56 protein-coding genes (1 of these 56 only partly in view) are annotated in these 57,671 nt (G+C 44.5%); 29 read left to right on the top strand and 27 right to left on the bottom strand.

What is annotated here, in order from left to right; translation table 11 throughout:
* Both proW and proV read right to left on the bottom strand, forming a co-directional pair.
* Window positions 1–987, bottom strand: partial view of a glycine betaine/L-proline ABC transporter permease ProW gene (proW, locus tag AB4323_RS09695; RefSeq protein ID WP_372152255.1) — the 5' portion only. 108 nt of this gene lie to the left of the window's left edge; the window shows 987 of its 1,095 coding nt (coding positions 1–987); its start codon is at window positions 985–987; the stop codon falls past the left edge of the window.
* A gap of 3 nt (window positions 988–990) precedes the next feature.
* Entirely contained in the window at window positions 991–2,178 is a 1,188-nt protein-coding gene (proV, locus tag AB4323_RS09690; protein ID WP_017067805.1) for a glycine betaine/L-proline ABC transporter ATP-binding protein ProV, read from the bottom strand.
* A 639-nt stretch (window positions 2,179–2,817) separates the two neighbouring features.
* Here proV and AB4323_RS09685 point away from each other — a divergent pair.
* The gene (locus AB4323_RS09685; RefSeq protein ID WP_372152252.1) at window positions 2,818–3,555 is read left to right on the top strand and encodes an HAD-IIB family hydrolase; all 738 of its coding nucleotides are present in this window, start codon (window positions 2,818–2,820) and stop codon (window positions 3,553–3,555) included.
* 49 nt (window positions 3,556–3,604) lie between these two features.
* On the opposite strand, the gene AB4323_RS09680 is transcribed toward AB4323_RS09685, so the two are convergent.
* Window positions 3,605–3,817 carry a TIGR02450 family Trp-rich protein gene (locus AB4323_RS09680; protein ID WP_017065368.1) on the bottom strand — a complete coding sequence of 71 codons (213 nt, stop codon included), beginning with the start codon at window positions 3,815–3,817 and terminating at the stop codon, window positions 3,605–3,607.
* Window positions 3,818–3,991: 174 nt separating this feature from the next.
* Between AB4323_RS09680 and AB4323_RS09675 the strand changes: the two genes are divergently transcribed.
* On the top strand, window positions 3,992–4,267 hold the full coding sequence (locus AB4323_RS09675) for a nitrogenase-stabilizing/protective protein NifW (RefSeq protein WP_102333174.1): 276 nt from the start codon (window positions 3,992–3,994) through the stop codon (window positions 4,265–4,267).
* Window positions 4,268–4,405: 138 nt separating this feature from the next.
* Complete coding sequence (locus AB4323_RS09670) at window positions 4,406–5,530, top strand: M14-type cytosolic carboxypeptidase (protein WP_372152250.1); 1,125 nt, start codon at window positions 4,406–4,408, stop codon at window positions 5,528–5,530.
* 143 nt (window positions 5,531–5,673) lie between these two features.
* Here the strand turns inward: AB4323_RS09670 and AB4323_RS09665 are convergent, their stop codons facing one another.
* Entirely contained in the window at window positions 5,674–6,030 is a 357-nt protein-coding gene (locus AB4323_RS09665; RefSeq protein ID WP_372152248.1) for a PilZ domain-containing protein, read from the bottom strand.
* Window positions 6,031–6,297: 267 nt separating this feature from the next.
* The gene (locus AB4323_RS09660; RefSeq protein ID WP_017060328.1) at window positions 6,298–6,924 is read right to left on the bottom strand and encodes a LysE family translocator; all 627 of its coding nucleotides are present in this window, start codon (window positions 6,922–6,924) and stop codon (window positions 6,298–6,300) included.
* A 209-nt stretch (window positions 6,925–7,133) separates the two neighbouring features.
* Between AB4323_RS09660 and AB4323_RS09655 the strand changes: the two genes are divergently transcribed.
* The 3 genes from AB4323_RS09655 (at window position 7,134) to AB4323_RS09645 (ending at window position 9,292) form a co-directional block, all read left to right on the top strand.
* A complete protein-coding gene (locus AB4323_RS09655; protein WP_136982399.1) occupies window positions 7,134–8,372 on the top strand; it encodes a DEAD/DEAH box helicase in 1,239 nt (412 codons plus the stop codon).
* Window positions 8,373–8,625: 253 nt separating this feature from the next.
* Window positions 8,626–8,847, top strand: coding sequence for a hypothetical protein (locus tag AB4323_RS09650; RefSeq protein WP_017057116.1), 222 nt, complete (start codon window positions 8,626–8,628; stop codon window positions 8,845–8,847).
* A 142-nt stretch (window positions 8,848–8,989) separates the two neighbouring features.
* Window positions 8,990–9,292, top strand: a complete 303-nt coding sequence (locus tag AB4323_RS09645) for a thiamine-binding protein (protein WP_017065764.1) — start codon at window positions 8,990–8,992, stop codon at window positions 9,290–9,292.
* Between the two features lie 57 nt (window positions 9,293–9,349).
* Here AB4323_RS09645 and AB4323_RS09640 read toward each other — a convergent pair whose 3' ends face one another.
* Entirely contained in the window at window positions 9,350–9,517 is a 168-nt protein-coding gene (locus AB4323_RS09640; RefSeq protein ID WP_017060325.1) for a hypothetical protein, read from the bottom strand.
* 109 nt (window positions 9,518–9,626) lie between these two features.
* Entirely contained in the window at window positions 9,627–9,890 is a 264-nt protein-coding gene (locus AB4323_RS09635; protein ID WP_017060324.1) for a DUF1289 domain-containing protein, read from the bottom strand.
* A gap of 188 nt (window positions 9,891–10,078) precedes the next feature.
* On the opposite strand from AB4323_RS09635, the gene AB4323_RS09630 reads away from it, so the two are divergent.
* The 5 genes from AB4323_RS09630 to AB4323_RS09610 all read left to right on the top strand — a co-directional run bounded on the left by AB4323_RS09630 (window position 10,079) and on the right by AB4323_RS09610 (window position 15,049).
* On the top strand, window positions 10,079–10,525 hold the full coding sequence (locus AB4323_RS09630) for an META domain-containing protein (protein WP_004734625.1): 447 nt from the start codon (window positions 10,079–10,081) through the stop codon (window positions 10,523–10,525).
* Between the two features lie 428 nt (window positions 10,526–10,953).
* Window positions 10,954–12,120, top strand: coding sequence for an ABC transporter substrate-binding protein (locus tag AB4323_RS09625; protein ID WP_017060323.1), 1,167 nt, complete (start codon window positions 10,954–10,956; stop codon window positions 12,118–12,120).
* 5 nt (window positions 12,121–12,125) lie between these two features.
* Window positions 12,126–13,826, top strand: coding sequence for an ABC transporter permease (locus AB4323_RS09620; protein ID WP_372152246.1), 1,701 nt, complete (start codon window positions 12,126–12,128; stop codon window positions 13,824–13,826).
* Complete coding sequence (locus AB4323_RS09615) at window positions 13,792–14,442, top strand: ATP-binding cassette domain-containing protein (RefSeq protein ID WP_017065359.1); 651 nt, start codon at window positions 13,792–13,794, stop codon at window positions 14,440–14,442. Before AB4323_RS09620 ends, AB4323_RS09615 begins: the two co-directional genes overlap by 35 nt.
* Window positions 14,432–15,049, top strand: coding sequence for a CDP-alcohol phosphatidyltransferase family protein (locus AB4323_RS09610; protein ID WP_372152244.1), 618 nt, complete (start codon window positions 14,432–14,434; stop codon window positions 15,047–15,049). Before AB4323_RS09615 ends, AB4323_RS09610 begins: the two co-directional genes overlap by 11 nt.
* A gap of 93 nt (window positions 15,050–15,142) precedes the next feature.
* Here AB4323_RS09610 and AB4323_RS09605 read toward each other — a convergent pair whose 3' ends face one another.
* From AB4323_RS09605 to AB4323_RS09590, 4 genes are all read right to left on the bottom strand, one after another.
* Entirely contained in the window at window positions 15,143–16,096 is a 954-nt protein-coding gene (locus AB4323_RS09605) for a class I SAM-dependent methyltransferase (RefSeq protein WP_017068057.1), read from the bottom strand.
* Window positions 16,097–16,104: 8 nt separating this feature from the next.
* A complete protein-coding gene (locus tag AB4323_RS09600; protein ID WP_017060318.1) occupies window positions 16,105–16,803 on the bottom strand; it encodes a TIGR01621 family pseudouridine synthase in 699 nt (232 codons plus the stop codon).
* A 177-nt stretch (window positions 16,804–16,980) separates the two neighbouring features.
* On the bottom strand, window positions 16,981–18,597 hold the full coding sequence (locus AB4323_RS09595; RefSeq protein WP_065583883.1) for a methyl-accepting chemotaxis protein: 1,617 nt from the start codon (window positions 18,595–18,597) through the stop codon (window positions 16,981–16,983).
* A gap of 188 nt (window positions 18,598–18,785) precedes the next feature.
* Complete coding sequence (locus AB4323_RS09590) at window positions 18,786–20,219, bottom strand: sodium-dependent transporter (protein ID WP_050546918.1); 1,434 nt, start codon at window positions 20,217–20,219, stop codon at window positions 18,786–18,788.
* A gap of 366 nt (window positions 20,220–20,585) precedes the next feature.
* Here AB4323_RS09590 and cls point away from each other — a divergent pair, with 366 nt between their 5' ends.
* Both cls and AB4323_RS09580 read left to right on the top strand, forming a co-directional pair.
* Window positions 20,586–22,040, top strand: a complete 1,455-nt coding sequence (gene cls / locus AB4323_RS09585; RefSeq protein ID WP_372152242.1) for a cardiolipin synthase — start codon at window positions 20,586–20,588, stop codon at window positions 22,038–22,040.
* A 182-nt stretch (window positions 22,041–22,222) separates the two neighbouring features.
* A complete protein-coding gene (locus AB4323_RS09580; RefSeq protein ID WP_017065338.1) occupies window positions 22,223–23,407 on the top strand; it encodes a cystathionine beta-lyase in 1,185 nt (394 codons plus the stop codon).
* 244 nt (window positions 23,408–23,651) lie between these two features.
* Here the strand turns inward: AB4323_RS09580 and AB4323_RS09575 are convergent, their stop codons facing one another.
* From AB4323_RS09575 to pspA, 7 genes are all read right to left on the bottom strand, one after another.
* Complete coding sequence (locus tag AB4323_RS09575; RefSeq protein ID WP_017065337.1) at window positions 23,652–24,218, bottom strand: DNA-3-methyladenine glycosylase I; 567 nt, start codon at window positions 24,216–24,218, stop codon at window positions 23,652–23,654.
* Window positions 24,219–24,294: 76 nt separating this feature from the next.
* Entirely contained in the window at window positions 24,295–27,405 is a 3,111-nt protein-coding gene (locus AB4323_RS09570) for an efflux RND transporter permease subunit (RefSeq protein ID WP_372152240.1), read from the bottom strand.
* Window positions 27,398–28,483 carry an efflux RND transporter periplasmic adaptor subunit gene (locus AB4323_RS09565; protein ID WP_029222096.1) on the bottom strand — a complete coding sequence of 362 codons (1,086 nt, stop codon included), beginning with the start codon at window positions 28,481–28,483 and terminating at the stop codon, window positions 27,398–27,400. The genes AB4323_RS09570 and AB4323_RS09565 overlap by 8 nt, the downstream gene beginning before the upstream one ends.
* 1 nt (window position 28,484) lies before the next feature.
* Window positions 28,485–29,519: an efflux RND transporter periplasmic adaptor subunit gene (locus AB4323_RS09560; RefSeq protein ID WP_017086192.1), complete on the bottom strand. Its 1,035-nt coding sequence runs from the start codon at window positions 29,517–29,519 to the stop codon at window positions 28,485–28,487.
* Between the two features lie 157 nt (window positions 29,520–29,676).
* A complete protein-coding gene (pspC, locus tag AB4323_RS09555; protein WP_029222097.1) occupies window positions 29,677–30,063 on the bottom strand; it encodes an envelope stress response membrane protein PspC in 387 nt (128 codons plus the stop codon).
* Entirely contained in the window at window positions 30,056–30,289 is a 234-nt protein-coding gene (gene pspB / locus AB4323_RS09550; protein ID WP_004734605.1) for an envelope stress response membrane protein PspB, read from the bottom strand. Before pspB ends, pspC begins: the two co-directional genes overlap by 8 nt.
* A gap of 15 nt (window positions 30,290–30,304) precedes the next feature.
* Window positions 30,305–30,976 carry a phage shock protein PspA gene (gene pspA, locus AB4323_RS09545; protein ID WP_004734604.1) on the bottom strand — a complete coding sequence of 224 codons (672 nt, stop codon included), beginning with the start codon at window positions 30,974–30,976 and terminating at the stop codon, window positions 30,305–30,307.
* A gap of 316 nt (window positions 30,977–31,292) precedes the next feature.
* On the opposite strand from pspA, the gene pspF reads away from it, so the two are divergent.
* The 7 genes from pspF to AB4323_RS09510 all read left to right on the top strand — a co-directional run bounded on the left by pspF (window position 31,293) and on the right by AB4323_RS09510 (window position 38,472).
* The gene (pspF, locus tag AB4323_RS09540) at window positions 31,293–32,315 is read left to right on the top strand and encodes a phage shock protein operon transcriptional activator (protein WP_065583878.1); all 1,023 of its coding nucleotides are present in this window, start codon (window positions 31,293–31,295) and stop codon (window positions 32,313–32,315) included.
* A gap of 102 nt (window positions 32,316–32,417) precedes the next feature.
* The gene (sapA, locus tag AB4323_RS09535; protein ID WP_108185272.1) at window positions 32,418–34,040 is read left to right on the top strand and encodes an ABC transporter substrate-binding protein SapA; all 1,623 of its coding nucleotides are present in this window, start codon (window positions 32,418–32,420) and stop codon (window positions 34,038–34,040) included.
* Window positions 34,040–35,002 (top strand): ABC transporter permease, encoded by a 963-nt coding sequence (locus AB4323_RS09530; RefSeq protein WP_372152238.1) that lies wholly within the window; start codon window positions 34,040–34,042, stop codon window positions 35,000–35,002. Before sapA ends, AB4323_RS09530 begins: the two co-directional genes overlap by 1 nt.
* Window positions 34,989–35,876 (top strand): putrescine export ABC transporter permease SapC, encoded by an 888-nt coding sequence (sapC, locus tag AB4323_RS09525; protein WP_017065331.1) that lies wholly within the window; start codon window positions 34,989–34,991, stop codon window positions 35,874–35,876. The genes AB4323_RS09530 and sapC overlap by 14 nt, the downstream gene beginning before the upstream one ends.
* Entirely contained in the window at window positions 35,876–36,877 is a 1,002-nt protein-coding gene (locus AB4323_RS09520) for an oligopeptide/dipeptide ABC transporter ATP-binding protein (RefSeq protein ID WP_229647182.1), read from the top strand. Before sapC ends, AB4323_RS09520 begins: the two co-directional genes overlap by 1 nt.
* Window positions 36,874–37,656, top strand: a complete 783-nt coding sequence (locus AB4323_RS09515) for an ATP-binding cassette domain-containing protein (protein WP_017060304.1) — start codon at window positions 36,874–36,876, stop codon at window positions 37,654–37,656. The genes AB4323_RS09520 and AB4323_RS09515 overlap by 4 nt, the downstream gene beginning before the upstream one ends.
* 36 nt (window positions 37,657–37,692) lie before the next feature.
* The gene (locus tag AB4323_RS09510; protein WP_029235328.1) at window positions 37,693–38,472 is read left to right on the top strand and encodes a DUF2927 domain-containing protein; all 780 of its coding nucleotides are present in this window, start codon (window positions 37,693–37,695) and stop codon (window positions 38,470–38,472) included.
* 98 nt (window positions 38,473–38,570) lie between these two features.
* Here the strand turns inward: AB4323_RS09510 and AB4323_RS09505 are convergent, their stop codons facing one another.
* Both AB4323_RS09505 and AB4323_RS09500 read right to left on the bottom strand, forming a co-directional pair.
* Complete coding sequence (locus AB4323_RS09505) at window positions 38,571–38,960, bottom strand: DUF2750 domain-containing protein (RefSeq protein WP_004734596.1); 390 nt, start codon at window positions 38,958–38,960, stop codon at window positions 38,571–38,573.
* Window positions 38,961–39,109: 149 nt separating this feature from the next.
* Window positions 39,110–40,015, bottom strand: coding sequence for a manganese-dependent inorganic pyrophosphatase (locus AB4323_RS09500; protein WP_017065328.1), 906 nt, complete (start codon window positions 40,013–40,015; stop codon window positions 39,110–39,112).
* Window positions 40,016–40,216: 201 nt separating this feature from the next.
* On the opposite strand from AB4323_RS09500, the gene AB4323_RS09495 reads away from it, so the two are divergent.
* Window positions 40,217–41,431 carry a putative manganese transporter gene (locus AB4323_RS09495; RefSeq protein WP_372058808.1) on the top strand — a complete coding sequence of 405 codons (1,215 nt, stop codon included), beginning with the start codon at window positions 40,217–40,219 and terminating at the stop codon, window positions 41,429–41,431.
* Between the two features lie 294 nt (window positions 41,432–41,725).
* Here AB4323_RS09495 and torA read toward each other — a convergent pair whose 3' ends face one another.
* From torA to torE, 3 genes are read right to left on the bottom strand one after another with little or no spacing between them, the layout of a single operon-like run.
* Window positions 41,726–44,188, bottom strand: a complete 2,463-nt coding sequence (gene torA, locus AB4323_RS09490) for a trimethylamine-N-oxide reductase TorA (protein WP_372152236.1) — start codon at window positions 44,186–44,188, stop codon at window positions 41,726–41,728.
* A gap of 24 nt (window positions 44,189–44,212) precedes the next feature.
* The gene (torC, locus tag AB4323_RS09485; RefSeq protein ID WP_017060299.1) at window positions 44,213–45,394 is read right to left on the bottom strand and encodes a pentaheme c-type cytochrome TorC; all 1,182 of its coding nucleotides are present in this window, start codon (window positions 45,392–45,394) and stop codon (window positions 44,213–44,215) included.
* Between the two features lie 51 nt (window positions 45,395–45,445).
* Complete coding sequence (gene torE / locus AB4323_RS09480) at window positions 45,446–45,628, bottom strand: trimethylamine N-oxide reductase system protein TorE (protein ID WP_017060298.1); 183 nt, start codon at window positions 45,626–45,628, stop codon at window positions 45,446–45,448.
* 437 nt (window positions 45,629–46,065) lie between these two features.
* Here torE and AB4323_RS09475 point away from each other — a divergent pair, with 437 nt between their 5' ends.
* Entirely contained in the window at window positions 46,066–46,860 is a 795-nt protein-coding gene (locus AB4323_RS09475; protein WP_102332942.1) for an ABC transporter permease, read from the top strand.
* 354 nt (window positions 46,861–47,214) lie between these two features.
* Here the strand turns inward: AB4323_RS09475 and focA are convergent, their stop codons facing one another.
* The gene (gene focA / locus AB4323_RS09470) at window positions 47,215–48,057 is read right to left on the bottom strand and encodes a formate transporter FocA (protein WP_065583873.1); all 843 of its coding nucleotides are present in this window, start codon (window positions 48,055–48,057) and stop codon (window positions 47,215–47,217) included.
* A gap of 363 nt (window positions 48,058–48,420) precedes the next feature.
* A complete protein-coding gene (locus tag AB4323_RS09465) occupies window positions 48,421–49,728 on the bottom strand; it encodes a hypothetical protein (protein WP_017078991.1) in 1,308 nt (435 codons plus the stop codon).
* Window positions 49,729–49,985: 257 nt separating this feature from the next.
* Here AB4323_RS09465 and AB4323_RS09460 point away from each other — a divergent pair, with 257 nt between their 5' ends.
* From AB4323_RS09460 to AB4323_RS09450, 3 genes are all read left to right on the top strand, one after another.
* Entirely contained in the window at window positions 49,986–50,216 is a 231-nt protein-coding gene (locus AB4323_RS09460; protein ID WP_004734587.1) for a TIGR02647 family protein, read from the top strand.
* 114 nt (window positions 50,217–50,330) lie between these two features.
* Window positions 50,331–51,185, top strand: coding sequence for an NAD(P)H-binding protein (locus AB4323_RS09455; RefSeq protein WP_102557353.1), 855 nt, complete (start codon window positions 50,331–50,333; stop codon window positions 51,183–51,185).
* Entirely contained in the window at window positions 51,178–51,870 is a 693-nt protein-coding gene (locus AB4323_RS09450; protein WP_108192811.1) for a YdcF family protein, read from the top strand. Before AB4323_RS09455 ends, AB4323_RS09450 begins: the two co-directional genes overlap by 8 nt.
* Before the next feature lie 129 nt (window positions 51,871–51,999).
* Here the strand turns inward: AB4323_RS09450 and AB4323_RS09445 are convergent, their stop codons facing one another.
* On the bottom strand, window positions 52,000–52,578 hold the full coding sequence (locus tag AB4323_RS09445) for a thymidine kinase (protein WP_004734584.1): 579 nt from the start codon (window positions 52,576–52,578) through the stop codon (window positions 52,000–52,002).
* A gap of 97 nt (window positions 52,579–52,675) precedes the next feature.
* Window positions 52,676–54,061, bottom strand: coding sequence for a cysteine--tRNA ligase (gene cysS, locus AB4323_RS09440; RefSeq protein ID WP_017078988.1), 1,386 nt, complete (start codon window positions 54,059–54,061; stop codon window positions 52,676–52,678).
* Window positions 54,062–54,252: 191 nt separating this feature from the next.
* On the opposite strand from cysS, the gene AB4323_RS09435 reads away from it, so the two are divergent.
* From AB4323_RS09435 to AB4323_RS09420, 4 genes are all read left to right on the top strand, one after another.
* On the top strand, window positions 54,253–54,747 hold the full coding sequence (locus tag AB4323_RS09435; protein WP_017060275.1) for a peptidylprolyl isomerase: 495 nt from the start codon (window positions 54,253–54,255) through the stop codon (window positions 54,745–54,747).
* A gap of 77 nt (window positions 54,748–54,824) precedes the next feature.
* The gene (lpxH, locus tag AB4323_RS09430; RefSeq protein WP_017060274.1) at window positions 54,825–55,559 is read left to right on the top strand and encodes a UDP-2,3-diacylglucosamine diphosphatase; all 735 of its coding nucleotides are present in this window, start codon (window positions 54,825–54,827) and stop codon (window positions 55,557–55,559) included.
* 123 nt (window positions 55,560–55,682) lie between these two features.
* On the top strand, window positions 55,683–56,900 hold the full coding sequence (locus AB4323_RS09425; RefSeq protein WP_029235542.1) for an EAL and HDOD domain-containing protein: 1,218 nt from the start codon (window positions 55,683–55,685) through the stop codon (window positions 56,898–56,900).
* A gap of 136 nt (window positions 56,901–57,036) precedes the next feature.
* Window positions 57,037–57,549, top strand: a complete 513-nt coding sequence (locus tag AB4323_RS09420) for a YchJ family protein (protein WP_017060272.1) — start codon at window positions 57,037–57,039, stop codon at window positions 57,547–57,549.
* Window positions 57,550–57,671: the final 122 nt, after the last annotated feature.

The raw sequence follows: 57,671 nt of genomic DNA, 5'->3' as shown, positions 1-57,671 counted from the left end.
ACCAGCATTGACACCCAGTACTTGGGTGATTCTGTCTAATAAGATGGCTAAGATAACGATGCCTAAACCACCAACAGCGGCCAGTCCCATATCCAAACGGCCAATACCTCTCAGTACCATTTGACCTAAACCACCTACCGCAATCATTGATGCGATAACCACCATCGATAACGACAACATCAGTGTTTGGTTCACGCCCGCCATGATAGTTGGTAATGCAAGTGGCAGTTGAATTCGGTAAAGCATCTGCTTTTTGCTTGCACCGAATGAGTGACCCGCTTCGATCAATTCTTCCGGAACTTGCTGAATACCCAAGATGGTCAAACGAACAACAGGAGGAAGTGCGAATATGATGGTCACCACGACACCCGGAACGTTACCGATACCAAACAACATGACGATCGGTACTAAATAAACGAAGGCTGGTGTGGTTTGCATAGCATCCAAAATTGGGCGCACGAATTTAGCCGCCGTGTTACTTCGAGCGAGCCATATCCCCATGGGTAAGCCAATCAATAGGCAGAAGAATACGGATGTCATGACCAGTGACAATGTGGTCATTGCTTCAGACCAAGCGCCAATCAAGCCAATGAAAGTCAAAGATACGGCCGTTGCAACGCCAAGCTTCAAGTTTGAAAACTGCCATGCCACTAGAAACAAGATGATCAACATGAATGGTGCTGGCGTAGACACCAACGCCGTTTCAAATGAACTTAGGATAAAATCGATAGGCACACGGATTGCCTGGAATAATGGGCGTCCGTGCTCAACTAACCAATTCAGTCCAGACTCAACCCAAGTGTCAACAGGCAGCACAGCCTCTGCAAAAGGGTTAAGTGGATCAAAAGGTGTCGTTTCAACGGTTTCGCTGCTTAACCAATCCGCTGACGGTGAGGTATCAGCGGATTGACCCCAAGGATCACTTGCAGGTTGAGCTGGAGGAGCCGATTGAGACCATGGGTCATTATTTGTTTGTTCAGACGACATGATCTACCCCTTATCCAATGTTTGTAACAGTCGTGACTTAGTCACCACGCCAAAGTAATTACCTTGCTCATCCACAACAGGCACTGAGTAAGGCACACCACCAACTAGGCCAAGCACATCATTGATTGGTAAATCAGGGTTCAGCGTTAGTCCATCATCGAGCTGTGCGCTGATGAGTGATTTGTTCTCTTTGTGGGCTTTACGAAGCGAGTCGATAGAGACAATGCCGGAGTAACGGCTGCTCTTCTCAACTACGATGCCGTACTCGCGGTCGTTATCCATCAAAATTTGTAGAGCGGACGCTGGGCCATCGTGTTCTGATTTTTTAAATACCGCAGCTGGCTTCTTACGCGCAATGTCTTTCACAGTAAGTACGCTTGCTACGTTCACACCACGGAAGAAAGCTTCGACATAATCATTCGCTGGGTTACTAAGAATATCGTCTGGAGTACCGACTTGAACCACTTCGCCATTTTGCATAATCGCAATTCGGTCACCGATACGCATCGCTTCATCCAAATCATGCGAGATAAAAACAATGGTTCGTTTATCGTCATTTTGAAGGCGAATAAGCTCATCTTGCATTTCAGTACGAATCAAAGGATCGAGCGCCGAGAACGCTTCGTCCATCAACAAGATATCTGGGTCACATGCTAGTGCACGAGCCAAACCAACACGCTGCTTCATACCACCAGACAACTCATCTGGGTAAGATTCTGAATATGCGCCAAGGCCAACACGCTCAAGTGCTTCAAGTGCTGATTGCTTTCGTTGTTCAACTTCAACACCCGCAAGCTCTAGACCAAACGCGGCATTCTCGATAACCGTCATATGCGGCATCAAAGCGAAATTTTGGAAAACCATGGAGATGTTGTTGCGGCGAACTTCGCGGAGTTCATCTTCTGAGATGTGGGCAATGTCTTTGCCTCGAAGAAGCACATTGCCTTTGGTAGGTTCGATCAAGCGGTTAAGAAGGCGTACTAGGGTTGATTTGCCAGATCCTGACAGTCCCATTATGACGAAAATCTCGCCTTCTTGAATACTAAGAGAAACATCGTTAACGCCGATCGTTAGCCCTGTTTCTTCGAAAACTTTATCTTTATTTGCGCCTTCATTAATCATTGTAAAAGCACGGTCGGTGTCTTCACCAAACACCTTGTACAGTCCCTTAACTTCCAGTATGGGATCCATGTAATCTAATCCTTTATCAGTTATTTAAACTTAAATTGGTTATTTAAACCCGAAAAACAATTAGTACTCTAAGTAATTTGCACGTGTAAATCAAGGTTCTTCGTTCGGTAAAACAAGGAAACAGACTGAAACCAGACCAGCAACAACAAGACCAAAAATAAGCAAAAACAAAGCAAGCTACTGATAATAAAAGGGATAAATTAGATAAGCGTACGGCCAATATTATGTATTACGTAGTCGTAGATTATTGAATATTAATTTTACATTAGCGTGATTAATAGGCTGAATGAACCAACAAAAGCCACAATTAGTTCGTACACAAATAATTCGAATACGAACTATTTATTAAGCTTTCATGATGTTTCCGAGGCGAAAGTTCGCTCGGTAGAAAAGATAAGATCAACTCTCAATCTCTACCTAAAAACCAAAGGTCAACCGGCTAAAGTCAGCGAGTTGAAATCAACCTTTTCAACCAAGAATTTTAATACATCACACCAACTGTGATACTTGCTGCAAACTGCCAATTGGTGATTATCTAAGCTGGGTTTCAACTTGTAGAGTGCTCATTGCTGAGCCATTCTTTATAGAAGAAATAAGCATTTCCCCGTGACGAAATAGAGAAAAAGACAAGGAATTCGAATGATAAAAATGTTGGTGTGTGACTTTGACGGTACGCTTGATGGAGGCTCATCTCACGGTGTTAACCAGCTATTTGATTACCTCACAGAACAACCTGATATTCGCTTTATCATCGCGACAGGAAGAACATTACCTTCGATTCGAATGGGTTTAGAATCGGATAACTACCCGAAGCCACACAGTATTATTAGCGATGTGGGCACCAAAATTCATCATGTTCATTCCCAAAAACCAGACCATGTTTGGCATAACCAACTGGAAGCTTCTTGGAACAAATCAAGGGTAGAGACGGCTCTCGCCCCCCTTGATTTTATGGGTGATCGCATAGAAAACCATCAAGGCGATTACAAGATCACCTTTGAAGGAAAGCTTTCAGAGCCTCAACACGAACTGATTGAATCTAGCTTGGAGATACACGGATTAGATGTTCACCTGACTTACTCTCATGATTGGTACTTAGATATCACACCAAAAGGCGTTAACAAGGCGACTGCGATTCACCACCTACTCGAACAACACGATTTGAGCGTTGCAGAAGTGTGCGTCGCAGGTGACTCAGCTAACGACACCTCAATGCTCACCATTGAAGGCGTAAACTCGATACTGGTTGCTAACCATTACCCAGAGGTTGCTCACCTATCGGATAGAGACAACGTATACACGAGTAGAGCAACACATGCTGAGGGTGTCTTAGAAGGCCTTAAATACTGGCAAGGACGTGCGTCGAGTATCCGATAAACGCCAGTTCGCCATTAACAACAGATTAGAATCAAACAGGCTTCTAGCCCTACTTCCAGCCTGGGAGCCAATTTTGATTATCAGTAAGCTCTCGCCAATTGATGTTTTCTTCTCGTTTAGTCATTACTGCCTCTATCATGCAGCGCACTACTTCCCCTTCATCAAATTCAACTTCTGTGACCATAAAGTGCTTTTCTTTCTTCAAAGGGCTAACGGCCGTCCATTTACTGCGGAGCAGTTTCTTTGGGTTGATCCGGTTCATGATTTTGTCCTGCACAGTTCATTGATGTTTTATCTATAAGCTTCAAAGAGTTAAAAAGATCATTTTAAGTTGAGAAAGCCCACGACTAAAATCCAGATAAGTCATAACTAAAATCAATAAAACAAGTCGTAGACTCGGTACAATAGCTGCCACCAGAACAGAAACCTACTTCCCATGAGCCAAACAGAATTCCAACAAAAAATAGCGAGTTTCACTGCCATCGAACAAGCGCTTGATTACTTTGAGATTGGCTTTGATAGCAAGTTCATCGACCAAAATAGAGTCGAGCTTATGAAACGCTTTAATGGTTATCTGATCCTGTCAAAACCCGATGATTGGTTCTCAGGAAGAAGAGCGCTGAAAAACGCTTATTGTAAGGTTCAACGCAGCAAGTTAGATCGCCACACACGTTCTGCCTGCCGTGGGTGTACAACTTGCCAGCGCCGGTAGTTGGAAAGTGGGTTGTTCAAAAATAGACAACTAAAAAGTGGATAGCTGAAATAACATCTCATTACGATTTAGTTAGTGGTTTGCTCGAAAAAAAGTGTGCTAATCTTACGGCAACTCAACTACGAGATAAAAACTACAATGAAAATTTTCAGCAATTTTGAAAGCGGCAACATTCACGTCGTTTCTGCAGATTCACCACAAAACATTCAACTGACGATCCCAGCAGACTACCAAACTGAAATCTCTCAGTGGTTTCACTTCCGCTTAGAAAGTGAAGCTCAACAATCTCACCACTTTGAAATCGGTCAATTGGCAACATCTGCCTACCCTGAAGGCTGGAAAGATTACGATGTAGTTGCATCGTATGACCGTGAAGAGTGGTTCCGTATCCCATCTCAGTTCGATGGCGATACATTAAGCTTCGATATCATCCCTGAACACGATTCAATGTACTTCGCGTACTTCGCGCCGTACTCATACGATCGTCACCAAGATCTTCTGCACAATGCTCAAACGCACCCTGCTTGTAAGCTTGAAACTCTAGGTCAGACGCTAGACAACAACGACATCACTTTGCTAACCATCGGCGAGCCAAGTGAAGAGAAGAAAAACATCTGGGTTATTGGTCGCCAACACCCTGGCGAGACGATGGCTGAATGGCTGATCGAAGGCCTGCTACAACGCCTACTTGATGAAACAGATACGGTTGGTCGCTCTCTTCTAGACAGCGTTGTGTTCAGAGTTGTACCAAACATGAACCCAGATGGCAGCATCCGCGGTCACCTGCGTACTAACGCGATTGGCGTAAACCTGAACCGCGAATGGCAATCACCTTCTATGGAACGCAGCCCAGAGGTATTCCTTGTTCGCGAGCGTATGCTGGAAACGGGCGTTGACCTGTGTCTAGATATTCACGGCGACGAAGCGATTCCATATAACTTTGTAGCAGGTAGCGAAGGCACACCTTCTTACAACGAGCGCATCGCGAAGCTAGAGAGCCACTTCAAGCAAGCACTGCTCACTATCACGCCAGAGTTCCAAGATGAATTTGGTTACGATAAAGACGAACCAGGCAAAGCAAACATGACAGTTGGCACAAACTGGATTGGTGAGCAATTCAAGTGTTTGGCTTACACCGTCGAGATGCCATTTAAAGATCACATCAGTCACGCTGACGAACTTTACGGCTGGTCTCCAGAACGAAGTGTCGCGTTTGGTCACGATATGCTAGCCGCAGTTTGGGCTACAATAGACGAGCTATAAGGCGAACTAAGCTCATTAGCTTTACCTGTATCGCCTTTGGTTTATAAGAATCTGGGCTATAGATAGAACAAAGCCCAGCACTTGTGAAAGTGCTGGGCTTTTTAATATCGGCTTGGATGAGTGAATCTAACTTTAAAAGCTTTCTATGCCACTCTGAGGCTAGCAAAAAACACTGGGTATCTTTGCCTAATGTGGCGTTGTTCAGACACCATATCTTTGAAGCTCGGACCTTGTGATAACTGAACGATCACTTCGTCACCTTCTTGTCGCAATACAGCACCGCTAATATCGATACTGTTGTTGTCATGCAACCTCAAGGTGCCGGCCATTGAAAAGCCACGATAAACCGGAATGATGTTACGCATCCTCAGGCGTACACCCTTTTCAGAAACTTCGCTGACATGAAAAAGCTCATCCTTAATTCGCATCACCGGACGAGCCTTTTGAGGGTACTTTAAGCGGTAATATTTGCGTTTCTGGGTGAATGAATCTTCACGCATTGGTGACTCCCTGTCTCTGTTATTTCGGTCAAGCAATAGGCTGTAGCTTCAATTGGTCTCAAACAAACACATTCACCAAATTGATAGCTAATAATTATATCGACTTCCCGAGCTAATGCTTTAGAGATTTATACAGAGAAACACTGATTGCTTAGCATTCAGAAAAAAATGAGAACTGAATCGGAAATGAAAACTAAGATGGAAACGAGAACTAAGCCGGAAATGAACTGAACCAATAGCTAAAAACCCAATTCTTCGCATCGCACCCTAAAGCTGAAACAATGCCAACTGAATGCTGAAGCCCACGAATAGAATCCCACACACAATGTTCATCATTTGCGAGGTGCGCTTTTGAACTAACAAGCGCTTAAAGGTATCCGCCATTAAGATCACAACTAAGAACCACATCGACACCACTGACGCTTGAATTGCACCAAGTATCAAACTGTCTGTCACAATCGCATCTGTTGAAACAAATTGAGGGAATATAGAAAGATAAAACAGGACAATTTTAGGATTCAGTAGATTAGTGAGAAGCCCTTTGAAAAATTGCTTATAAAGCTTACTTCCCGATGCACTGACCACAGAGAGCACGCCCTCTTGAGCGCGCAGCGCCGCACGAAAATGGTTATACCCAAGCCAGACAAGATACAAAACCCCAGCCCACTTTAGCCCTTCAAAGGCCATGGGAGTGTTCGACAGTAATAAGCTTATGCCGTTAGCCGAGATAAAGGCATGAAAAAAGAAACCACATGACACGCCCAACACGTTCACAAATGCGAACAGCTTCCTTTGAGTTAAGGCTGTGCTTAATACCAACAGCGCATTTGGGCCCGGGATAATGGCAATAAAAAACACGATAACGATAAACAGCCAGATACTGTCCCAACTCATTTCGATCTCATTTCATGAACATTTTTAGGGCGGACATTGTACGTCCATTCAGTGCCATTACAATATGATAAACGCTTAATTATCGCGTATAGCTAACAGACATAATTCGCGCGTATAATGAATGTGTTTATCGTCTAACATACAAAACTGATTCTCTAACATTTGTAGCCCTGATAGACTCCACCTCCTTTTTGATACTTGGTTCATTTATGTCATTTGATAGCCTAACCCTTAACGCAAAAACCGTCTCCGCGCTCTCATCTCAATTCAATAAGCCGACAGAGATACAGCAAGCGGTAATTCCTACCATTATTGCGGGGAAAGACGTACTCGCATTGGCTCAAACGGGCAGCGGTAAAACATTGGCGTTCGGCTTACCTTTACTGAATAACATCAACCAAGATGTGAATGAACTGCAAGCACTGATCATTGTTCCAACCCGTGAACTTGCATCTCAAGTGACCAAATCTTTAGAACCGATCGCGACAACGCTCAATATCAAATTGGTAACGCTAACGGGCGGCGTAAATACTGATGATCAACAGCAACAATTATCGACTAAACCACAATTAGCCATCGCCACACCGGGCCGCCTACTTGCTTTAATCAAAAGTGATGAACTGGATATAGCTCGGTGTTCATCATTGGTTCTTGATGAAGCCGACCGCCTGATCGACATGGGATTTTGGCCAGATATTCAAGCGATTACTGCAGCACTACCAAGTAAACGTCAGTCACTGTTGTTCTCTGCGACACTTCCGCCCGAATTAGTAGGGCAAGCTGAAGAGCTTCTTTTAAATCCAGTTAAAGTCACGACACATCAAGAAAACAGCGTGGTCGCGACTATTGAAGAAACCCTGTATTTAGTGAACAAAGGCAGTAAAGCTCAAGCGCTCATCGCACTACTCAATCAACACACATGGCCGCAAGTATTGGTATTTATTGGCGCAAAAGACAATGCCGATGCATTAACCAAACGATTGAATAAAGCCAAAATCAGTGTGAGTGCGTTACATGGAAATAAGAGCCAAGAAGAACGAGAGCAAGCATTAGAAAGTTTCAAAAATGGCGAGACTCGTGTGCTTATCGCGACAGACGTGATGGCTAGAGGCATTCATATTGATCAGTTACCTGTCGTAATTAACTTCGAATTACCTTCTCACTCAGCAACTTACGTACACCGCGTTGGTCGTACAGCAAGAGCAGGAAGTACTGGCTGCGCGGTCTCTCTGGTTAGCCACAGCGAAACTGACTACCTCAATGCGATTCGCACCTTGACCAATAAGCCGTTAGTGCTGCAACCATTAGAGGGTTTCCCGGTTACCGACAAACCTGCATCTGAAACGACCGCTCGCAAGCGTCCACCTAAAGATAAAATGGCCAATCGAAGAACAGCTAAAAAGAAAAGCATTAAGCAATTTAAAAGCAAACCAAATAGCTCTAAGTAACCAGAAATAACTCTAAGTAACCAGAAATAGAATGGTCAGCTCAGTTTGTACTGGGCTTTTTTATATGCAACAAAATACAAATTCACACCCAAAAACTTCCCTAAAGTTGCCAACTTAAATGACACTTTTGTGAATTATGATGCCAACGTATTGATTCTTGGTTGCTCAAAAAAAACACTCTTAAATCACGTTGACGCCCCTATATCTAGCAACTAGATTTTTCTATTAGTGTCTACAACAGGAGGTCATTGAAATGAAACGTGCTAGCTCTACATATCGATTACAACTGATTAAGGAAGTGGCAACTCGCCGAGATCGTCAACGTTCCAATGACCCGATGGCAAACTACATACAAACCCTAATAGATAATAAAGATGATTGTGATACTTCGGTTGAACGCAACCAGAGGTTCAGTGGCAGTCATTTTGATGAGCACATAGGTGGTTGGGTAAGTGACCACTGGGGTAACAAGTAGTCCGATATCTCCAGTCACTCGTGTCATAAATAAAGCAGCGTAACCGCTGTAGAATTTATCTCCGCATTAACCTATCATCTGCAACAAATCCCTATCATTGAGTAAGCAGAAAGTGTCTGAGTTAAAAAGAGAAAAAGAAGTGATGGTTGCCTTCCAAGTGATCCCTCGCGTTAAAGAAGGCAACAACTTCGAAGTAGTTGATAAAGCCATTGAAGTTGTGAAAGCAGCCGATGTCCCTTTCCAAGTTGGTGCGATGGAAACCACAATGAAAGGTGAACTCAATCAATTACTCGATATCGTTAAAAAAGCAGAACAAGCTTGCTACGATGCAGGGGCGGTAGAAGTGATCACAAACATTAAGATTCACAGTAAAACCACCGAGGCCGATGATACATTTTGCACGTACCATCGTGGTGTAACGAAAGCGAATCACATGTTTGTTTAATCACATTTTTGTTTCTGAAAACTGAGCTTTAAGAAAGGCTCTGAAGAACCAGTGGTGTTATTGGAAAGGCATGTCTGAGAGGTGAGAAAGGATTTCCATTCGTTCTTCTTCTGACATCGAATGCCAATCACGCGGAGTCTCTTCAGGGTCATCTTTTGCCCCGATCGGTTTTCGGTCAAGTGCTTTGACTGGCTCTTTTTTGATTTTTACGTTCTTTTTATTCATACCGACACCACTCCTTCTGGTACAAAGGTACCTACTTTAATATTACACCCCAACCATTATGTAAAGTAATAGTTACTTCGGAGTTAAATAAAATCTAAATACTTCCTCTTTAGCCAAAAAGATCTCTTTGGGGACTGGTATTTCCCTCTTCATCGACCTGCTTACCAATCAAGTTTTTTTGATTCATTATTTTTCTTCTATAGCGCTGACGACACAGCTTTATCACGTGCAATTGTTCTGACGGTGTCATCGACATCCAATTAAAGCGCTCTTCTCTCTTGCGCATACAACCGTTGCAATAGCCTTTGTCATCGCTTGAACAAACCCCAACGCAAGGGCTTGGAACTTGGAAAAACTCTAACTGCTCCACCATGCCTCCTTACACATTCAAAATTACGCTTACTCTCTCAAAAATAAGCGATTAATTTGTCGCCTGGCTCATGAAACCCATACTAAACTATGACCTTATACTGACACATATAGTGTTTTGTAAACTATACTTTGAACCCATCAAGTTACACTTATCCGGTAACTTCGTTCTTTCCTTTGGAGCCTTATAATATGAAGTTTAGTTCAAAAAAATTACTAGCAGTAGCCGCTTTACCTATGATGCTAGCAGCATGCACAACAACAGGTGACAACGCGATGCAAGTAACACCAACCGATCTACAGCACCATAATTGGGAACTTGCGCAAATTGATGGCAAGGACATTGTGAAAAGCGAAGACCAAGCAGCTCCTCGTCTAGAGATCGGCGAAAAGATGACTGCAAACGGCATGGCTGGTTGTAACAACTTCTTCGGTCAAGGCGAGCTGAAAGACGGTCAATTCCGTATCAAGCAAATGGGCATGACAATGAAAATGTGTCACGGCTCTGCGATGGAAATCGAACAATCGGTTTCTGCTACTCTAAGCGAGTGGAGCGACGTAACGCTAACAAACGATACGCTAGTACTGAAAAACGATGTACACACGCTAACGTACACAATTCGTGACTGGGTAAACTAATCCGTCATCGAAACCAAATACTGATTAAAGGAGCCTGATGGCTCCTTTTTTATTGTCAGCTTGCCCTCACTACTTCTTCAAAATTGACGCTCATCGCCGACTTTTCGTACCAACCTCCAATAAACCTCAAAAATCTCTCATTTAGATGCAATAAATTCAACGGTTCAGCGGTCTGTTGCTAGGATGGCAAAAGCCTAGAGTCTGTCGAGTTTTCGAGATGATTACGTATCGAACAAAACTCGACCGCGAACTCCCTGCTTGTTCTCAAGTAATTGATTGAATTTACTGTTGAATTAGAATTTATTTCAGAAACAGATAGAATAACTATTAGGGCATGTTGATCTTTCGTTAACCACGAAGGGTCAATACGCACTAGGGAGTTCGAAAATACAATGCTCTTGCCCGTTCACTACCAAATGGAAAAGTTTATGAACAAGATAGTAAGTACGTTAGGAATCATGGCAACCGTTGCATACAGCGCAACCATTTATGCTGATGAAGCAACATCCACCGACAGCTGGAACCAAATAGAACAGCAGGCAGAGGGAGAAACTGTCTACTTTCACGCTTGGGGCGGAAGCCAAGAGATCAATCGTTACCTACAGTGGGCAGGCAAGAAATTACAAAGTGACTACGGTGTCACGTTAAAGCATGTGAAAGTGACCGATATTGCGGAAACCACCACTCGACTGCTTGCTGAAAAAGCGGCAGGAAAGAACAGTGAAGGCAGCGTCGATATCGTCTGGATTAATGGCGAGAACTTCCGTTCGATGAAAGACAACGCGCTATTGTTTGGGCCATTTACGGAATCACTTCCAAATTGGCAGTATGTCGATAAGTCTCTGCCAATTGATGTCGATTTCTCAGAGCCGACAGAAGGCTTAGAAGCACCGTGGGGCGTGGGACAACTGGTGTTCATTCATGACCAAGAAACACTTCACAACCCGCCACAATCATTCTCTGAGATGTTAAGCTACGCTCAGGCTTTCCCGAACCGCTTAAGCTACCCTCGCCCACCAGAGTTTCATGGCACGAGCTTCATTAAGTCACTACTGATTGAACTAACAAACAATAACCCTGCGCTGGCTCAGCCGGTTTCAGAAGACAACTTCCAAGAAGTAACGGCACCACTGTGGGCTTACTTAGATAAATTCCATAAAGTGGCGTGGCGCGGTGGAAAGCAGTTCCCAGCAGGCACATCGGAAAGCATCCAACTTCTGGATGACGGACAGATCGATCTCGCGATTACGTTTAATCCAAACTCTGTTTATTCAGCACAAGCCAGTGGTCGCTTAGCCGAAACCACTAAGGCTTATGCTCTAGAAAGCGGCGCTCTATCTAACATTCACTTCCTTGCGATTCCTTGGAACGCCAATGCAACCGCGGGTGCTCAAGTGACCATTAACTTCTTACTGAGCCCGGAAGCACAGTCTCGCAAGGGTGACCTCAATGTTTGGGGCGATCCTTCGGTTCTGAGCAGCAAATACCTGACTGGCAGCGCTAAAAACACCCAGCAATTTAAATCGGTTGATGAACCACACCCTAGCTGGCAAAACGCGCTCGAGAAAGAGTGGCTTAAGCGATACGGTAACTAGTCTTCATGCTACGCGCTCTATATTTTGTTGTTATAGCTGTATGCATTATCCCGACCATTCCTGGGGTAGCGGGAGTCGTGGCTTCGTCACTGAGTTTCATCCCGCCCCTTGGTTTAGAGGAGCCGACACTCAACGGTTTTAGCCAAGTCTTTCAATGGGAAGGGGCTTGGCACTCTATTGGCTTAAGCCTAGGTTCAGCAATTGCAAGCAGCTATATAGCCTGCTTCCTGACCTTTTGTATTCTTCAAGCCTCTTGGGGAAACAAGTTTTGGAGAAAGATTGAGTTTACGCTATCGCCAATGCTTGCCATTCCACATGTAGCTTTCGCTATCGGCTTTGCTTTTATGTTTAGTCCAACGGGGCTTGGCGCAAGAGCGGTACATCACTTGCTCGGCGAATCGGCTACCAGCTCTGAATTGGCGTTATTGGTGAAAGACCCATACGCGTTCGGCTTAATTATTATGCTCGCACTCAAAGAAGTCCCCTTCTTATTGCTGATGAGCATTTCGATACTTCAGCAAATTGATGTAGAGCGTATCACCAAGGTCAGTGCATCGCTCGGTTACAGCCGCGCTCAGATCTGGTGGAAATGTATTTTCCCACAATGGTTTACTAAGCTTCGTTTCCCAATGCTGGCGGTACTCGCTTACAGTGTCTCGGTTGTCGATATTGCTTTGATCATAGGCCCAACCAACCCGCCGACCTTTGCCGTTTTGGTATGGCAATGGTTCAACGATCCGGATCTTAACCTACTTCCGCGAGCTGCTGCTGGTGCCATCGTTTTGTTTGGTTTAGCTTCGTTGATCATCGCCTTGGCGCGTTTAGTTGAATGGGCGGTTCTTAAGTACTTTCGAACTTGGCAGTATTCCGGAAGAACAGGGGCAAACCTTCCGGGGAAAACGGTATTCACTGTCCTTGCTAGCCTTTCACTGCTGATCATTCCTTTAATGGTAATTTGGAGCATTGCTCAGCGTTGGCGCTTCCCTGATTTACTGCCGAGCCGCTACAGCATGCGCTTCTGGGAGTTCGAGTGGGATGCCATCATGAGTACTGTGGGTCAAAGCTTATGGATTGCTCTGATTGCCGCTTCAGTCGCTTTGTTGCTTGCGCTGGTGGCTCACGAATACAGAATCAAATACAAGTGGCAAGTTCCGGGCTTCATTATCGCTATTCCAATGCTAATACCACAGCTTTCAGTGTTGTTTGGTATGCAAGTCACGACCCTCTACATCGGCAGTAGTGCCTATGAGTTCTGGGTGATTTGGGCGCATGTTTTCTTTGCTTTCCCGTTCGTGTATCTGTCTTTGGATGGCCCGTGGAAAAGCTTCAATGATGGGTTGATTAAAGCCTCGCTGAGCCTAGGTAAATCGCCATTTCAGAGTTGGTATTCGATCAAACTACCAATCTTGCTTCCTGCGATTGCCTTTGCTTGGGCGGTCGGGATCAGCGTGAGTTTGGCCCAATACCTTCCAACATTAATGCTCGGCGCGGGCCGTATTAGCACGATCACCACAGAAGCCGTTGCACTTACCAGTGGTTTCGACCGCAGGGTGACAGCAATCTATGCCATTTGGCAGGCCCTATTGCCTCTGTTCTTTTTCTCTTTAGCGATATTAGTCAGCCGACTTCAACTCAGATATCGCCGTCTTACTTTTAAAGGTTTCCTAAGTAATGAGTCTGTACCTCAACGACCTCGCCATCCGTAAAACCGATGGAGATTCGCTGTTCTCAGCGCTAAACGTCACATTAGAATCTGGCCAAATACTGGCTTTGATGGGGCCGAGTGGCTGCGGAAAGTCGACCTTACTGGATGCGATTGCTGGTCACTTAAGTGAAGAGTTTTCGTACTCTGGCACCGTTGTGTTGAACAATATTCAGCTCGACGAGCTTCCATCACATCAGCGTGAAGTCGGTATTTTGTTTCAAGATGACTTGTTGTTTCCGCACCTCAAAGTATGGGAAAACTTGGCCTTTTCGTTACCGAACTCTGTTAAAGGTTCCGCTCGCCAAAAACAAGCAATGGCTGCACTAAAAGACATAGAGCTAACTCACTTAGCTGAATCTTTCCCGGATCAAATATCCGGCGGTCAACGCGCAAGAATAAGCTTGACTCGTATGTTGTTAGCCAAGCCTAAACTCGCCCTGCTTGACGAACCGTTCAGTAAGTTAGACCAAGAGCTCAGAGCACAATTTCGCGATTGGGTCTTCGAACAGCTGACCAAAGCGAATATCCCTACATTAATGGTCACGCACGACGAAGCCGATGTACCTCAAGGGGCAGAAGTACTGTCTTGGCCATGGAGAAGTAACCATGCTGGATAAGTACTCCATTAAGGTCATTAAGTGGCCATTAAATCAGTCTGCTAAGTTACTAAACCAATTGGGTATCACGGCCAATCAAACCACGTTATTCGGATTTCTGATTGGGTGTTTAGCGTTTCCAGCGTTGGCATTTCAACAATATGAGTGGGCGTTAGGCTTCATTGTGTTTAATAGAGTATGTGATGGGCTTGATGGAGCCTTGGCTCGAATCCAAGGCATTAGTGATGCGGGCGGTTTCCTCGATATCAGCCTAGATTTCCTATTCTACTCGCTGATCCCTTTTGGATTTGTCATTGCCAACCCAGAACACAACGCCATTGCCGGTGCGTTTTTGATCTTCTCTTTTATCGGCACAGGCAGCAGCTTTTTAGCGTTTGCGGTTATGGCAGGCAAGCGAGGCATTGAAAACCCAGTCTATAAGCATAAGTCTCTGTACTACATGTCAGGGCTAACCGAAGGCACTGAAACCATCGCCTGTTTCATCGCGTTCTGTATTTGGCCTCTACACTTTGCAGTTATCGCTTACACCTTTGGTGCAGCTTGTTGGCTAACCACGTTCATGCGTATTTATTTTGGTTTTCAGACACTAAAAAACCAAGCTAGTTAATAAATGAGTTAGTTTCTTGCACCTATAAAAACGCCGCTCATTGTGAGCGGCGTTTTCTATATTAGTATGGATAATGCCCGCTAAATCATGACATCAAGCTTCAGCTGAAGCCGTGATTTTAAACCTCAATACCTTTAGGCTTGAATCAAGGTCGACATCGACAAACTCAGGCGGGTTGTCCAGACGCTCAATGAACTCAACGCTTGGTGCTTCTTCTGCCATCGTCTCAATCAGGAAATTTGGTGATACTGCTGGTGAGTTCACACACGCAATCACTTCACCGCCTTCAGTTAGAAGTTCAGGCAAACGACGTAAGATTTTTTTGTAATCTTTGGTTAGAGCAAAGCTGCCTTTTTGGAACGAAGGTGGATCGATGATAACGAGCTCGTAAGGACCGCCCTTCTTGATTTTCCCCCACGACTTAAAGATATCGTAGCCAAGGAAGTTAACCGAGCGCATATCGTGTTCATTCAGACGGTGGTTATCGCGACCTTTGTTTAGCGAGCCACGTGACATGTCCACGTTCATGCATTGACGAGCGCCACCAGCGATAGCCGCGACAGAGAAACCACAAGTGTATGCAAACAGGTTAAGAACGTTCTTATCCTTGGCATTATCTTGTACCCACTGACGACCATTACGCATGTCTAGGAACAAACCGAAGTTCTGATTACGGCCAATGTCTAATTGGTACTTAAGGCCATGCTCAACCACAACCGGAGAGTCATTCAACTCACCCCATAGAACCTCTGAAGGCGCACCATCGGCATAACGGTGTTGCAGAACAATGCTTGTGCCCTGCTTTGATTGCCAGATATCTTTGTTGGTGAGTTCAACCAATCCAGCTTTAAGAGATGACAAGAATTCATCGTCGACTTCTTTAAACACGTTAACCAGTAGCTGTCCATCAACCCAGTCACATGTCAGTTGCTCTAGACCAGGCCAAAACTTACCGCGCCCGTGGAAAATACGGCGTAGTTCGTTTGGTACTTCATTAAGTTGCTGTTCAATATGACTAAAAAACAGAGGTAAAGCTGATGCTTCCATTATTTCACTCACTTAGTGTTTAGCTTTGGCCAAGTTAATGACCAAGGTTCAAGCCAACTGTCCAAACCGTTCGACACGGTTTCTTGATGCCACTTCTCACCCAAGGAGTTTAGGCTTCTTGGATCGCAGACATATTCGTAGGCTTGTGATTGATAGGCAAATCGAATCGCGAAGGCATGCAGATAACCTCTGTCAGCCTCACTCGATGGATTATAAATAGGGTCACCAACAATGGCTGAGCCGATCGACTTCATCGCGACACGGATCTGGTGAGTTCGCCCCGTATAGGGTTTGCATAACAGCAGACGCTCACCGGGTTCAGCCGTTGCTGATAAAAACTGAGTAATCGCAGGGTTCTCTTTGGATGTCAGAAGTTTCCAACTTGAGCGTCGTGAGCGCTCCATGTCTCCTGAGATCAAACCTTGCTTTTTCTTTGGCTTCTTAGAACCGATCGCAAGGTAGTATTTCTCTACTTCACGCTTTGCAAATAGCTGTGAAAGCTCGCTCGCCGCCGACGCATTTTTTGCCAGCAGCAGAATGCCCGAAGTCATTTTATCTAGTCGATGAACGAGATACAGCTTAGGCTCATTAATTGCCTTAGCAACTTCTTGAAGCAACATGGTATCGCCATCGTCTTTGTGGACGCTGACTCCAGGGTGCTTATTGATAAGTAAAAAATCAGAGTGGTTCAGAAGAATATCGAACATTAAAGGCTAGCTCCATTGTAGAACGTGGAGTATACCTCGTCTGAACCCAGATTCCAGCTACGAAAAAGCCCAACTCACTCAATAAATATTGAATCGTTGGGCTTCTTTTCAGCAACTAGCGATCAGTGCGTGGTCTTTACTCGATTACCAATAGGTAAATAGAACCAAGCTACCGCTTTACCCCAGTTTAAACTTACCAACTAATGCTTCTAGCTCAGCAACCTTAGCGTTCAAGCCTGATGTATTTTCGGAGCTACGAGTTGCTAGCTGCAGAGATTGCTCAGAGATATCGCTAATCGCGGTAATGTCCGCTGCAATTTCTTTGGTCACAGCCGTCTGTTCTTCTGCCGCAGTCGCAATAGAGTTAACCATGCTTTGTACATTGCCCGCACCGCTCACAATCGCTTCTAGAGCCGAAACAGCACCTGAGCTTTGCTCAACACCAATCTCAACTAAACGACAGTTATCTTGAGTGTAAGTCACCGCTTCTTGAGTGCCCGATTGAATCGATTGAATGATGCCCGAGACTTCTCGTGTCGCTTTGGTTGTTCTTTCTGCTAGCGCTCGCACTTCATCGGCTACCACAGCAAAACCACGACCAAACTCGCCTGCACGTGCCGCTTCAATTGCAGCGTTAAGAGCTAACAGGTTAGTTTGCTCAGCAATGTCTTCGATTACCTTGATAACGCTACCAATCTGCTCACCGTGAGAACCTAGAGTATTCATTTGCAACGACATATCGCTCATTTGAGTCGACACTTGTTGAATACTCGCCACCATCTCAACAATCACGTTGCGGCCATCTTCTGCAGAGGTTTCTGAGCGACGTGCTTCTTCATAAGTTGAAGTACCTTGCTGCGCCACTTCAGAAATGGTCAAGCTTAGCTCTTCAGCAGCCGTTGCAATCAAGTTAGCTTTGTCTGCTTGAGCTGATGCACCAGTAACGATGTCTTGGCTAATAGAAGAGAGCTCCCCTGTCACCGATTGGACTTGGTGAGTCACAGACGAGATTGAACCTAATAGGTCTACTAGTGATTTCTGCATCTGGTTAATCGACTTAGCCAGTTCAGCCAATTCATCACCAGAATCATCAATAATGTCGCCTGCCGTTAGGTCACCATTTGCTACACGTCGTGCTACTTGTTCTACACGAGTAAGACGATTGGTAATAGAGCTAGACAATAGATACGCAATCACACAACCAAAGACAATCGCAATAGCAGACAACACCATGATGGTGCGCTCAATGGTAGTAAACGTGTCGGTTAGTGTCAGTAGTGACTGTTCTGTATCTGCGCGCTCACTTGCTGACGCTTGATCCAGTAAGTTCTCAATAGGGATAAGATTGCTCTCATACAAAGATCGTAGCTGTTGAATATTGGCTAGTAGCGCAGCTTCATCATTGATCTTCGGCACAAGCTTTGATTCAAACTCTTGAGTGAAACGCCCCATCAGGTCTTCAATTCGCTGAATACGGCGGTGGTCTTCCGAACCTCTACTCTCCAAACGCTTAGCCTGCTCGATAGCTTGAGCAAATTCGTTCTTGCTGGTTCGATAATCATTGAGTGCGTTATCAACCAGTGTAATTGCACCAAGCGCATCTCGGTATACATCACCCGCTTCATCAATCAGTACCAGGTAGGTAACAGTACCCGGAACATCGTCCATTCTAATTTCATCTGCGCTCTGGTGCGCGCCGATAACTTCTATCCATACAATACTGACTAACGTAACAAGCACCGCCAATATAGAGCCAAAACCGGCATACAGTTTCTTTCTCACTGACAATTTCACACAACACCTACCTAAATTAAATACCGATCAAAAATTCTTGATATTCAATATATCGGCTAGGTGACGGATAACTTTAGTGAATGTAATGTTTTATTTTTTGATAAGAATTAAGTATTTGAATAAAAAAATGGGAGCCATTGGCTCCCGTTTCTTAACTTACTTTAGCTCGCGATTGTAGCTTCTTAAAACTATAGCTTCTTAGAGATAAGCGCAGAGCCAGCAATAATACCAATACCTAGTAGCATGATTGCACCTTTACCGCTGTCGAAGCCAGAAGAGATACCCATGAATGCAACGATTGCGATAGCTACTGGGATGATGTACTTAACTAGCGTGTACCATAGACCGAATAGTGGGAAAGATACTTCACCATCGTTAGTGATTTCTTTCTCTAGGTCAGCACGGTTTAGTCTCCAACCAGCGAAGATACATACCAACATACCGCCAACCGCTAGGAAAATCTTATCCGTTAGTAGGTCGAAAATGTCGAACGCGCCAGTATCAAACAGTGTTGGACCGAAGCCGCCAAGTGATAGAGAAGCGAAGATACATAGAATCGCCATTACAACACTTGCAGACAGTACCGCTGTTACACGCTTCATGCCTTTCTCATCGATTAGGTAAGAAACCACAACTTCAAGTAGAGATACTGAAGATGTTAGTGCCGCAACACTCAAACCAACGAAGAACATAAGAGCAAATAGAAGACCAACTACGCCGCCCATTTCAGCGAATAGCTGAGGAACAACAACGAATACTAAACCAGGGCCCGCTGCAGGTTCCATACCGAACGCGAACATTGCAGGGAACATTGCAACACCAGCTAGAATAGCAACACCAGTATCCATTGCGGTTACCATTGCTGTTGTCTGAACTAGGTTCTCTTTCTTCTTAAGGTAAGAACCGTATGTCATCATACAACCCATACCAAGACTTAGAGAGAAGAATGCTTGACCTAGAGCGGCTAGGATTACATTGCTGTCTACTTTAGAGAAGTCAGGACTGAATAGGAACTCAAGACCAGCCATCGCGCCCGGAAGCATAATGCCTTTGATTGATACTACAATAAGGATAATGAAAAGAAGCGGCATCAGGATCTTACCTGCTTTCTCAATACCACCAGAGATACCTTTCATAACGATAACAACGTTAAGTAGTAGGTATAAGCCCATCCACATTAGTGGTTGAACTGGGTTTGAGATAAAGCCACCAAAGCTATCACCAATTGCTTCTGGTGCGTCTAGAAGACCACCTGCAATTTTACCGATGTATGCGATTGACCAACCGCCTACTACTGGGTAGAAACCCATGATAAGTAGACCACTGAATACGCCGATAACGCCAGCGAACGTCCAACGACGGTCAGTTGTTTTAAATGCACCTACTGCTGATTTTTGCGTATGACGGCCAATCGCAAATTCAGTCAGCATGACACTGAAACCAATAAAAATTACAAAAAACAGGTAAATGGCAACGAATGCACCACCGCCACTTTCGCCTGCTGTGTATGGGAATTTCCAAATGTTACCTAAGCCAACAGCAGAACCTGCTGCAGCCATTACGAATCCTAACTTCGAACCCCAGGTATCGCGGGGTGTTGTGGTTGTATTACTAGTAGCCACGTGTACTCCAAACTTTTGTGTTATGTGATGTTGTGTTTTGCTTTGGGTGGCGTCTTTAAAAGGAAGGTGTATAAATAAATTTACACACCTAAAAGATTTGATTGACGCTCGTTGTCTAGCAAGTAAACCAGTTTAAGAATAAAATTGGAAGAGCATACCGTACAAATTTCGTTAAAGATGTAAATTTTTATGGTTAAATGCCGACTTTTCATACAAAACAATCGTTTTCTTCTTAAGTTGACCAAAACTTAACAACTTTAACCTATTTACATCTTTTGCTCTATTTTGTAAATAGTTGAATCCTTAAATTCCCATATCCGTTAAATAGCATTACTATCTAAGTGTCTCTTTTTTCGAGTATTCAATGTGGATAAGCTTTATCATTTTTTAACTTTGGCCTCTGTTGTTTTGTACTGGGTTCTCGTAGCCGGTGTGACGTTTCGTGTTGTACTAAAACGACGCTCTGTCAGCGTTTCTCTTGCTTGGCTAATGGTTATCTACATTATCCCGATTGTTGGTGTAGCTTGTTACTTCCTTTTTGGTGAGCTAAACCTAGGCAGAAAAAGGGCTGAACGCGCTCATCGTATGTTTACCCCTTTCGGCGACTGGTTCCGTCAATTGAATGATTGCCAACTTCACCAACCAGGGAAAGTCGGCTCCCCTATCCATAAGATTGACGAGCTTTGTAACAATCGAATGGGCATCCCTGCACTCAGTGGAAACACTCTATCGCTGCAATCTTCACCAAACGAGATCCTACACGCAATTATCGAAGATATAGAAAATGCACAAACCAGTATCAAGATGGTTTTCTATATTTGGCATCCAGGTGGCCTGACCGATTCGGTTGCCTCTGCGCTGATTCGCGCTGCAAAACGTGGCGTAGATGTTAAAGTTTTGCTCGATTCAGCCGGTAGCCCTCGCTTTTTCAAAAGCCACTGGCAGTCAATGATGAAGGACGCAGACGTTCAAGTCGTACAAGCACTAGAAGTGAGCCCATGGCGTATTTTCTTACGTCGCCTAGATTTAAGACAACACCGCAAAATCATTGTGATTGACGAGACTATCGCCTATACGGGTTCAATGAACATGGTCGATCCTGCTCACTTCAAACAAAGTTCCGGCGTTGGTCAGTGGATTGATGTAATGGTCAGAGTGACTGGGCCAACCGTTAATGTGTTATCCGCTATTCATGGCTGGGATTGGGAAGTTGAGACTGGTGAACGCATTCTCCCTGATATACCTGAATGCCCAGTTGAAGAAATCATGACACATCATCCGGTTCAAGTAGTGCCGTCTGGCCCTGGCATGCCGGAATATTTGATCTTACAAGTACTGACCATCGCCATCAATCAAGCGAATCATTCTGTACGTATTACTACACCTTATTTTGTGCCAAGTGCTGACTTACTCGAAACACTTAAGATGACAGCTCAACGCGGCGTAACTGTAGAACTGATCATTCCACACAATAACGATTCACTAATGGTTAAATGGGCTTCTCGTGCGTTTTATACCGAGTTGCTTGAAGCTGGCGTGAAGATCTATGAATTTTACGGTGGCCTTCTTCATACCAAATCGGTAGTGATCGATGAAGAGTTTTGCTTGATCGGAACCGTCAATATCGACATGCGCAGTTTGTGGCTCAACTTTGAAGTGACTCTGGCTGTGGATGATGTGCATTTCACGCAAAAACTGTCTGAGCTGCAGAAATCTTATATCGCTTCATCCCACTCTGTAGAGTTAGAACAGTGGGAGCAAAGAAACCTTAGTAATCGCTTCTTTGAGAGGCTGTTCTACTTGTTCAACCCACTCCTATAATTCCAGCAATGAGTCGATTATGGCTCGTTGTTTCCCCATCGATCATTTTTAACCTTTCACTGTTAACTGAGTGAAAGGTCAAAAATCGTAAGAAAAGCGTAAAAATCCCCGCTCCGCTCTTGCTTTGAACACTCTTGGCATGTTTTAAATAGGACATAACCGATTGATAAGGAATTCACAGCATGTCCGAGAACAAAACCACTAAACTTATCACTGCCGGTCGTGATAAGAAGTGGACCAATGGTGTTGTTAACCCACCAGTACAACGCGCTTCAACTGTCGTATTTAACTCAGTAGAAGAGAAGCGTAAAGCTACGATTAACCGCGCTAACAAGACCCTTTTTTACGGACGTCGTGGAACCAACACTCATTTTGCCTTCCAAGATGCGATGGTTGAAGTAGAAGGCGGCGCGGGTTGTGCACTGTACCCGTGTGGTACAGCAGCAATTTCGAATGCCATTCTCTCTTTTGTAGAAACAGGTGATCATATTTTAATGGTTGACACCTGCTACGAACCTACTCGTGATTTCTGTGACACCATCATGAAAAAGATGGGGGTAGAGACAACTTACTACGAGCCAACGATTGGTGAAGGTATCCAAGACCTTATCAAGCCAAACACTAAGGTGCTGTTTACTGAGTCTCCAGGCTCTGTCACCATGGAAGTGCAGGATATTCCAACACTAGCGCGTATCGCTCATGAACATGACATCATCGTTATGCTAGACAATACTTGGGCGGCTGGCGTGAACTTCTCACCGTTTGATTTTGGTGTTGATATCTCGATTCAAGCAGCGACCAAATACATCGTGGGTCACTCTGATGTGATGCTAGGTACGGCAGTCGCCAATGAGAAATGCTGGGATCAACTAAGAGAGCAAAGTTACTTGATGGGGCAATGTGTCTCACCTGATGATGCTTATTTAGGGCTTCGCGGCATTCGTACTCTTGATGTGCGTCTACGCCAACACGCAGAAAGCAGCTTGAAGGTCGCAAAATGGTTAGAGACTCGTCCTGAAGTTAACCACGTTCGTCACCCTGCTCTTGAGTCTTGCCCAGGCCATGAATTCTTCAAACGAGATTTTACTGGCGGTAATGGCTTGTTCTCTTTTGTACTAAACAACTCTAATATCAAAGCGACGACAGCGTTACTTGATGGAATGACACATTTTAGTATGGGTTACTCTTGGGGTGGATTTGAAAGTTTGATTCTAGCTAACGAACCAAGCAGTTTTGACAGCTTGAGAACTGTTGCCAATCCTAATTTCGAAGGTACCTTGATACGTGTTCATATTGGGTTAGAAGATGTTGATGACCTGATTGCTGATCTAGAGGCGGGATTAGAACGTTATAGCGCTCTGATTTAATCTGAGACGATAGGTCTGATATGCAAAAAAGGCAGGATATTCCTGCCTTTTTCTGTTTAAAGCATAACTCAAAATACTCATATTCAGATACTTCAGCTCATAATACAAACCGCTCATAGTCCAGAAGCTTTCAAAGCCAATATTGAACCTTAAAGCACATCCACTTAAAGATCTCAGAGCGATGAAAAAATGGCTATGAATTTTTCAATTTCTAAGTGATTGTTCCGCTGAAATAAATAACACTTTATTTGTGTGGGCAACCGACTAAATGATCATTGACCATACCTGTTGCTTGCATAAATGCGTAACAGATTGTTTCTCCTACAAACTTAAAGCCTCTCTTCTTCAAAAACTTACTCATCGCTTTAGATTGCTCGGTAGAAGCGGGAACTTGAGACATCTCAGTCCATTGATTCACGATCACTTCATTATCAACAAATTGCCATAAGGCATTAGAAAGAGAGCCGAACTCTTTCTGTAATTCAAGCGTTGCTCGTGCATTGTTGTATACCGAAGCAATCTTACCCCTGTGTTTAACCACATCGAAGTTTTCAATGATGTGCGGCACGTTGTCTTCATTCAGCTCAGCTAGCTTGTTTAGATCGTAATTATCGAACGCGGCACGATACCCTTCACGCTTTTTAAGGATCGTAATCCAACTCAGACCTGCTTGAGCACCTTCTAAAGTAATGAACTCAAACAGAACTTGGTCATCATAAACAGGCACGCCCCACTCTGCATCGTGGTACTCCCTTTCAAGCTCATGTTTAAGCGCCCATGCACACGTTCTATCCACTGTATTAGCTTCCATTTCGATGGTCTCTTTTAGTAATCATACATAAAAATAATGCCCCAATTAGGGGCATTATTTCAAAGGTCAGTTGACGTTAAGCCACTTCAATTTTATGGAACAAACGATACAGCACAGGCACTACGATTAGCGTGAGTACAGTCGCAAAGCCTAAACCAAACATGATGGTTACTGCCATTGGTTTGAAGAAGATATCCGGTAGTAGAGGGATCATACCTAGAATGGTGGTAATCGCCGCCATACATACCGGGCGAACACGACTCAGAGCCGCATCAACAACCGCTACATACGGATCTTTACCAGATTTCATCTCAATCTCAATTTGATCAAGTAGTACGATACCGTTCTTCAGAAGCATCCCAGATAGACTCAAGAAGCCCAACAGCGCCATAAAGCCGAATGGTGTATTCAAGGCTAGCAAGCCTGTCGTCACCCCTATCAACGCCAATGGAACCGTTAACCAAACGATCAGAGGCTCTTTCACCGAGTTAAACAAGAACACAGTGATTAAGAACATGAACAAGTAACCCAGAGGCATGGTTGTGAACAGTGACGCCTGTGCATCTGCTGACGACTCATATTCACCCCCCCATTCCAATGAGTAACCCGGAGGCATCTCAATCGCTTCAATCTGTGGTTGTAAGCGTTTCTGTAGAGTTGAGGCCGTCTCTTCACCCAATAGATCAGGATCCGCCATTACCGTTAGCATACGCTTACGGTTCTTACGGATGATCAGTGGATCTTCCCATTCTAGCTCGTAACCTAACGTTACTTGTTGAAGTGGGATGTACTCACTTAATGCTGGGCTCCAGATCTTCATGCCTTCGATGTTACGAATATCGACACGCTCGTCTTCAGGCAAACGAGCCACAATCGGCATTAACGTTGTACCATCACGATACACACCAATCGACTTACCAGAGAAAGACATTGCTAGGAAATCATCAACGTCAGATTTAGTAATACCATAACGACGCGCTTGGCTTTCATTGAACTGAGGCTCTAATACCTTAGTTCTTTCACGCCAATCGTGACGAACGTTAAATGCGCCTTCATCAGCACGCATGATGTCCATCACTTGTGCAGCGATTGAACGTAAAACCGTTGGATCAGAACCCACAATTCGCGCTTCAATTTTCGCACCGCCACCAGGACCTAATTCGATCTGTTTAAGCTTGTAGTCAATCTCTGGGAACTGACCATTTACATGTTCACGGAAGCGTTTCATTAGCCCTTCAAGTACTTCATAACTTTTCACACGAACCGTTATCTCGCCGTAAGCGCTATAACTTTTCTCTGGCGCATAAGTCAGCATGAAACGTTGCAGGCCTTTACCCGCGGTTGTCGTGATATGTTCAACTTCGTCCTGCTCAGCTAGCCAACTCTCAAGCACTTTAAGCTTGGTATTGGTCGCTCGAATATCGGTACCTTCTGGCATCCACACATCCACTTGGAACATAGGTGTGGTTGAAGACGGGAAGAAGGCTTGCTTAACGAAACCAAAACCGTACACACTCGCGCCTAAACCAATAATCAGAACAAACATGGTTAACCAAGCACGCTTCATACAGAACTCAAGGAAGTTTTTGTAGATAACAAAAACCATCCCGTTGTATGGGTCCTTACCTTCGTTATCTGGATCGACCTTCTGACCTTTAAAGAACATGTCGGCAAAGAACGGCGTGAGCGAGATGGCAGTAAACCAACTCAGCATCAAGGAGATCAGTAGCACCGTGAACAAGGTGCCACAGTATTCGCCTGTTGAGTCTTCAGATAAACCAATTGGAGCAAACGCAGTCACCGCAATAACCGTCGCACCAAGCAGCGGCCATTTGGTTTGGGTTACGATATCGGTGGCGGCCTGCATCCGGGTTCGCCCCTTCTGCGTGCCGATCAATATCCCTTCCACCACCACAATGGCATTATCCACCAGCATCCCCAAGGCGATAACCAACGCGCCCAGTGAAATACGTTGTAGGTCGATCTTGAAGTACTGCATGAAAATGAATGTACCGAATACGGTCAATAGCAGTATCAAACCAATCAATAGGCCCGATCTTAGTCCCATGAAGAACAGTAACACCACGATTACGATCGCAACCGCCTGCCCTAAACTCACCACAAATCCGCTTACCGACTTGTTCACCTCTTTAGGTTGGTTATAAACCTCGGAGATGTCGATACCGACGGGTTGTTGATATCTAAGCTCGGCGAGTCTTCGATCAAAGTCTTCACCCACTGCGACCACGTTCACGCCTTGCGCAAAAGAGACACCCAGGTTAAGCGCGAGTTCGCCGTTATAACCAATGATGTTACTCGGTACCTCAACGTAACCACGGGTTACATTCGCCACATCTTTTAGATAGATAAGCCCTTGAGCGCCACCTTCCGTAAGAATCAAATCTCCAAGCTGTTCAACGTTTTGGAACTCACCCGTTGGATGGATTCGAATATATTCATCACCAATCCTTACCGCTCCTGCACTTGATACAATATTTTGAGTCGATAAAAGGTTAAATACCGTGCTTGGAGACAGACCCAGAGAGCTTATCCGTTTCATCGATATCTCAATGAACACTTGCTCTTGTTGTTGGCCGGAAACGGAGACTTTACTGACCCCATCAACCAACTCTAGCTCTCGCCTTAGGTAATCAATGTAATCCAGCAGCTCTTTGTAGCTATAGCCATCCCCCGTCACCGCCAGCAAAATACCGTAAACGTCACCGAAATCATCGATGACTTGAGGATCATTGACGCCGGGTGGCAGTTCAACCTTGAGATCATTCACTTTTCGGCGAAGTTCATCCCATATTTGCGGAAGATCATCTGGGCCGTAGTTGTTCTTCATCGTCACCGTTACCTGTGATAGGCCGCGGCTAGAGATAGAGTTCACTTCGTCCACATAGGTAAGTTGTTGAATCGCTTTTTCTAGTGGGTAAGTAACTTCTTCTTCAACTTGTTGAGGTGTGGCCCCTGGGTAAGAGGTCACAACCATCGCATCTTTGATGGTAAAGGCAGGATCTTCTAAACGACCCAAGCCGAAAAAGGCAGAGACACCACCAATAAGAAAGATCAGAGATAGCATCCAGCTAATGACTTTGTTACGTATAAAGTAAGAAGCAACACCTGTGATCTGATCATCACCCTGTTGATCGTCATTTTGGGGCTTGTTATTTACTTCACTCATTGTTCGTCTCCTGAGACAATACTTCCACTGTCATCCCATCTCGCAATCGCGATACGCCTGCAACAACGACATGCTGCCCCATTTCTAATCCTTTCATGATCTGCAATGTTTTCTGATTGGCTTTTCCTATTACGACTTGCTGTTTTGAGACGGTACTGTCGTCATTAAGCACCCATACATAAGAGTTCTGGCGCGTTAAATCATCGCCATCCGCATTAAACACAGCTTCGATTGGGATAAGTACCCCAGCTTTTAACTCCAAGCCGATATCTCGCCCATTTGACGTCACCTCAACGGCCATACCATCCAGAATCAAATCATCTTCCGGCATAGGTAGAGCAAGCGTCACCGTGAACGTGCCCGTGCTTGGGTCAGGTTCAGTGGTAAACTCCTTAATAGCCGCCGTGTATTCATTGCCACTGGGTACTCTTACCACAGCCTCAACATTCGATAACAGCTGCTCGCTAGGCTGATTCACGTAAATCTGGTCAGGCAGTTGGATAACAACCTCAACATCCTCGACACTGTGAATGTTCACGACCTGCTGGCCTACCTGAATATTTTCATATTGATCGACACTGACACGAGAAATGATCCCATCAACAGGAGCACGAAGCTTAGTGAACGACAAGCGCAGTTTTGCGAGTTCCAGCTCGGCATAAGCGATCTGGCGTTGAGCAGCAATTTCATCAAACTGTGACTTCGCCAATAAGCCTTTCTTCACTAGCGGACTTGAACGTCTGTATTGGCTGTTAATTACCGTGTAACGCGCCTGAGCATTGTCGACATCCAGTTGATAATCGGTAGGGTCAAGCTCTGCAATGATGTCTCCTTGTGAAACACGCTCACCTTCTTTCACATCAAGCTTATTGATTTCACCAGCGACTCGAAAGCTGAGATGAGCCTTCTCGGCAGCGTTTGCAACCGCTGGGAAATAGAGTTTGTCGCTAAAGTCGATGACTGAAATCTCGATAGCTTTAACCAAGGGCGTGTTATTCACTTCTACAACTTGTTTATCTTCACAAGCCGTAAGTAAAGCCAAACACGACAGTCCAGCGGCCACTTTAAGTGTTTTCATGTTATAGCCCCCTTTCCTTGATCCACTCTCGAACTTTAACGCCCGGTTCAAGACCATTAACACCAGAAGTCACAATGCGATCGCCATCGTTCAACCCTGAAACAATATGGCGCTTTTCATCGATGATGATTGCGACATTTTCAACAATACCGTCGCTATTCACGCGCCACACAGAGACATCATCGCCATCAGTCATCATTGCTGATGTGGGAATTTTTGTGGCGGCTGCTAACGCTGAAACTAAATGAACTGTGCCTGACATACCCGGCAAAATACCAACATCGGTGGGTCTTTCCATTACCATGGTGACTTTGTACGACCCGGTTTTGGGATCCGCTTCAGTATCAACTTCTTGGAATGCTAAAGCGTAGGAGCTACCAGGGAAAGCATCAAAAACCATGGTTGCATCCGTCTCAAACCCTGAAGAAAAGCGCGTGATAAGTTGGTCGGGTAATAAGAATACGACTTTGAGGATTTGATTCGTTTGAATATTCATCACGCCTTGTTTGGCAGCGATATATTCATGGTTTTCAGCAGGAATGATGGAGATAGTACCATCGTAAGGCGCAACCAAAGTGGTATAACGTAGGTTGGCTTTTGCTTGGTTAAGCACCGCTTTAGCAGAATTATGATTAGCTTTCGCTTGGTCGAAGTCTTGCTCAGATACGACGCGATCTTTGCGCAACTTAATGGAACGTTGGTATTGAACATCGGCAAGCTTAAAGTTGGCTCTCGCTTGCTTCTCTAACAACTGATATTCGTCAGGATTAAGCGTTGCAAGCCCATCACCTTTGGTAACCTGTTGACCAGATGTGACATCGATAGTCTGAAGTAGCCCTGGAACACGAAATGCCAGTACTGCTTTGTCACCAGCTTCTGTGGTGGCTGGAAAGCTACGTTCAAAAGCATTACTACCGACGGAGACAGTGAAGAGTTTGGCGGGTCTAGAATCAGGTTCAGGTACGGGAGGAAGCTCCTTACCACACCCAGACAACCCAGCTAAGGCTGTCAATAGGACAACGGAGGCTCTATACATTAGTGATCATCCATAACTATAAATATTTTTATAACATAGATTAATTACATGTAACTTACCAGTTATCGTAAGATTTATTTAGACAAAATTATTAAAAAAAATAACGGCTTGGAATAAATTTTCCTAAACCGTTATCTAATGTTTTTCAGGTTTACCACTACATGTTCTTAAATGCGCGGTCGACTTTGAAAGTATCCGAAGTCACATAAGCTTCCATATTGCGGACACTGGTCTCTAATTTCTGGAAATCACCCTCTAAAGTGCCCAGTAACGACTCTGCGGTTTGCCCTTTTTCCCAAGGTTTTTGCTTGAGCGTGTGCTCTTGTTTGGCCTTCATCTGATCGACATACTGAGGTGGTTGTTTTTCAAGCATAAATGTCAAAGCTACATACGCTAATAACACCAAAAAGCTACCACCAAGCAGTGCCGCCGAGATAACCAAGATGCGAACCAACCACACTTCAAGGCCAAAGTAGTTCGCTAACCCTGCACACACTCCAGACAACTTACCGTTAATAGGATCGCGATACAGTTCTCTACTCATAGTTTCGTCTCCAGTTAGGTGACTCCGCATCCAGTATTTTTTCTAGCGTTTTCACTCGATCTTGCATCGATTCAGCTTGAGCAGAAAGCTTGTGCAAACGCTGAAGATCCGTTTCTGAAAGACCATTACTGGATTTCTTCTTGCTGCGGTAATGTAAGAACAACCATAGCGGTGCCACGAAGATTAAAAAGACAATCAGTGGGCCTGCAATTAGAAATGTTGACATAGACAACTCCTAAAATTATTTATCGCGGTTTTCAACTTGTTGCTTCAGTTTCGCCAGCTCTTTTTCAATTTCATCTTGAGCTTGTAGATCTGCAAATTCTTGGTCTAACGATTTTGCGTTACCTGTTTTGGCGTAAACATCTGCTTCAGCTTCTAATTCATCCACTTTACGCGAGAATTGCTCAAACTTCGCCATTGCTTCGTGGGTTTTGCTTGAATGCAGATGCTTTTGAACATCACGACGATTGCTTGCCGCATTATTACGAATCATTAATGCTTGCTGCTTCGCACGTGTTTCTGCGATTTTGGTTTCAAGCTTGCCAATCTCACTGGTCAGCTTTTCGATGGTTTCGTGAACCAAGGTTTGCTCTGTGTGAAGGCTTTTGATTATATCTTCAAGTTTTTGCTTTTCTATTAGCGCCGCTCTAGCTAAGTCTTCACGTTGTTTAGTTAGTGCTAGTGTCGCTTTATTTTGCCAATCTAGAATCTGAGTTTCGATAGCTTCAACTTTACGCGCTAACTCTTTTTTATCTGCGATAGCTTTAGCGGAGTTAGTGCGAACCTCAACCAGCGTATCTTCCATTTCTTGGATAATCAGGCGAATCATCTTTTCAGGATCTTCAGCCTTGTCTAAAAGTGCACTGATGTTCGAATTTACAATGTCTGCAAAGCGAGAAAAAATACCCATGAGGAACTCCTTAATTACAATGATGGCAAATGTGCTTTAAAGCGTTATTCGATTTCTCAATCCACTTGCTCAAAAATTTACGTTTGTTGTTAAACCTACCATAAATAATCCAAGTAACGTGCCAACTTTTAAGCCATTTATTATCAGATACTTACAATAAAATGGTGATTAACCCGAACCATGCTATGATGAATTTAGCCAAGTATTGGTATTTTTCACCACTACGACTCTTATACTTAAGCTATTTACATGATGTGATTTAAATAAAGCCCTCTAAATCACATCCATCGGCGCTCAAATCACACAAGGACCCGCTATGCAGCAGAACCTCATTGGTGAATCACCCAGTTTTCTCTCCGTTTTAGATAAAGTGTCCCAACTCGCACCAATCGAAAGACCGATTCTGATCATTGGAGAGCGTGGTACGGGTAAAGAGTTGATCGCACAAAGACTGCATTACCTTTCAAGACGTTGGGATCAACCTTTGATCTCATTGAACTGCTCAACCCTCAGTGAAGGTTTGATTGATTCTGAGTTGTTTGGTCATGAATCGGGGTCCTTTACGGGTTCGAAAGGTCGTCATCAGGGTCGATTTGAAAGAGCGGAAGGTGGAACACTGTTTCTTGATGAGCTCGCGACCACGCCCCTAGCCGTTCAAGAGAAGCTATTGCGCGTTATTGAATACGGGCAGTATGAACGTGTCGGCGGACAAAAAGCTTTAAGTGCCAACGTCAGACTGGTGTGTGCGACCAACGCTGACTTGCCAGACATGGCATTAAGGGGCGAATTCAGAGCCGACTTATTGGACAGGCTCGCGTTTGACGTGATTACTATACCCCCTCTTCGAGAGCGAAAAGAAGACATCACGCTGCTGGCAGAATACTACGCCATTAAGATGTGCCGTGAATTAGAATTGGAGTTGTTTGTTGGCTTTGCTCCGTCTGCCGTTGAGGCGCTGCTGGATTATTCATGGCCGGGGAATGTGCGAGAACTCAAGAACGTTATTGAGCGCGCAGTCTACCAGCACGGTAAAGACCCATATCCTATTGAATCTTTGGTGTTTAACCCATTCAAACCCGCATGGAAAATAGATCAAGATTCCACGCATGAAATTGGCAATGCGCCGTCCAACAGCCATACTTCATCAGAGAGCTTGTTTTCTTTGCCGCTTGATTACAAAGCATGGCAAGAACAACAAGACATCAAGCTGCTCAATCAAGCCCTAAAGCAGAGCAAGTACAACCAGAAACAAGCAGCAGAATTACTTGGATTAACCTACAACCAATTACGTGGAATGGTGAGGAAGTACGCGATTGTCGGACAAGCTAACGATAAATAGCTGTCCACGCTTGATTATTATTTGGAGCCGAATAAATAAAATGTTAAATTGTCCGGATCTTGAGGCTCCTCTAACGCCTCGTTTCGAAAAGTATTTCTTTTTATGAAAGCACTAATAAGACTATCACTGAGCATCTGTACGCTGAGCTTTCTCGCTGGATGTGGTGAGAGTGTGAATCACGAGCAAATCCGTGAAAAAGGCTTCATTTATTGCGGCCAAGGTAATCCTAGTACCTTCAACCCACAGCTGGTTGATAGTGGCATTACCGCAGAATCGCTGAGTCCTCAAATTTTCGATACACTGCTCACTCTTGATCCGATGACGTACCGACCAAAACAGAACTTGGCGACAAGTTGGTCTGTTGATAAATCAGGTACAGAGTACACGTTCAAACTGCGCCCAAATGTTGCGTTCCAAACCACAGACTGGTTCACCCCAACTCGTAGCATGAATGCACAAGATGTGGTGTTTAGCTTTGAACGTGTCATTGATAGTTCAAACCCATTTCATTATGTGGGTGGCGGCCTATACCCATGGTTTGCCGGAATCGACTTCAAAAACCTGATCGTCGATATCACCGCAGTTGATGACCTAACGGTGAAATTCCAATTAAGTCGCCCAGACAATTCGTTTCTCAACAATATCGCCACCAGCTATGCAGTCATTCACTCTAAGGAGTATGCCAATCAGCTCATTGCAGCGGATGAGAAAAATCGAATCGATTCCAATCCAGTCGGCACTGGCCCTTTCTACTTAGATGAATACCAAGTCAACGACCTAGTGCGCTTGAAAAAGAACAAGCACTACTGGAAAGGTGAAGTACAAATGGACCAAGTTGTGTTCGATACTTCGCAACGTGGAACAGGCACACTTGCCAAGCTTCTGCGTAGTGAGTGTGACGTGCTCAACTCACCAATTTCTAGCCAAATCCCTATTATTCAGGCTCATGAAGAGTTGAAGATTTCTGCTACTCCGGCGGTTAATGTCTCTTTCATCGCGCTGAATACTGAGCACCCTGCACTGCGTGACTCTCGAGTTCGTAAAGCGCTCAACTTAGCCATCAATCGTCAGAACATTCTTGATTCTGTGTATTACGGTACAGGAACCAAAGCCTACACCTTGCTTCCTCCGACTTCTTGGGCTCACCAAAAAGACAGCGTTCAAGTTCGCTACGACCGAAACTATGCGGTTGCGCTTCTCAAAGAAGCTGGCGTTGAACCTGGGTTAGAGCTTTCAATGTGGGTACCACTAGAGCCACGCGCATACAATCCAAGTCCAAGAAAAACGGCAGAACTTATCCAAGCAAACTTAGCCGATATTGGTATTGAATTGAAACTCTATACCGACGACCGATTTGACCGCACACAGTTGTCCTCTATTTCCTCAACAGACTTGTTGCTTACAGGCTGGATAGGCAATACCGGTGACCCGGACAACTTCTTACGTCCGCTGCTCTCATGCAGCTCTGAGCGTGCAGGGTTAAACGTCTCGATGTGGTGTAATTCAGACTTTGATTTCCTTCTCGACTTAGCATTAGAGATCAATCAACAAAGGCACCGTGTGAACTTGTACCGACAAGCCCAAAACATTCTCAATGAAGAAGTTCCTGTGATTCCTTTAGCTCATGGCGTGCAATTTCGCGTGCACGATCGTTCGCTAACAGGCTTTAAAGCAAGTCCTTTCAATGCCCAACCTTTTGATCAAGTCAGAAGAGAGGTGCAGTAATGTTTTGGTATACATTAAGACGTGTAAACTTATTCGTTATTACGCTAGGAATTCTGACCTTGGTAGGTTTTTCCCTGCTTCGATTAGACCAAACCTCACCTTGGGCAATTCAAGATTTTTGGCCCGGTTGGATTAGCTATATCACTGAATTATCGACGCTAAACTTTGGCCTAAGCAAACACGGTGTGCCTATCATCGATGAGTTGGTCCTGGTGTTCCCTGCAACGCTAGAGCTGTGCTTCTTTGCCTTTGTGTTGGCACTCATCATCGGTATCCCTTTCGGCACCATTGCTGGTATGAGACAAGGTAAATTTGTTGATACCACCATATCGTTCACCTCAATGGCCGGTTACTCTGCGCCTATATTTTGGGTCGCGTTGCTGATGATCATGGTGTTTTCACTGCACTTTGAAATGTTCCCAGTTGGTGGCCGATACGACCTACTTTACGAGATTGAACACGTGACTGGATTCGCGATGATTGACGCCTTTTTTGCCGAGGGTCGCTACCGTGCGCACGCACTACAAAGTGTTATCGAGCACATGGCGTTGCCTTGTCTTGTTTTAGTACTGGCGCCAACGACTCAGGTCATCCGATTGATGAGAGCGTCAGTGGCTGAAGTAATGACGCAAAACTACATCCGCGCTGCGCGAATTAAAGGTCTTTCCACTAGAGAGATCATCACGCAGCACGTGCTAAGAAACGCGATACCTCCGATTATTCCTAAGGTCGGTGTTCAGCTATCGAGTATGTTAACGCTTGCTATTGTTACCGAGTCTATCTTTAACTGGCCGGGCATTGGCCGCTGGTTATTGGATGCCTTATCGAATCAAGATTACGTTTCAATTCAAGCTGGTGTAATTGTGGTGGCTACCTTAGTTTTGACCGCTAATATTCTGTCCGATCTACTGGGCGCGATGATCAATCCACTGGTAAGGAAGGAATGGTATGCTAACAAATAACGTCTACCAAGAAGAACAGATTCCAACCCAGTTCGAACGTTTCTGGCGCAGCTTCCGCAGCAATAATCTAGCTATGTTTGGCTTGTGGTGTTTGGTGCTTATCATTCTGGTCACCGTCACTTCACCGTGGCTAGCCCCGCATGATGCACAAGAACAAACCGGTCACCTATTAACGCCGCCCTCTTGGGATCCTGCGGGAACGGTAGAATACTTTTTGGGTACGGATGACTTAGGCAGAGATATTCTCTCTCGCCTAATAATTGGCTCTCAGTTAACCTTCGGCGCCGCGGTGGTGATTACCTTTATCGCAGCCGTCATTGGTTGTCTGATTGGCGTACTTGCTGGTATGACGCGCGGTTTACTATCAAGCACGCTAAACCACCTGCTTGATACTGTTATGTCGATTCCATCTCTTCTGCTGGCGATTATCTTCGTGGCATTCCTTGGCTTTGGGGAGTTTAATATCTTGCTCGCCTTGTGCTTGGCACTGATCCCGCGCTTTATACGCTCGGTGTACATTGCCGTGCATGCTGAAGTAGAAAAAGACTATATTCTGGCTTCTCGCCTTGATGGTGCGAACGATTTTTACCTGCTATGGAACTCAATCCTTCCGAACATCCTTACCGTGATCGCTCTTGAAGTTACGCTGGCACTGTCAGTCGCAATTCTTGATATCACGGCTTTAGGTTTCCTAGGGCTTGGCGCTCAAGCACCGAGTACCGAATGGGGCTCCATCTTGGGTGATTCGGTCGAGTTGATTTACCTTGCGCCATGGACAGTTACCCTACCTGGCTTAGCTATTATGTTTACAGTTATCGTGATTAACCTCGTCGGTGAAGGTGTTCGCCAAGCGCTAAATGCAGGAATCGAATAATGCCGTTACTTGATATTCGACATCTAACCATCGAGATTGAGACCCCTCAAGGGATGGTTAAAGCCGTAGATCGAATGAGTATTACCCTCAATGAAGGGGAAATTCGTGGCTTAGTAGGTGAATCAGGCTCAGGTAAGAGTTTGGTTGCAAAAGCGATCGTTGGGGTTTGTAAAGAAAACTGGAAAGTATCTGCCGACCGAATGCGCCTTGGCAATATCGACCTCCTGCAACTGACACCCAAAGAACGACGCCGAGTTATTGCTCGTGATATCGCGATGATCTTTCAAGAGCCATCCTCTTGTCTTGATCCATCTGAAAAAGTGGGCCATCAACTTATTGAAGCGATTCCTTCCTATTCGTTTGAAGGTCGGTGGTGGCAGAGATTCAAATGGCGTAAGAAGCAGGCCATCGCTCTACTGCACAAAGTCGGTATTAAAGATCATTCTCGTCTTATGGACAGTTACTCTTATGAGCTGACAGATGGTGAGTGTCAAAAAGTCATGATCGCAATGGCGATCGCTGCCAAGCCAAAAGTCTTGATTGCTGACGAGCCAACCAACGATTTAGACCCAATTACACAGTCTCAAATATTGCGTCTTTTGAGTCGTATGAACCAGATCAATAACACCACCATCGTGTTGATCGGCCATGACTTAACCACCATTACCCAATGGGCGACTCGCATTACCGTGATGTACTGTGGTCAATCGGTAGAATCCGCTGATACACCGAAGCTGTTGGATGCACCAAAGCACCCGTACACCGTTGCTTTGTTAAAAGCGATGCCAGACTTTAACGACTGGATTCCCCACAAGGAGAAGCTCCAGTCTTTGCCGGGGTCAATTCCACCGCTGCAACATCTTCCTATTGGTTGTCGATTAGGGCCTCGCTGCCCATACGCACAAAGGCAGTGTGTCGAGATCCCACATACGAAACGTATCAAGAACCATAAGTTCAACTGTCACTTCCCTCTGAATATGGAGAAGAAAAAGAAATCATGAGTGCATTATTAGAAGTCAGTGATTTGTCTAAAGACTTTACGACTCGCTCTGGTCTTTTCCGTAAAAAGATTCATCAGGCGGTGAAGCCAGTTAGCTTTTCTCTTGAAGCAGGCCAGACAATTGGTTTTATCGGCCAGAATGGTTCTGGCAAATCAACATTAGCCAGAATGCTCGCAGGCATGGTGGAGCCAACCGCAGGCGAGATCCGCGTGAATGGCGAAAAGCTAGAGCACAAAGACTACTCGACTCGTTGTAAGCTGATTCGAATGATCTTCCAAGATCCGAATACGTCACTTAACCCGCGCATTCAGATCGGTCGAATTCTTGAAGGTCCATTAAAGCGAAACACCAACATGCCTCCAGAAGCTCGTATGCGTCGTGTGAAAGACACACTACTGCGCGTAGGCCTTCTACCGGAACATGCGTATTTCTACCCTCAGATGCTTGCTGCAGGCCAGAAACAAAGGGTTTGTTTGGCTCGTGCCTTAATACTTCAGCCATCCATCATTGTTGCTGATGAAGCTTTAAATGGTTTGGACATGGCAATGCGCTCGCAAATCATCAATCTGTTCTTAGAGTTACAAGAAGAGATGGGCGTATCGTTCGTTTATGTATCTCAACACCTCGGTATTGTTAAGCACATTACCGACAAGATTATTGTCATGCATGAAGGCAATGTGGTTGAGAGTGGGGAAACAGATCAAGTGCTAACCAATCCAACTCACCAAATCACCCAAAGATTGGTTGAGAGCCATTTCTCCAAAGCGCCGAACCACTAACCTGGAATCACGCTACATTTAGCAGAGGGGAAAAGTATGTATCGAACAGCTTCAATGCTTCCCCTCTTGTTGGTGCTGTTGTCCTTTAACGCGACAAGCACACCGCTCACATGGCTAGATAGAAGCTTCGTCGAAACTGCCTTTTATAACGTCGCGCTTCAACACGAATACTCCCAAGGCAACAAACCGCTCGCCAAGTGGAAACAACCGATCAAGATTTGGATCGATCATCGAGTGGGCGATGAGGAACTGCATCAAGAGATCACAGAGCTTCATATCAAACACTTATCTGAAGTCACCCAACATCCAATAACAATCGTCAGTAAAGAGTCCGAAGCGAACGTTAAATGGATATACACAAGGCAGAGCCAGTGGGTATCTGAGGCGAAATCGGTGCTCAAGCTCAAATCAACTCAACATTTAAATAGCGCCATCTGCACGGCGGGCTATAGAACCAATTCTAAAGGCGAGATTGTATACGCTGGGATTGTAATCCCGGTTGATCAGGCAAGATCGCGAGGTAAGCTGGTCGCCTGTATCGTGGAAGAGATCACACAAGTTCTAGGCCTGCCGAATGATTCAGATAAAGCCTACCCTTCTATTTTCAACGACCACACGCCAGAAGACTTATTATCGCCGTTAGACGTAGTGCTACTGCAATTGCTGTATGAACCAGAATTGAAAGCTGGAATGACAAAATCTGAAGTAAAACCTATCGTTCGAAAGATACTCAAGAGATACAGCAAAACAGGTGTGCTTCAGCAAGCTTCTAAAGCCGCACAGCAAGCGCCTTTGTATCAGTTGATTGGGTATTGACGAATATACGTTGGAAGTAACTTAGATGGGATAATTGAATGATAGCGCTGCCTAAGAAAGGCAACGCTGACTTACGATGTTACTGTATTACGAAAGAACTAGCGCTTAGCTGCCTGCTTTTTCAATTCGAAGTCGAACTCATCCGGGAACAAGATAACGCCTTCTTCTTGCTCGTTCGGGAATACTACAACAGCAAGTTCGTCGTCTTCTAGACCGTTCGTCCAGCGACTGTGCCATTTGTTCAACGAAATAGACTCAGCTTTACACTCAGACCAATCACCCGTTGCCCATGATTCTGCGAACTCTTGGTTTGGCCATACTGGAACACAATCTTCATCTTCTGTGTTCAGCATTACACAACCGTGTTCATCGGTTAAGATCCATACTTCACGGTTTGCTACGATTTCTTTCACACAGTATTTCAGGCGTTGCTCGCCCGTATACTTGTTGATTTCAGCGATTTTTTTATCGTCTAGCTGTGTAGTCATCTTAATTTCCTACTTTAGTCAGTAACTTTGCTCTTAAAGCTATTTTATGCCGAGTGTTGTTAACTTCAAACATTATCGATGAAGAAGAAAGTCTACTTCAAAGAAAAACGCCTGCTAAATAAGCAGGCGTTTAATATTAAGCGACTTGATTAAACAAGCTCACCTTGTAGCCAAGGCCAGCCTTGCTTCTTACGGCTTAGTGTATTTTCCATCATTAATACGCCGCCTTTCTCGTGCTTAACCAATTTCTCAGCCCACTCACCTTTGTATAGAAGACGAGTTTGAGCAGTAGTGATATCTGTTAGCATTACCGCAGCGAACGCTAGACCGTCTTTCTCACAACGCTCTTCAAGATCAGCTTCTAGCGCTTCGATCATGCCGTCTACTTGCTCAAGAGTCGCAAGTTCAACTTGACCAACAACAACATCACGACCGTTGAATGGGTAGCCTTTAAGGTCTTTTTCTACTAGCTGTGCAGCAGATAGGCCTTCGATGTTTGTTTTTGCGATTAGAAGCGCTTTGATGAATGCATCAACGTCAGTTACGCCAGCAATTTCAGCAAGCTCAGCAACCGCGTCTTTGTCTTTTTGAGTACATGTTGGAGAAGCGAAACCAACTGTGTCTGAAAGAATTGCAGACATCATTAGTTTAGCGATTTGTTGAGAGATTGCGTGACCTTCAATCTTGAACATGTTGAAAAGTACAGTGTTTGTACAACCAACAGGCCAGATCCAAGCTTCCATTGGGTTTACTGTCATCACGTCGCCTAGACGGTGGTGATCAACAATACCTACGATCTCTGCATCAGCAACATCATCTGGTGCTTGTGCTAGATCTGAGTAGTCTACTAGCCAGATTTTCTCACCAGCAACAGAAGTACGAAGCTCTGGCTTTTCAGCACCAGCGACTTCTAGAATGTGTTGAGTTTCGCGGTTGATCTCGCCTTGGCGAATTGGTGTCGCTTCCTCGCCACGAGCCTTAAGAAGCTCAGTTGCAACTAACGCACTACAAATACTGTCACTATCAGGGTTTTTGTGACCAACAACTAAAATCATGTTTCTTCCTATTACACTAACAATTATGACTCTACCTTTAGAGCCTCTCTTTATTAGCCATACTTTACCTCATTTTTTTAGATTGGTCATGTTTCGTGGGTTTAGCCAATAGTAACAATAGATAAAAAAACAACAAATGCAATTGATAATTATTATCATTCGTATATATTTATCTTAAGCCACTAATTTTGAGTAACACCTATGGATCGACTAATCTCTTTTTTGCCAAGCAGTAGTGCTGCGAAAACAACTCAGTTTTCACTGTCATTTAAGCGCCTGCTTTTGCCTGTCTCACTTGCAGCTTTGGTTGCAGCCCCAGCTACACGAGAGCTGACGGTGACTACTTTGTCAGACGCGTTTTGGGCAGTGTCTTGTTATGTTGCTTTAACCTTGGCTATTTACCACTGGTTAAGTCTGTACATAAACAAAGATAACGTCTTCAATAAGCTCGTCCATCAATCTCGTTCAAACCAAGTGGTATTCGCTGCACTTATGGGGGCGCTACCCGGCTGTGGCGGTGCGATAGTGGTAACCACACAATTTATCTCGGGAAAACTCGGATTTGGTGCGGTAGTTGCGGTGCTCGTCTCAACCATGGGTGACGCGGCGTTCCTGCTCATAGCGAGCGAGCCTAAGACAGGTTTAGCCATGATGGCGATGGGCGTGATTGTGGGTACTGCGTCAGGCCGAATCATTAACTTGTTTCACGCAGACGACTTCTTACGCCCAAAAAAAGCACAGAAAAATGAAGCCGTTCACAGTTGCTCATCTCAATCCCAAGACAAAGAATCCGTCTCTAAAAAGGCGATCAACCTGCAAGGTTACCTATGGTCAGTGCTGATTATTCCCGGCGCTGCAGTAGCTCTACTTGGCTCTTTTCAAGTCGATGTAAACGAGTTACTCGCGTTGCCTGAAATGTCGATGGAATGGGCGGGAACAATTTTATTGATTAGCTCGATGTTTCTATGGGGTCTCACCCGTGAAATTGAAGATTACAAATCAGCCGTAAGTGAAGACGAGAAATGTGTAGGCTCTCATCCACTACAAAAAACGGCTCAAGATACTAACTTCGTGACAGCGTGGGTGGTGGTTGCTTTTCTTTTCTTCGAATTTGGCTCTGTGATAGCAAATGTTGATTTTGCGACGCTATTCTCAAGCTGGGGCATCATGCTCCCCCTGGCTGGCGTGTTGATGGGTTTGCTACCGGGCTGTGGACCGCAATTATTGGTCACTAGCTTATACCTTTCAGGCGCCCTGCCACTTTCGGCTCAGGTAGGTAACGCAATTTCAAATGATGGAGATGCGCTATTCCCTGCGATTGCGATGGCACCGAAAGCAGCACTGGTCGCAACCTTGTATTCAAGTGTGCCCGCTTTAATCTGTGCTTATGGCTATTGGTTTATGTTTGAGATCTAACTTGATCAGAGTTAACTACATAGGCTTCTGTAAGGTCGGTACTTTGTATCGGCCTTTTTGTTTCCGTCTGCTTAAGTCTTTCCACAGGTTCTTTTTACATTCCCTTCCTGCTTCACTGCTTCTACCACCTCTCTCAAACAGCGCGTTACAGCCTGTCTCAAAAACGCCCTCTATTAGCCCTGTATAATGCTTATTTAGAAACACCAACACTGATATCAAAAATACAAAAAGCCCCTGTAAGAGTGCTTACAGGGGCTTTAATTCAAGCTTTAATCTTGGTTCTTAAGACAAGACTTAAGAAACTTCGATTGGACCACCGAATGAAGTTACTGGAGGCAGTTTGCCTTGGAACTTCTCGAAATCAACCAAACATGTGTTTGCTGACGTTGCTTGAGCAAGTTCAGACGTACCGATATCTTGAGTCAGTGTGTTTGGATCGCCGTATGTATCTAGCGCGCCCACTTTCTCGTTGATCGGACCGTACCAAGCACCTTCTTCGATACGAACAACACCAGGAGCGTAGCTATCCATTAGAACAGCACCTGCTAGTAGTTGACCACGGTCGTTAAACACACGTACTACATCGCCATCTTTGATGCCTTTCTTCTTAGCATCTACTGGGTTGATGTAGATTGGCTCACGGCCTTGTACCGCGTAAGTCGCACGCCACTCTTCAGATTCACACATCTGAGAGTGAAGACGCTTGTCTGGGTGACAAGATTGTAGCCAGTACGGGTGCTTGTCAGAGCCTGGACCACCGTGTGAACGTTCAGATTTCTCGAACCACATTGGGTGTTCTTGACAGTGCTCGTAACCCATGTTGCCAACAGTACGGCTTGTGATTTCGATGAAACCAGAAGGCGTGCCTAGTGCGTTGATCTCTGGATCTTCACGGAATGAAGCGTGACGAGTCCATGGCTTACCTTTGCCGAAGTCTAGGAAACCTTTCTCCCAGAACTCAGCAAACTCAGGCATTTCGAAGCTACCTTCGTTTGATGCGCGACATTCGTCGTACAGAGATTTAACCCACTGCATTTCGTCCATACCACGCGTGTAATCGTCGTAACGACCCCAACGCTTAGTTAGGCTAGACATGATCTCGAAGTCAGTCTTAGACTGGAACAGAGGATCCACTAGCTTGTGCATTGCGATCAAACCACGGCCAGAGTACGCGCCGTAACCATCGATATCGTTACGTTCCCACTGAGTACAAGCTGGAAGAACAATATCAGAGTGACGACAAGTTGCAGTCCAAGCGAAATCAACAGCCACTACAGTTTGTAGGCTCTTGAATGCTTTACGCATCTTGTTGCGATCTTGGTGGTGGTGCCACGGGTTGTTACCACTGAATACCATCATCTTGATGTCAGGCAGTGTCACTGTTGCGCCGTTTGCTTTGATCTTCTTACCTGGCTCTAACAGGCTATCTACCCAACGAGCAACAGGGATTACGCGGCTGTAACCGTTGTAATCAGTGTTAGTGTGCTTAGGCGATTGACCTTTGTCGATGTTCAGCGGGAATGAACCCGGAGCAGCGAAGCCAGTTGAAGATACACCGATACCAGAGTAGTGGTGACCGTAAGAGATACCACCGCCCGGTAGACCAATTTGGCCAACCATTGCTGCGATAACTGCACACATCCAGTAAGGCTGTTCACCGTGCTCTTGACGTTGGATACTCCAACCAACAAGAATCTGTGTACGACCGTTAACCAGCATCTTAGCGAAGTCACGAATAGAGTCCGCGCTTGCGCCACAGATAGCAGAAGCCCATTCTGGCGTCTTCTCAACTCTGTCTTTCGTTTCACCTTGAACGTACTTGATGAAATCTTCAAAACCTAGACAGTAAGTTTCGATGAAATTCTTGTCGTATAGGCCTTCGTTGTAAAGAACGTGAGCAACACCAAGCATGAACGCCACATCAGTTTGTGGGTTGATGTACATTTGCTCGTTTTCTAGGTAACGACCTGTTTTGTTTTTAACAGGGTCAACAGAAACAACGTTGATCTCTTTCTTAGCAACTTTTTCTTTCAGCTGTTCTAGGTATGCGAACGACTCGTGAGTCTCACATGTCCAACCTACTTGAAGGTTTTTAACTGGATCGTTACCCCAAAGAACAATGTTGTCACTGTTTTCTAGGATAAGTTCCCAAGATGTACCTTGTGCGTACACTTCAGTAGAACCTAGCACGTAAGGCATGATCGTTTGACCAGCACCTGTTGAGTAGTCACCGATTTTCTTCACAGAGTAACCGTGAAGTGCCATTGCACGTTGCATGTGGTTAGTACAGCTATGGAACTGACCTGTTTGTCTCCAACCAGTTTGACCTGTGTGAAGCGCCCATGGACCGTAATCTTTCTGTACGCGCTCTAGCTCGCGGTAAACAAGGTCTAGTGCCTCATCCCAAGTCACACGAATAAAGCGGTTGTTACCACGCGTGTCTGCGCTGTACTTATGCTTCTTCAACCAATCTAGGCGAACCATTGGGTAACGCACACGTGATGGGCTGTAGATAATACCTTTAATACCTTTCAGCATCTCTGTTGGGTGCTGATCGATTTCTAGAGGTTTAATTTCTTGTACTTTACCCGCGTAAACGCGAGCTCGGAATGCACCCCAGTGAGAACCAGAGACTTTCCACGCACCGTCTGTTTCTGCTGCAGACGCTGATGCCGACGCCAATAAGCTTGGACCGATAACCGATGCCGCACTTGTAGTAGCGACACCTTTCAGAAAACTTCTTCTTGTAATTGCCATTGTGTTACTCCAATTGACGTCTTATTAGTGATGGCCTTCAGAAAAATCTGATGAGTGCTTCTGTAGATACTTAAGAACCAGTGCTTCTGTATCTGTATCGAAGTTAACGAATGCAATCATACCATCTAGCATGCCTACCCAACCGTTAGCGCTGAAGTGAGCTTCATCTGGCTGTGAGTGACACGTTGAACAGTTAGATTGGTACGCTTGACCCGCTGCGTTCCAGATTGGATCGAAGTTATCAACCATAGACTCTTTCTTCATCCAAAGTGCTAGGTTAACTTCTTCCCAAGGAAGGCCAGTAAGCTCATCTTCTTTCTTCTCACCAACAGTGATAACGTCACTTTGAGATACTTCTTTCGTCAAGATTGCAGTTGAGATGTTCATACCGAAGTCTTCTTGGATTACACGTCCGAAGCCTTTCGCTTTACGCCAACCGTCGATTTGAATCTTGATCATGTCGCCTTTTTCGTCGATAACCGCAACTTTACTTGCAGGGCTTAATAGACCCGCTTCAACTTCAGCTGTTTCATCTGTGTACATTGGTAGGTGACGAATAGAGATCACGTCTGAACCATTTGCGTAAGATGTGCTGCTTGCTACGTTTTCTAGCTCGCCAACAATACCGCTCGCTGATGCCATATCTAATGGAAGGTTGTGAGCAATACCTTTGTGACAGTCAACACAGCTTTGATCACGCTCTGCCGCGTTCTTCATCTGGATACGCGCTGTTGGGCGCATGTTTTCGAAATCCATTGAATCGTAGTTGTGGCAGTTTTTACACTCTAGAGATTTGTTCGAAGAGAAGCGATCCCATTCGTGTTTAGCCAGTTCGATACGACGAGCTTCGAATTTCTCAGGCGTATCTAGGTCACCAAATACTTGAGCGAATACTTCTTTAGAAGCTTGCATCTTACGAGCGATTTTTGCTGTCCATTCATGTGGAACGTGACAGTCAGGACAAGTAGCACGTACACCAGAAGTGTTTTTCCAGTGAACCGTTTCTTGTAGTTCTACGTATACGTTGTCACGCATGGTGTGACAGCTTACACAGAATTCTTCTGTATTTGTGTGCTCTAGAGCTGTGTTAAAACCGCCCCAGAAAATAACACCGGCGATAAAGCCACCCATAGTTAGTACACCAAGACTGATGTGTACTGCTGGGCGAGTCATTGTGCGCCATAATTTAACTAAAAATGATTTCATGTTTAGCTCTCTTAAATATTGATTTTAAAAAATGTTGTTACTTAGAGGGCATTACATGCCGCCGTGAGCACCTGGAGGTCCGAATACAAACACTTGCAGTGCCCAAACTAGGAAGCCGTAACCGCCTACAAAAGCCACACTTAATATTGGGAAGAGAACCACCGCGATGAAGAGGAAAGACTTCCACTCCAGCGAATGTTTTTCGCTAGTTTCAATTTTATTAACATCACTCATACATTTTGCCTATTTTGTATTTAGTAATTTCGAGTAACCCATTCTATGGGGCTAAAGTTCTTAAGTATCTAACGACAAATTTTAGACCATACTCAAAGTAGGGTTCAATCAAATCTCCCGTTATAACCCTTGCTAATCAATACTTTTTTGAGCTCATCCAAAGTTGTTTTTAGTTAAACAAAGTTATTAAAAAGTATTAACAAATGTGAAGAATTAAGTATATTTCACAAATGTTAAATTCCAACACCTGCGCAACCGTATTGTAACCAACTTTAACGTTTTACCTACTAAGTAGTAGCCAAAAATGCCTCAAAAAACCAATATTTTGTGGTTTGATTGTTAAATTATTGATCGTTTTTCGAATCGATGACTTTGCAGTTGAAATGCATCATTTGGCACTTTCATATATGATAGAAGCCTTATTAAAAGGAAGCATTATGCAAGACGTTATTGATATATCTTGGTGGCAATTATTGTTTTTCAGTTCACTTCTCTTGCTGCCAATTGTAATCAACTACAAGCTAAAACTTGGCCTTGGCAAAGAGGCTTCTATCAGCATCATTCGCATGACTGTTCAGCTATTTCTGGTTGGCCTCTACCTAGAATACCTGTTCACTTTGAATAGCTTGTGGGTCAATTTACTGTGGTTATTTACGATGATTATCGTTGGGGCAAGCTCGATTGTTGAAAAGTCCAAGTTACCCCGAAACCTCTTGTTAGTCCCAGTCGCTGTGAGCCTAGCGGTAACCTGTGTACCCATTGTCTTGTTTATCTGCTTATTCATCATTAAACCAACACCGGTTTTTAACGCACAGTACTTAATCCCTATTGCAGGGATGCTGTTAGGTAATAGCTTAAGCAGTAACATCGTGGCATTGCAGAACTTGTTCGGTGCTTTTGAAACGCAGAAATCAGAGTACGAAGCGGCTATCGCTTTAGGTGCCTCTCCTTCCTATGCTGCAGCGCCTTTTGTGCGTAATGCTATACAGAAAGCGATGTCTCCTATTATGGCCTCAATGGCAACCACAGGCTTGGTAACGCTACCAGGAATGATGACAGGACAAATCTTAGGGGGTGCTTCACCAATGATCGCGATTAAGTATCAACTGATGATCATGTTGGCTATTTTCGTGATGATGAGCTGCTCCTTAGCGCTTGCACTTCACCTATCGTTAAAGACTTCTCTGACCAAAGAAGGGCGAGTTCTCGCTCAAATACAGCCTTCAAAATAACCTCCCGACTCATCTTAGATCTGGTTACTCACTGAATTTGATACAGGTTATCCACAGAAATTGTGGATAACCAAATCAATATAGATCCTTTTTTGTCCATTTCGGCTCGCGCAAAGATCATTGCCATTGATCCTTCGGTGATTTCAAAGACATATACACACGTGCAGAACTGCGTTGTTAAGCGTTCAAATGATAATTTAAGAATTCAACGAGTAAGTTTTCCACAAATAAAAAACGGCCTGCAATGCAGGCCGTCTTGTAAATGTCATAAGTCAGTTCAATGTTTCCACTCTGAGCTTTAACTAATCTTGTCACTGAGCTAGTCACACAAGCTTTGTTGATCCGCCATCTTTATTAATCGCGTAAATAAATCAACCAATACCACATGCCAACAAAGATACCGCCGCCGATGATGTTACCGATAGTAACGGGCAGCAAGTTGTTCATCAGAAAGTCCATCATGTTTAGGTCAACATAGTCTGCTGGATTAGCCCCTGTCATTGTCCAGAATTCAGTTGGAGCAAATGTTTTGATACCGATAGCTAAAGGAACTTGGAACATATTCGCAATACAGTGCTCAAAGCCCGATGATACAAACATCGCGACAGGTAAAATCAGTACTGCAATTTTGTCAGTCAGTGTTCGTCCACTAAACGTCATCCATACCGCGATACAAACCAATACGTTACACATGATGCCAAGCGCGATAGCTTGGATAAAACCATGGTGCATTTTGTGCTGAGAGATGGCCATGGCATTCAAACCCACTTGCCCATGGTCGAACATGTACTGTTTAGTCAGAAGCATGCATGCCACTAGCAATAAAGCACCAATAAGGTTACCGATATAAACGGTCGCCCAGTTCTTTACTAGGGTTCCCCAGCTAATCTTGCCACTTGCACGAGCAACAAGAGTGAGCACCGAACTGGTAAATAGTTCACCGCCAGTAACCACAACGAGGATTAGGCCCAAGCTAAATGCAAGGCCACCTAGGACGCGAGTAATACCCCAAGGTAAATCACCAGCGCCAGTGGTTACAATTGTGTAGAACACAAACGCAATACCGATATGTATGCCAGCTGAAATCGCTAGGAGAAAAGATTTGGTTGGATCTTTGGTTGCTTTACCTACGCCAATATCTGCAGCGCGCTCAGCCATTTGTGGCGGTAATAATGAGTCAAATTGGTTTAGATTCATGATGATTTACATTTTGAAACATGTTGTCGGGAGCGCGATAATCCTCTCTTTCATTTCTGAATTCAAGAGCTATTTGGGACTCAAAATACCTCCCACAACCTTGTGGAAAGGAAATAGCCCAAGTTATTCAAAATTCATACGACTTTAGTAGTAAAAAGAAAACTATGCTGAATGATTAGTTATCAGCATAGAAAATAATACATCTATAAATATCAATAAGTTACGAAAGAAAGCAAAGGAATAACGTACACTATAATGACTCACAGATCGCTGTTGCCTCTAGATTTTGATATAGATCAACAGAACGTAAAAAAGCGCCCTTAGGCGCTTTTAACTGAATCACAAATACAGAAATTAGTGATGCTAAACCGAAGGTTCAATCACTTCTTCTGATGATTGTTCTAAAGCAGAGCCCTCTAGATTCGACTCTGGACTCAAAGGGATTACATCAGAATCACTTTCATTGGCAACTTTACCACCTAGGTTTCTCAAGCTGTCCACTAGCTCTTCTAAACTCTTAATATGCGCATCACTCTTGGTAATCTGCTCATCTAGAAGATTGCTATGCTTAGTCGCCTCAGACAATTGTTGCGCCTGCTTCTGATTATCACTCTCTAGCTTAGCGAGTTGTTCAGTCAAAGTTTCAATTTCTGACTTTAATGACGCTGTCATATCTAAGCTTTTTAACGCTTTCACACTCGCTATAATCTTCTGAGATTGCTGACGCAACCCAACATCTCGGTAATCTTCATCATTAACCACTTGTGAAATGCTCAGCAACTGATTCTCTGCATTCAAAACCGATTGTTCGAACTTGTCGCCTTTTACACTCGCGAGCACTTTTACTTCATGAGCGACACTGCGCACGTGGTTCAACTCAAACTCCGCAGCGTGCACCGCATCTTCAATGATCGACTTTTCACGGGGACTGGCTTTTACTTGGCTTTCTGCCAAAGCAATTTGAGATGCTGCTTTAGCAAACGTCAGTGGAGCAACGTCATCAAAATCTTCATCTTCCAAGAACTCTAACTCGTCCTTCAATGGTTCGATGTATTTCTTATGTGCCACTTTAACTTCTAATAAGCGAGCATTATTAAGAAACTCCACCTGTGCTTCTTGAGCGTCTTCAAGCTCATCGACTAGCACATACTCAAACAACTCGCTGTATTCTGAATACAAGCGTTTGTAGCTAGAGGTAAACATGGTATCTGCGCCAAGGAACTTGAGGTAATCCATTTGTACAATCGAATCCGCTAGTACTCGGTCAGCCTTCTTCTTTAGCACTAATATCGAGTCATAATTTGATTTGATCAACGCAATTTTTTCATCAAAAGCTTCAGCGTAAGTCAGGCTCGAAAAAATTGAATAACTCTTGGTGAGCCGAGTTTCGTCTTTCAGTAAATCCGCATAAATGCTTTCAGCGTCATCCCAAGCGTCTAAGAGTTCATTGTAATTCTCTGGAGCATAGAGAGACAACTGAGCGTGGTCTTCAAGCTTAGCCTCCCATTCGGAGTAGACGCTTTGGACAGACTGAAATGAACGGACCTCGATTGTAGATTCGTTATTGTTGTTTGTGGTTTGGTTCGCGTCTGTCTGCTCTGAAGGTGTACTCTGACACCCTGCGATAGCAAATAGCATACTGATCATTAATGCTACTTTGTTCGCTCTCACTTATGCATATCCTTTTTATACAATATTCGCTCAATGCAAATTATTTCTAGTCACAATATATTACAACCACTTAGCAATAAACATCACTGATGATTTAAGTGGGTGCAAATCACCCAATATAACTAAAATAAACCCATCACTCGATGATTAATCAATCAATTTGGTATCACTTATCAATTCTCTTTATTTGCTATTGCCTGAGCCGTGAATGCGCACTAAGGTGAAGGTAGAGAACGTTATGAATATATAGGTTAATTATGAAGTACAACGCTGAAAACATTGCTGATTTAAACCTCCTTCTTCAATTTGATGTAAGTAGTGCCGCTACTGGAATTAAAGTTCATCAAGAGGCAGCTCAAGAAACTCAAGACGCTGTTAAGCGCCTATTCGAAAAGAACCTTTGTACTCAGCCAGACGGCGGTTACCTAACAGATGAAGGTATACAGATGGCAGAGCGCGCAGACAAACTACTTCGCGTACTAAACTAAAGCTCCATTGTTCTAGTAAAAACTCCACTCGCTTCGGCCGTGGAGTTTTTTCATTTTTGGCCAAAGGTTTGTTAGGCTTAATGTAAATTCGTCATCTGCAGTTGTGAGGAACACATGGCTTCTATATTTATTGTTGGTGCAGGCTGGGTCGGTGCACCTTTATCTAAGCATCTAGAAAAACACGGTAACCAAGTGGTGGTCACAAAAACGACCCGAGCGGGTGCAGACACCATTGGTAACAAACGTATCCCATGTGAAGTTTTCAGCTTTGACTCATCGGAGCCTGAGCATACTATCGGGCAACTCTATTCACTGTTACTCGAAAATAATGCAGAGATCGTCATTGGTAGCTTCCCTCCCGGCTTTAGAAAAGGTGCGGGACAAGAGTATGCTGAATACTGGCAACAGCTAACCAAAGCTTGTCAGAAAGCCAATGTCAAAAAGCTGATCATGGTTAGCTCGACTACGGTCTACCCGACCAAGCCAGGGATCTTATACGAGCAAGATGCCTCATTAGCGATTTCTACGTTAAGTGATGAACAGGCCAACTCATTTTCAGACAATGCACGAGTCATGCTACAAGCAGAACAGTGCATCATTGATTCCGGTATCGACTACACCATCCTTCGCTTCAGTGGGTTAATCGGCCCTAGCCGCCACCCCTCTAGGTTTGCAAGCAAATTGAAACAGGTCAGCACTCAAGCTCCTGCCAACATGCTTCATCTTGACGACGCGATTGGCGCGGTCAACTTCGCTATCAACCAACTGCATAACGAAGTGGTTAATGTTACGACCCCGAACACGGTGAGTAAGGCGGAATTTTATGCCGCTGCACTGAAAAGCGCCAACAGCAGTGAGCCGCTGCCCCTCGTGGTCGATACACCAGACAAGCTGATCTCTTCGAAAAAGATTCTCGACTTGGGTTACTCGTTTAAATTTGAATCCACGCTGGACGCTCTTTATGACTAATCAATCCATAGCTAACCAAGACATAGCTAAGCAATCTGTAACAAATAACTCAAGGATTAAGCTACATCGTTCGATCGACACCCTTTGGAACTTCATGTCTATGGGTCACAAGATTACGCCTTCAGATTGCATCTTTGTGCTGTGCAGTAATGATACCCGTGTCGCTGAATACGCAGCCGAGCTCTATCACCAAGGTGTGGCGCCTTATATCGTATTTTCTGGCGGTGTGGGACGCTTTACAGAAGGGAGCTTTGAGCGTTCAGAAGCCGAAACATTCGCGGCTATTGCACGAGATGCTGGCGTGCCAGACTCTGACATTATCATAGAGAAACACGCAACCAATACTGGGGAGAATGTAAGATTCACCCACAAATTGCTTCTTGAGCGTGGGCTGTCACCGAAAAGACTGACCTTAGTACAGAAGCCCTTTATGGAGAAACGCACCTACGCCACGTTTAGTAAACAATGGCCTGAAGAGAGTGTAGAAATTACCGTGACTTCGCAATGGCAAAATTGGGATGATTACTTTAATGAAGAGTTACCGTTAGACATGGTGTTGGGCGCATTAATTGCTGATTACGAGCGAATCAAATCCTACCCAGAGAAAGGCTTTCAAATTGAGATGCCAATCCCCGATGACGTTGATCATGCCTATCAAGCATTGAAGCAGCTCGGCTTCGAATAAATCAAAAGCTTCATTTCGAATAAAACAAAGGCGTGACTTGGAATAAAGTAAAAACACAGGCTCAATAAACAAAAACGGTGACACTTGGTCACCGTTTTTCGTTTTAGCAAGCTGAACTATGAGATCGGTTTATTTACCTAACGCTTCTTTATAGTGCAGACGGCAAGCAGAAACATACTGATCATTACCGCCAATAGCCACTTGGTCACCTTCAGCAATCGCCACACCGTGTTCGTCGGTACGGATTACCATATTAGCTTTACGGCCACAGTGACAAATGGTTTTAAGCTCAACCAGTTTATCTGCCCAAGATAATAAGTAACGGCTACCTTCAAACAGTTCACCTAAAAAATCAGTACGTAAACCGTAGCAAAGTACAGGGATATGCAGTTTATCGACCACTTCTGTTAACTGGTACACCTGCTCTTTCGACAAGAACTGACACTCATCAATCAAAACACAATGACGCTTTTCTTCTTCATTGAGTTTTTGGATTGCGTCAAACATATTGGTGTCATTTTTAAAAAGTTGAGCTTCAGATTGCAAACCAATTCGAGAGCTAACTTTACCGATACCATAACGATCATCCAATGCTGCCGTAAAGATCACTGGCGTCATGCCACGCTCTTGGTAATTAAATGAAGACTGAAGAAGCGTTGTTGATTTACCCGCATTCATTGCCGAGTAATAAAAATACATCTGAGCCACAGAAATATTCCTGTTAATTAAAAGTTGAAGATAAAAAGGTGAAATTAAAGAATTTTTGCTAGAAAAAAGGGCTGAAAATCAGCCCTTTTTATAATATCTACTTACGACGCCAAGTCGTACCTTCTGGACCATCTTCCAGAACAATACCCAACTCGTTTAGCTTGTCACGTGCAAGGTCGGCATTCGCCCAATCTTTCGAAGCACGAGAGTCGTTACGTAGCTTAATCAACGCTTCGATTTCAGCCACTTCGTCATCGTTGCCTGCCGCATCACCTTGCAAGAAAGCCTCTGGATCTTGATGAAGAATACCGATGATGTCTGCTAGTTCACGCATCAATGCACCTAGTGCGCTTGCTTTTTCGACACTTTCAGTTTTGATGCGGTTGATTTCACGAGCCATTTCAAACAGTACTGAATAAGCTTCTGGAGTGTTGAAATCATCGTTCATCGCTGTAGAGAAACGAGTCACGTACTCTTCACCACCAGCCGGAGCTGCTGTAACGTCTAGGCCACGAAGTGATGTGTAGAGACGCTCAAGTGATGCACGAGCTTGGGTTAGGTTATCTTCGCTGTAGTTCAGTTGGCTGCGGTAGTGACCAGACATTAGGAAGTAACGCACTGTTTCTGCATCGTAATGCTGAAGTACGTCACGGATAGTGAAGAAGTTACCCAGTGACTTAGACATTTTTTCTCTGTCTACCATCACCATGCCACTGTGCATCCAAGTATTCACATACTGGGTGCCGTGTGCGCAGCAAGATTGTGCGATTTCGTTCTCGTGGTGCGGGAACTGTAGATCTGAACCGCCACCGTGGATATCGAAGTGATTGCCAAGAATAGAAGAGTTCATTGCTGAACACTCGATGTGCCAACCCGGACGACCTGGACCCCATGGTGATTCCCACGTAGGTTCACCTGGCTTAGACATCTTCCAAAGCACGAAATCTAATGGGCTACGTTTTGCAGAATCGACATCAACACGAGCACCCGCTTGAAGTTGATCAAGGTCTTGCTTTGAAAGCTTACCGTATTCGTCAAATTTCTTAACTTCGAACATCACGTCGCCGTTGCTTGCAACATAAGCAAAACCACGCTCAATTAACTTTTCAACAAGCTCAACGATTTCAGTGATGAATTCAGTCGCACGAGGCTCAACATCAGGGCGCTTCATGTTCAATGCATCGAAGTCCGCGTGCATTTCCCCGATCAGGCGCTCAGTCAGAGAATCACACGACTCACCGTTTTCATTAGCGCGCTTGATGATTTTATCATCGATATCAGTGATGTTACGAACGAAGTTCAAATCGTAACCAAGGTAACGAAGGTAACGAGTTACTACATCGAAAGAAACAAACGTGCGGCCATGACCAATGTGACAGAGATCGTATATGGTTACCCCACAGACATACATGCCGACTTTGCCAGCTGTAATTGGTTTGAATTCCTCTTTCTGTCTTGTGAGTGTGTTATAAATTTTCAGCATGATCTCTATCTATATTTGTGTATTAATCAAAATAAGAGGTCAAGTATATCAATTCATGCGTTATTAGGTAATCCCCCAAAGCAGTAATTACCTCAAACAACCAAGTTAAGTTAATGATTTGGTGATTTGAAAGTCTGCCAACATGCGCTAGAATTCGAACTTCATATTAAAAAGACAGTAAGGTAACAATCATGATCATCCTTCACACAAATTTTGGTGATATCAAAGTTCAACTTAACGAAGAAAAAGCACCAGAAACAAGCGCAAACTTTCTACAGTATTGCCGTGACGGTTTCTACGACAACACACTATTCCACCGTGTTATCGATGGTTTCATGATTCAAGGCGGCGGCATGACTTCTGGCCTTAAAGAAAAGGCAACTCGTGCAACGATCAAGAACGAAGCAAACAACGGTCTAGCGAACAAAGTTGGTACGCTAGCAATGGCTCGTACTATGGAACCGCATTCAGCGAGCTCTCAGTTCTTCATCAACGTTAACGACAACTCTTTCCTAAACTTCCGTAGCGAAAGCCTAGACGGTTGGGGCTACTGTGTATTCGCAGAAGTTGTTGAAGGCATGGACATCGTAAACAAGATTAAAGGTGTTAGCACTGGTTCTATGGGTATGCACCAAGATGTACCTCTAGAAGAAGTGATCATCACTGGTACTACAATCGAAGCTTAATTCATCGCTTTCGGTTAGTATTGATGAGCCGATAAAATCAGGATATAGGGAGCGAATCGCTCCCTTTTTTTAGACCTATGAAAACATATTTTATATCAGATCTGCACCTTTCTCCGTCACGAGAAGACATCACAGACTGCTTCTTAACCTTTATGAAGAAAGAAGCCGTAGAAGCGGATGCACTTTACGTATTAGGTGACCTTTTCGAATTCTGGATTGGTGACGATGATAAGAGTGAATTCGCGACTTCTATCCGCCAAGCGTTTATCGACTTAGTGAAAACAGGCGTGCCTTGTTACTTTACTCAAGGGAACCGCGACTTCTTAGTCGGCAAAAAATTTGCTAAGCAAACGGGCGTACAACTTCTCGACGAAGTTTCTACGATCGATATCTACGGGCAAAAAGCGGTAGTATTGCATGGAGACACTCTATGTACTGAAGATGTAAAGTACCTCGCCTTTCGCGAAAAAGTGCATCAGCCATGGTTACAATGGGTCTTCAACCGAATTCCATTTTTCATCAAGAAGAAAATTGTTTCAAAGGTTCAATCAGATATCAAAGATGACAAGCAGACCAAGTCTCTCGACATCATGGATGTGACACAGCAAGAAGTCGAAGATGTGATGGAACGAAACAATGTCGATCTGATGATCCACGGCCATACTCACCGCCCAGACATCCATACATTTAATGCTAACAATTGCACTAAAACCCGTATCGTACTTGGCGATTGGTATACGCAAGGCTCAGTGCTGGTGTTCACGCCGCAAAGTTTTGAACTACAGAATCGAGCGTTTAGCAATAGCTTTTAACATCACGCTTAAACTTTCACTTTGATTATTATTGTCGGTCAGACTTTCTTAGAAAGTGTATGGTAATTTCTAGTGAATTAGCTATTATCTCTCTACCAGAAATAAACCGAACACAGTACTAAGTTGAAATATTCATACGTAGCGCGTCAACCAATACTCGACACAGGCAAGAAAACCATAGGTTACGAGTTGCTATTCAGGGATGGTCCCAAGAACACTTTCCCTGAAGTAGAGCCGGAGCTCGCTACTAGCCGTTTGCTTTCCGATCACTTCTTATCGACCCACTATAATACGTTGGGTGATAAGCTTGGGTTCGTGAACTTCCCATATGCAAGCCTAATCAACTTAGTCCCTACTCTGTTCCCCAAAGAAAGCCTCGTTGTTGAGGTTCTTGAAGACTGCGAACCAACAGACGAATTACTTGAAGCAATCAAAACCATCTTTGACGCGGGTTATACCATTGCGCTAGACGACTTTGTGCCAAGTAAAGCTTGGAAGCGCTTCTTACCCTACGTTTCAATTATCAAGTTCGATATCCGTTTGACGCCAATTGCCAAAGCAGCGATGTTTATGAACTCTCTCAAAGGGCTAGATATCAAGTTCCTTGCTGAGAAAGTAGAAACGTACGAAGAATACCAAGAAGCGAAAAAAGCAGGCTTCACCTACTTTCAAGGTTATTTCTTTAGCAAGCCAGAGATGATCCAAACGCGTGCGCTCAACCCGGCATTCCTGACGACCGTTCAGCTGTTAAAAGAGATTGCGCACGACCCTATCGACTTTGGTGAAGTAGAGCGTTTGATTACGCTCGATGTGACCATGTCGTATAAGCTACTTACCTACGTAAACTCCGCTGGCGGTTCACCAACAACGATTCGTTCATTCCGCCAAGCGCTTATTTACCTTGGTGAACAGAAACTGCGTAAGTTCGTTTCACTGGTGGCTATCGCATCCGCGAAAGAAGATAAGCCGGACTCACTTTATGGCTTAGCGGTAATACGCGCACGTCAGTGTGAACTCTTGGTTGAGAAGATGAATGTTAAGGTTGAGCCTGGACAAGCCTTTTTGACCGGTATGTTCTCTCTGTTGGACTCACTCTTTGACCAACCATTGAAACAAGTACTCGATTCAGTGCCGATCGACATCGAGATCAAACAAGCCTTGATTCAACGTAAAGGCGTGTTAGGTGCTGTATTGGCGATGGTGGTTGCGTATGAGCAAGCTCGTTGGGAAGAAGCGACTCGTATTCGCCAGCTTCTCAAACTGAGTGAAGCTCAACTTGGTCAAGCTTATGACGAAGCGACGACTTGGGCTCAAGAGCTATTGTCTCCAGCCTTGAAATAGTAAACTTCGCGCTAACACTTTGATAATTTCAATAACTTCAACAGAAACTAAACTTTGGTGAGCGATCGTTTCTTGGTAAACTCCCACGCATTCACTTATGGCCTCTTAATAGAGGCCATTTTTACAGGATCTGACTATGTCTTTATGCCCATGCGGTAGCAAAAATACTTACCAACAGTGCTGTGAATCAGCGCACCTTCACCACAGTGCTGTTGAAACGCCTGAACAGTTGATGCGCTCTCGTTATTCAGCGCACGTGTTGGGTTTAGTTGACTATGTTGTTGCGACTTACCACCCTAGCTGCAACGCAGAAGCGCAAAGAGAAGGTATTGCCGAATCTATCAACAGTGATTGGGCAGGACTAGAAGTCATCGATACTGCGGTAGGCTCGCACCAAGACGAAGGCTTTGTTGAGTTTAAAGCTTACTTCAATGAAGAAGGCGCACAATACTGCATGCAAGAACGCTCTCGCTTTATACGTGAAGACGGTCTTTGGTACTACATTGATGGTACCTTCCCAGAGCAGGAACAAACTACACAACCAGAAATTGACCCACGCTTAAATCAAACCGTTGAGAGCTTTAAAATCGGCCGTAATGATCCGTGTATTTGTGGCAGTGGTAAGAAATACAAGAAGTGCTGCGGATAACTCGTTCGACTAAGAAGTCAGATTAAGAGAAGAGATTCCTGATGTCGCTTAGGCTCCTCGGAATGACGCAAAGTCAGAGGTTAGAAAAGTGACGTAGGGCTTAGAAATCTTGAAATCTTGAA

The sequence above is a fragment of the Vibrio sp. 10N.261.52.C11 genome (genome assembly GCF_041471405.1).
GTDB classification, from domain to species: Bacteria; Pseudomonadota; Gammaproteobacteria; order Enterobacterales; family Vibrionaceae; genus Vibrio; species Vibrio crassostreae_C.
Note: the sequence above shows the minus strand (reverse complement) of the source record. Positions and strands in the feature narration are given on the sequence as shown.

Coding starts and splice junctions, on each gene's coding strand:
- proV (WP_017067805.1), bottom strand. CDS start 2,178: ATGGATCCCATACTGGAAGTTAAGGGACTGTACAAGGTGTTTGGTGAA.
- AB4323_RS09685 (WP_372152252.1), top strand. CDS start 2,818: ATGATAAAAATGTTGGTGTGTGACTTTGACGGTACGCTTGATGGAGGC.
- AB4323_RS09680 (WP_017065368.1), bottom strand. CDS start 3,817: ATGAACCGGATCAACCCAAAGAAACTGCTCCGCAGTAAATGGACGGCC.
- AB4323_RS09675 (WP_102333174.1), top strand. CDS start 3,992: ATGAGCCAAACAGAATTCCAACAAAAAATAGCGAGTTTCACTGCCATC.
- AB4323_RS09670 (WP_372152250.1), top strand. CDS start 4,406: ATGAAAATTTTCAGCAATTTTGAAAGCGGCAACATTCACGTCGTTTCT.
- AB4323_RS09665 (WP_372152248.1), bottom strand. CDS start 6,030: ATGCGTGAAGATTCATTCACCCAGAAACGCAAATATTACCGCTTAAAG.
- AB4323_RS09660 (WP_017060328.1), bottom strand. CDS start 6,924: ATGAGTTGGGACAGTATCTGGCTGTTTATCGTTATCGTGTTTTTTATT.
- AB4323_RS09655 (WP_136982399.1), top strand. CDS start 7,134: ATGTCATTTGATAGCCTAACCCTTAACGCAAAAACCGTCTCCGCGCTC.
- AB4323_RS09650 (WP_017057116.1), top strand. CDS start 8,626: ATGAAACGTGCTAGCTCTACATATCGATTACAACTGATTAAGGAAGTG.
- AB4323_RS09645 (WP_017065764.1), top strand. CDS start 8,990: ATGGTTGCCTTCCAAGTGATCCCTCGCGTTAAAGAAGGCAACAACTTC.
- AB4323_RS09640 (WP_017060325.1), bottom strand. CDS start 9,517: ATGAATAAAAAGAACGTAAAAATCAAAAAAGAGCCAGTCAAAGCACTT.
- AB4323_RS09635 (WP_017060324.1), bottom strand. CDS start 9,890: ATGGTGGAGCAGTTAGAGTTTTTCCAAGTTCCAAGCCCTTGCGTTGGG.
- AB4323_RS09630 (WP_004734625.1), top strand. CDS start 10,079: ATGAAGTTTAGTTCAAAAAAATTACTAGCAGTAGCCGCTTTACCTATG.
- AB4323_RS09625 (WP_017060323.1), top strand. CDS start 10,954: ATGAACAAGATAGTAAGTACGTTAGGAATCATGGCAACCGTTGCATAC.
- AB4323_RS09620 (WP_372152246.1), top strand. CDS start 12,126: ATGCTACGCGCTCTATATTTTGTTGTTATAGCTGTATGCATTATCCCG.
- AB4323_RS09615 (WP_017065359.1), top strand. CDS start 13,792: ATGAGTCTGTACCTCAACGACCTCGCCATCCGTAAAACCGATGGAGAT.
- AB4323_RS09610 (WP_372152244.1), top strand. CDS start 14,432: ATGCTGGATAAGTACTCCATTAAGGTCATTAAGTGGCCATTAAATCAG.
- AB4323_RS09605 (WP_017068057.1), bottom strand. CDS start 16,096: ATGGAAGCATCAGCTTTACCTCTGTTTTTTAGTCATATTGAACAGCAA.
- AB4323_RS09600 (WP_017060318.1), bottom strand. CDS start 16,803: ATGTTCGATATTCTTCTGAACCACTCTGATTTTTTACTTATCAATAAG.
- AB4323_RS09580 (WP_017065338.1), top strand. CDS start 22,223: ATGTCCGAGAACAAAACCACTAAACTTATCACTGCCGGTCGTGATAAG.
- AB4323_RS09575 (WP_017065337.1), bottom strand. CDS start 24,218: ATGGAAGCTAATACAGTGGATAGAACGTGTGCATGGGCGCTTAAACAT.
- AB4323_RS09570 (WP_372152240.1), bottom strand. CDS start 27,405: ATGAGTGAAGTAAATAACAAGCCCCAAAATGACGATCAACAGGGTGAT.
- AB4323_RS09565 (WP_029222096.1), bottom strand. CDS start 28,483: ATGAAAACACTTAAAGTGGCCGCTGGACTGTCGTGTTTGGCTTTACTT.
- AB4323_RS09560 (WP_017086192.1), bottom strand. CDS start 29,519: ATGTATAGAGCCTCCGTTGTCCTATTGACAGCCTTAGCTGGGTTGTCT.
- pspC (WP_029222097.1), bottom strand. CDS start 30,063: ATGAGTAGAGAACTGTATCGCGATCCTATTAACGGTAAGTTGTCTGGA.
- pspB (WP_004734605.1), bottom strand. CDS start 30,289: ATGTCAACATTTCTAATTGCAGGCCCACTGATTGTCTTTTTAATCTTC.
- pspA (WP_004734604.1), bottom strand. CDS start 30,976: ATGGGTATTTTTTCTCGCTTTGCAGACATTGTAAATTCGAACATCAGT.
- pspF (WP_065583878.1), top strand. CDS start 31,293: ATGCAGCAGAACCTCATTGGTGAATCACCCAGTTTTCTCTCCGTTTTA.
- sapA (WP_108185272.1), top strand. CDS start 32,418: ATGAAAGCACTAATAAGACTATCACTGAGCATCTGTACGCTGAGCTTT.
- AB4323_RS09530 (WP_372152238.1), top strand. CDS start 34,040: ATGTTTTGGTATACATTAAGACGTGTAAACTTATTCGTTATTACGCTA.
- sapC (WP_017065331.1), top strand. CDS start 34,989: ATGCTAACAAATAACGTCTACCAAGAAGAACAGATTCCAACCCAGTTC.
- AB4323_RS09520 (WP_229647182.1), top strand. CDS start 35,876: ATGCCGTTACTTGATATTCGACATCTAACCATCGAGATTGAGACCCCT.
- AB4323_RS09515 (WP_017060304.1), top strand. CDS start 36,874: ATGAGTGCATTATTAGAAGTCAGTGATTTGTCTAAAGACTTTACGACT.
- AB4323_RS09510 (WP_029235328.1), top strand. CDS start 37,693: ATGTATCGAACAGCTTCAATGCTTCCCCTCTTGTTGGTGCTGTTGTCC.
- AB4323_RS09505 (WP_004734596.1), bottom strand. CDS start 38,960: ATGACTACACAGCTAGACGATAAAAAAATCGCTGAAATCAACAAGTAT.
- AB4323_RS09500 (WP_017065328.1), bottom strand. CDS start 40,015: ATGATTTTAGTTGTTGGTCACAAAAACCCTGATAGTGACAGTATTTGT.
- AB4323_RS09495 (WP_372058808.1), top strand. CDS start 40,217: ATGGATCGACTAATCTCTTTTTTGCCAAGCAGTAGTGCTGCGAAAACA.
- torA (WP_372152236.1), bottom strand. CDS start 44,188: ATGGCAATTACAAGAAGAAGTTTTCTGAAAGGTGTCGCTACTACAAGT.
- torC (WP_017060299.1), bottom strand. CDS start 45,394: ATGAAATCATTTTTAGTTAAATTATGGCGCACAATGACTCGCCCAGCA.
- torE (WP_017060298.1), bottom strand. CDS start 45,628: ATGAGTGATGTTAATAAAATTGAAACTAGCGAAAAACATTCGCTGGAG.
- AB4323_RS09475 (WP_102332942.1), top strand. CDS start 46,066: ATGCAAGACGTTATTGATATATCTTGGTGGCAATTATTGTTTTTCAGT.
- focA (WP_065583873.1), bottom strand. CDS start 48,057: ATGAATCTAAACCAATTTGACTCATTATTACCGCCACAAATGGCTGAG.
- AB4323_RS09460 (WP_004734587.1), top strand. CDS start 49,986: ATGAAGTACAACGCTGAAAACATTGCTGATTTAAACCTCCTTCTTCAA.
- AB4323_RS09455 (WP_102557353.1), top strand. CDS start 50,331: ATGGCTTCTATATTTATTGTTGGTGCAGGCTGGGTCGGTGCACCTTTA.
- AB4323_RS09450 (WP_108192811.1), top strand. CDS start 51,178: ATGACTAATCAATCCATAGCTAACCAAGACATAGCTAAGCAATCTGTA.
- cysS (WP_017078988.1), bottom strand. CDS start 54,061: ATGCTGAAAATTTATAACACACTCACAAGACAGAAAGAGGAATTCAAA.
- AB4323_RS09435 (WP_017060275.1), top strand. CDS start 54,253: ATGATCATCCTTCACACAAATTTTGGTGATATCAAAGTTCAACTTAAC.
- lpxH (WP_017060274.1), top strand. CDS start 54,825: ATGAAAACATATTTTATATCAGATCTGCACCTTTCTCCGTCACGAGAA.
- AB4323_RS09420 (WP_017060272.1), top strand. CDS start 57,037: ATGTCTTTATGCCCATGCGGTAGCAAAAATACTTACCAACAGTGCTGT.